Source organism: Massilia sp. KIM, assembly GCF_002007115.1.
GTDB lineage: Bacteria > Pseudomonadota > Gammaproteobacteria > Burkholderiales > Burkholderiaceae_D > Telluria.
On sequence record NZ_MVAD01000004.1, the window covers coordinates 1 to 57,671 of the forward strand.

Consider the following 57,671-nt stretch of genomic DNA (forward strand, 5'->3'; position numbering starts at 1 on the left):
AGGATTCGCGATCCTGCCCGCGCCTTTGACCGGTTGGCAGCGCCTCTTGTCGTTTCGCGCTGCCATGGAAAGCATATTACATAGCTCGCGATCTAATTGCAAGCGATTAGTGTAACAAGGTGTAACAGGGCGGCGTCGAAAAAAAACCCGTCGGAAGTGTCCGGCGGGCCGCTTGCCACTTGCAGCGGGCTCGCCTGGTTCAGACCAGGCGCACCGACTCGCGCACGACCAGGCTCAAGGGCGGTATCTCGACCGGCGGCTGTTCATGCCCGAGCAGCGACAGCATCATGCGTCCGATGCCGATCCCCGCTTCGTACAGCGGCTGGCGCACCGTGGTCAGCGGCGGCGTGGTGTACATTGAGCTGTGCAGGTCGTCGAAGCCGACGATGGAAATGTCTTCCGGCACCCGGATGTTGCGGCGGTACAGGGCGAGGCGCGCGCCGTAGGCGCTCAGGTCGTTGCTGGCGAAGATGGCGGTGAAGCGCTGGTTCTCGGCCAGCAGCTGGTTCACCGCCAGGAGGCCGCTCGACTCCTGGAAGTCGCCCGGCACCACCAGCCTGGGATCGACCTCGATCTTGTGCCTGGCCAGGGTGTCGTAATAGCCGGCCAGGCGCGCGCGGGCGTCGCTGTGGTCGGCCGGGCCGGTGATGAAGGCGATGCGGCGATGGCCCTGCTGCACCAGGTAGTCCACCGCTTCGCAGGCGCCGGCGTAGTTGTCCAGGCTAAAGCCCTGCATGCGCTCGCCCGTCATCTTGCGGCCGAAGGCCACGATCGGCACGCGCTTCGAGAAATCCAGGATCTGCTGGTCGCTCATGTGGCCGGTGAGGATGGCCACCCCGTCCACGCGGCGTCCGATCAGGAGTTCGACCCGCTCGGCTTCCTCGTCCGCGTGCCAGTGGCCGCTCATGATCAGGAGCGCGTAGCCGGCCGCCTTGACCGCGTCCTCGATGCCGACCATGGCGCCGTTGAAATAGCCCGATTCCAGGGCCTGGGTCAGCACGCCGATGGTTCGGGTGCTGCCCATCTTGAGGCTCTGGGCCAGGCGGTTGGGTTTGTAGTTGAGCTCCCCGATCACGCGCTCGATGCTGCGCCGCTTGTCGTCGGAGACCTTGGCGGTGCCGTTCAGGAAGCGCGACACCGTGGCGGGAGAGACACCGGCCGCGCTGGCGACCTGATACAGGGTAGTGGTGCTGCTCTCGTCGTTTTTCATGAATGTGGTCAGGAGGAAGACCGTGGCAACTTGTCTTTTTGAGTATAGCACGCGTCTATACAGGGCTTCCCCTCCCGCTGGTGCTCCTCGCCGCGCGCTGCAAGGGCCGTGAAAGCGTTTCATGAACCTCACGATGGTAGCGCTAACGCCACACGATGTCTTTTTTCTAAAATCTATTTGACACGGTTTATTAGAACACTTTACGATGAAATCGGTTTCACGACGCCGGCTGCGGTCGTGACCGAGACCGACCTCGCCTTACCCGAAGACCAATAATTCACAAGCTTGGAGACAGCATGAAGAGGCATTCCAGGTGACCGCCGAACTCGGCCGGCGCTACCGGAACCCCACGCGGCGCAGCGCGCCTGCCGCGCGCGCCGTGGGCGACGACAAGATCGACACCAGCGCTCCCAAGGGCCCAGGCCCCGGGCTCACGCCGACTCGGGCGCCGCGCGCCACCGGCATCGAGACCGCTTCCGATTCCTGAACAGGCCGGCCCCACGGCAGGCTCCTCCGGCAGCCTGCCGTTTTCCATTCCAGCTCCACCGCAACCCGAGACAGACATGAACACGAGCCCCAACTTCGATTTCAACAACGACTTCCCGCCCGACTTCACCTGGGGCGTCGCGACCAGCTCCTTCCAGATCGAAGGGGCGCACGACGCCGACGGCAAGGGTCCGTCCATCTGGGACACGTTCTGCCTCGACCCCGCCAACATCAAGGACCAGAGCGACGGCACGGTAGCCTGCGACCATTACCACCGCTACCGCGAAGACGTCGGCATCATGGCCTCGCTGGGCGTGGACGCCTACCGCTTCTCGATGGCCTGGGCGCGCGTCCAGCCGGACGGCAAGGGCGCGTGGAACGAGGCCGGCTTCGGCTTCTATGACCGCCTGCTGGACGAACTGGCCGCCAGGAAGATCCGCCCCCACCTCACCCTCTACCACTGGGACCTGCCCCAGGGCCTGCAGGACGAGGGCGGCTGGCTCAATCGCGACACCGCCCACCGCTTCGCCGACTACGCCCACGAAGTGGCGCGCCGCTTCGGCGACCGCATCGAGGCGATCGCCACCCACAACGAACCCTGGTGCACGGCCAACCTCGGTTACGGCAACGCCCAGTTCGCGCCCGGCGTGGCCGACCTGAAGCAATCGATCCAGGTCTCGCACCACCTGCTGCTGTCGCACGGCCTGGCCATGCGCGCCATGCGCGAAGTCGGCAGCCGCGCCAAACTCGGCATCGTGCTGAACCAGTGGACCGCCGACCCGGCGACCGACTCGCCGGAAGACCGCGCCCTGGCCGAATTCGAGTACGCGCGCTCGACCGCCTGGTTCATGGACCCGATCTTCAAGGGCCATTACCCCGAACTGGCCCTGCGCGGCCACGGCGCCAACGCGCCCGAGGTGCGCGACGGCGACTTCGACATCATCAGGCAGAAGATCGACTTCCTGGGCTGTAACTACTACTTCCGCGCCTGGTGCAGCAGCGCCACCCCGCCGGTCCCGGCCCCGGCCAAGCAGGGCGTCACCGACATGGGCTGGGAGATCTACCCCCAGGGCCTGCCCGAATTGCTCGTCAAGCTCAAGGCAGAGTATCCTGAGCTGCCGCCGATCTACATCACCGAGAACGGCATGGCCAATCCCGACAAGGTCGCGGACGGCCACGTGCACGACCCCCAGCGCATCGCCTATGTGCGCAGCCACCTGCACGCCCTCAAGCAGGCGATGGAGGCGGGCGTGGACGTGCGCGGCTACTTCCTGTGGAGCCTGCTCGACAACTTCGAGTGGAACTCGGGCTACAGCAAGCGTTTCGGCATCGTGCACGTGGATTACGCCACCCAGCAGCGCACCCTCAAGGACAGCGCGCTGTGGTACCGCGAATTCATCGCGGCGCGCGCCAGGGCGTAAAGCCTGCGCGGGAAAAAGAAAAGAACAAGGAGGAGACATGCAAGCCAGTTCGATCTACGATGCCCCGCGCCTCTTGGCCGACATCGGCGGCACCAACGCGCGCTTCGCGCTGGAGCACGGACCGGGGAACATCGGCGCCATGCTGACCCTGGCCGGCGCCGACTATCCGCGCTTCGAGGACGCCGTGCGCGCCTACCTGGCGCACAGCAGCGTGCGCGTGCGCCACGCCGTGATCGCGATCGCCAACCCGGTGGACGGCGACGCCATCAGGATGACCAACCATCACTGGGCCTTCTCGATCGAGGCCGCGCGCCGCGAACTCGGGCTGGAGACCCTGCTGGTGGTGAACGACTTCACTGCGCTCGCGATGTCGCTGCCGGTGCTCGCGCCGGGCGACCTGCTGCGCGTCGGCGGCGGGCAGGCCAGGCCGGGCAGCGCCATCGGCCTGGTGGGCGCCGGCACCGGCCTGGGAGTGTCGGGCCTGGTCCCGGCCGGCGGACGCTGGACCCCGCTGCACAGCGAGGGCGGCCACGTCGCCTTCTCACCCATGGACGAGGCCGAGCTCGAGGTGCTGCGCTATTGCTGGCAGCGTTACGACCATGTCTCGGCCGAGCGCTTCGTCTCCGGCCCCGGCCTGGCCCTGATCCGCGAGGCGCTGGCGGCCAGCCGCGGCCTCGACGCCGACCTCTCGCTGGCGCCGTCCGAGATCGTGGCGCGCGCCCTCGAGGGCGGCGACGCCCTGTGCCGCGCCACCGTGGACTGCTTCTGCGGCATGCTGGGCACGGTGGCGGCCAATCTCGCCGTCACCCTCGGCGCCCAGGGCGGCGTCTACATCGGCGGCGGCGTGGTGCCGCGCCTGGGCGACTACTTCGCCAGTTCGCCCTTCCGCGCGCGCTTCGAGAAGAAGGGGCGCTTTTCGAACTACACCGCCCAGATACCGACCCTCCTGATCACCGCGCCCTATCCGGCGCTGCTGGGCGCCTCGAGCATCCTGGCCGAGCACCTGGAGCAGCAGGATGCGCCCTCCCCGGCCCGCGCCGGCGGCGCAGCCATCACCACCCCGACCGCGCGAGCCGGCCATGTCACTTGCTAAACGCTCTCCCCTGCTCTGGGTGCCGACCGGCTACTTCACCATGGCCCTCGGCTACGTGATGCTCACCAGCGTCACCGCCATCATGTTCAAGAACCTGGGCATGGACAATGGCCGCGCCGCCCAGTATTCGAGCCTGCTGATCCTGGCCTACACCATCAAGCCCCTGTTCGCGCCCCTGGTCGAGATGTACCGCACCAAGAAGTTCTTCGTGCTCTGGGCCCAGATCCTGATCGGGGCCGGCTTCGCCGGCGTCGCCATCCTGATGGAGCTGCCCGGCTACATGAGCTTCCTGATGGTGATCTTCTTCGCCCTGTCCTTCATCGGCGCCACCCAGGACATCGCCAGCGACGGCGTCTACGTCACCTCGCTCGACGCCCGCTCGCAGTCGCTGTACTGCGGCATCCAGAGCCTGTCCTGGAACATCGGCCCGATCGTCGCCGCCGGCGGCATGGTGTTCCTGAGCGGCTACCTGCACACCACCGTATTCGGCCATGATCCCAAGGTCTTCGGGCCGGACTGGATCGAATCCTGGCGCATCATCTTCCTGCTGGTGGGCGGCCTGACCCTTCTGATGGCGGCCTGGCACTGGCGCTTCATGCCGGAAGGCGCGCGCGCCGCCGACACGCCCTCCAGCGTGAAGGACGCCGGCCGCATCCTGCTGGACGCCTTCGTCACCCTGTTCCAGAAGAAGGGCGTGTGGCGCATGATCGCCTTCGCCTTCCTGTTCCGCCTCAGCACCGGCTTCCTCGAGAAGATCGGTCCCTTCTTCATGGTCGACCCGGTGTCCAAGGGCGGCCTGGGCCTGTCGAACGAGATGCTGGGCCTGATCTACGGCACCTACGGCCTGGCGGCGGTGCTGCTCGGCTCCCTGCTGGGCGGCCTGTACGTGGCCAAGCGCGGCCTGAAGTCGGTGCTGTTCGTGCTGTGCTGCGCGATCAACATCCCCAACATCACCTTCCTCCTGATGAGCATCTACCTGCCATCGAGTCTGTTCCTGGTGACCCTGGGCGTGGTGGTCGAGAAGTTCTTCTTCGGCTTCGGCGCGGTCGGCTTCATGATCTACCTGATGCAGCAGCTCGCGCCGGGCAAGTACACCACCACCCACTACGCCTTCGGCACCGGCCTGATGGGCCTGTGCAACCTGGTGACCGGCGTGGTCTCCGGCCACCTCCAGGAAATGATGGGCTACGTCAGCTACTTCGTGTTCGTGATGGTCGCCACCATCCCGTCCTTCCTGGCCACCTGGTTCGCCCCCTTCCACCACGACGACGGCAGCCAGCCTGCCGCGAATGCCGACGGCAAGGCGGTGCCCGCATGAAGCGCCTGTTCCCCTTCCTCCTGCTGGCCTGCGGGCCGGCGCTGGCGCAGACCGGCGCCATCAAGCTCAACCAGATCGGCTTCCTGCCCCAGTCGCAGAAGCTGGCCGTGGTGCCGCAAGGCGCCGGCGGCGACCGCTTCGAGCTGGTCGGCGCCGACGGCAAGACCGCCTTTTCCGGCGTGCTGGGCGCGGCGGTGTCCTGGGACGCTTCCGGCGAAACCGTGCGCGTGGCCGATTTTTCCTGGCTCGGCACGCCGGGAAGCTACCGGCTCAAGGTCGCGGGCCTGCCGCCCTCCGACCCCTTCACGGTGGCGGCGGACGGCTACCGCGCCCTGAACAGCGCGGCCCTGAAGGCTTTCTACTTCAACCGCAGCGCGATCGCGCTCGCACCGGAGTACGCCGGGCAGTGGGCGCGCGCGGCCGGCCATCCGGACACCCGGGTGCTGGTGCACACCTCGGCCGCGTCCAAGGCCCGGCCGGCGGGCACGGCGATCTCCAGCCCCAAGGGCTGGTACGACGCCGGCGACTACAACAAGTACGTGGTCAATTCCGGCATCTCGACCTATACCCTGCTGGCCGCCTTCGAGCACTTCCCGGCCTGGTTCGCCCAGGACATCGCGATTCCCGAGTCCGGCAACGGCGTGCCCGACATCCTCGACGAGGCGATGTGGAACCTGGAATGGATGCTCAGCATGCAGGACCCGGCCGACGGCGGCGTCTACCACAAGCTGACCAACCTGCGCTTCGACGGCATGGTGATGCCGGATGCGGCGACCAGGGAGCGCTACGTGGTCGCCAAGAGCACCGCCGCCGCCCTCGACTTCGCCGCCACCATGGCCGCCGCCAGCCGCGTGCTGGCCGGCTACGACAAACAGTGGCCGGGCATGTCCAAGCGCATGCTGGACGCGGCCGAACGCGCCTGGCGCTGGGCCGAGGCCAATCCGGCGCTGCTGTTCAAGAATCCGAAGGACGTCGTCACCGGCGAATACGGCGACGCCCACCTAGAGGACGAATTCGCCTGGGCCGCGGCCGAGCTCTTCATCACCACCGGCAAGGACCTCTACCTCAAGGCCCTGCGCCCCGAGACCGTGGCCGCCACCACGCCCTCCTGGAGCGACGTGCGCGGCCTGGCCTGGATGTCGCTGGCCCACCACCGCGAGCGCCTCGGCCCGCAGTTCGACCGCAGCCTGATCGCCAGCCGCATCGACGGCCTGGCCCAGGGCCTGGCCGCCGAATGGAAGCGCTCGGCCTACCGCGTGCCCACGCGCGGCGCCGACATGGTCTGGGGCAGCAGCGCCGTCACCCTCAACCAAGCCATGATGCTGCTCCAGGCCTACCGCCTGAACGGCAAGCAGGACTACCTGCTGGCGGCCCAGTCCGGCCTCGACTATGTCCTGGGCCGCAATGCCACCGGCCTGTCCTTCGTGACCGGCTTCGGCGCGCGCCAGGTGCTGCAGCCGCACCACCGGCCCTCGATCGCCGACGGGGTCGACGCGCCGGTGCCGGGCTGGCTGTCCGGCGGCCCGAATCCGGGCCAGCAGGACGCCAAGGATTGCCCGCCCTACCCGAGCAAGCTGCCCGCCCTGTCCTTCATCGACCACGCCTGCAGCTATGCCAGCAACGAGGTCGCAATCAACTGGAACGCGCCGCTCGTCTACGTGAGCGCGGCGCTGTCCGAACTCACGCCCAAGGTCCGCCCCCTCAAAGCCATGAACGACAAGCTCGTACCCCTCGACCTGCTGCTGCGCCAGGAGCAGCTGCTGCAATTCGACCGCTTCGACAACGACACCGCCCTCGAGATCGGCCTCAAGCTGGTCGAGATGGCGCGCGCGCAGAAGAAGGCCGTCACGGTGGAGATCGCCCGCAACGGCACCGTGCTGTTCGCGCACGGCATGAACGGCACCTCGCGCGACAACTTCGACTGGATCCGCCGCAAGAGCAACCTGGTCAACCGAACCGGCCACAGCTCCTTCTACACCCACAACCAGGTGCGCCTGAACGGCGGCGACCACGACGCCATTCCCGCCCTCGATCCACGCGAGTACGCGGCCCATGGCGGCTCCTTCCCCCTGATCATCAAAGGCACCGGCCAGGTCGGCACCATCACGGTCTCGGGGCTGCCGGGCGTGGAAGACCATGCGATGGTGGTCAATGCGCTGAAGGACTACCTGAAAGTGGAGGGCATCTGATGAGCGCGGCACAAGACCAGCCGGTACGCTGGGGCATCCTCGGCACCGGCCGCATCGCCCACGATTTCGCCAAGGGCCTGCGCGACGCCCCCAATGCCGTGCTGGCGGCGGTGGGCTCGCGCACCCTCGACGGCGCGCGCGCCTTCGCGGAGGAATTCGGCGTTCCCGCTGCCTATGGTTCCTACGGCGAACTGGCGCTGGCGCCGGACGTGGACATCATCTACATCGGCACCCCGCACCCGATGCACGCCGAGAACGCGGTCCTGGCCCTGCGCGGCGGCAAGGCGGTGCTGTGCGAGAAGCCCTTCGCCATGAACCGGCGCGAAGCCGGCGAGGTGGTGGCCCTGGCGCGCGCCAAGAACCTGTTCCTGATGGAGGCGATGTGGACCCGCTTCATGCCGGCCATCGCCGAGGTCAAGCGCATCATCGCCTCGGGCGAGATCGGCACGGTGACCCAGGTCCACGCCGACTTCGGCTTCTCGGCCACCACCGACCCGGCGCACCGCATCAACAACCGCGAGCTGGGCGGCGGCGCCCTGCTCGACCTGGGCATCTATCCGCTCTCGATCGCCTGCGCCCTGCTGGGCAAGGTCGACACGGTGCAGGCCCAGGCCATCATGGGCGAGACCGGCGTGGATCTCACGACCGCCTTCACCATGAAGCATGCGGGCGGCACCCTGTCGATCTGCAGCTGCTCGATGCGGGCGCGTTCCGGTTCCGAGATGACCGTCTCCGGCACCAAGGGCAGCGTGCGCATGCACCGCATGTTCCACCTCGCGACCAGGGTGACGGTCGACCTGGTGGACGGCAGCTCGCGCACGATCGACACCCCTTACCTCGGCAACGGCTACACCCACGAGGCGATCGAGGCCGGCCGCTGCCTGCGCGAGGGCGCGCTCGAGCATCCCCTGATGACCCACGAGGACACCCTCAGTCTGATGGGCTTGCTGGACACGATCCGCAAGCAGATCGGGCTGCGCTATCCCAGCGACTGAGCCGCCTCAGAAGGCGTGGCGCAGGCCGAAGGCGGTGCCGGTCAGGGCCGCGCCGGGGGCCGCGCCCAGGCTGTTGATCGCGAAGTCGTAGGCCCCGGCGGCCTCGTTGTCCAGGCGCGAGGCGTAGGCATAGATGCTGGTGCGCTTGGACAGGGTGTAGTCCCAGCCCAGGGTCAGGTGCCAGGCCCCGGTGTCCGGGCCGGCGCGCACGAAGCCGATCCGGCTGCCGGGCGCGCCCTTGCCGTCGTCGGCCCAGGCCAGGCCCGCACGCAGGCCGTGCGCCCCCAACTGCTGGCTGAGCGAGAGATAGAGCGCATCGCGCTCCAGCTTGCCCGCCGCGAGCTCGTATTCCAGCCTTTCCGCCACCACCGCCACGCGCGTGCCGCCGACGCTGTAGGCCAGCGCCAGCTTGCTGCCCTGGTCGCGCGTGCCCGGGCCCTGGTATTCCTCGTGGCGCTCGTGCGCCAGCGCCGCATACCAGCGTCCCCTGTCGTAGATCGCCGCCACCGAGCTCAAGGAAGGCTTGGCGCCGCTGGCCGGCCTTTCCTCGCTCACCCCGTGCGACACCCGCAGGGCCAGTCCGTTCCAGGGGCGGCTCCAGTAGTGGACCGAATTGGCCTGGCGCCGGTCGAAGGACGAGAGGTTGGAGACATTGTCGGCCGAGGGCGCCGCGCCATTGCCCATGATGCTCATGTAGCCGGCCGTGGTCGGATAGAAGGGATCGAGTCCGGCGGTGGCGCCGTTGTAGGCGGTCGTCCAGTGGCCCAGGAAGACCGTGCCGAAGCCGCCCTCCAGGCCGAGGCGGGTGTCGCGCCGCGCGATCTCGCCCGCGCCGGTGTCGGGCGAGAGCGTGCCCTCGACCTGGAACAGGGCTGTCAAGCCGCCGCCCAGGTCTTCGCTGCCGCGAAAGCCCAGCACCGAGCGGTTGTTCGAGATGCGGGTCTGGACCAGGCGCGCGCCGGACTGGGTCTGCGAGGCCTGGCTCTGCGACGCGCGCACCCGCTCGGCCGAGACGTTCAGGCGTCCATACACCTGCACGCTGGTCTGGGCCTGGACCGGATGGAGGGCGGCGGCGCACAGCGCCAGGCAGGCGGCCGCTCCCTGTTGAATGTTCTTGCTCATCGACTTGCTCCTTTGGGCCGAGATTGTTGCCGCCCGCGGCCGCCACGCCTATCCCCCATCGGAGGGCAGATCCATCCCCCCGCGCGTGTTTGTGTGCTTGTTAATGCGCGCCAAGGAATGAGTACGAGGGGTAACGCGTTGCAGGCCGAGTCAAGAACTTGCTAAAGTTATAGCATTCACGCTCATACGCCATGTTGCCGCTGCTGGTACTCCTTCCCTTCGCCGGCGCCATGGTCGCAGCCTGCATGCCCGGCAAGTCGCGCACCCGGCCGGCGGCAGTGGCGGGCGCTGCGACTTTTGGTGCGCTGATCCTGGCCATCTCGTGCTTCGGACGCGTCGCCGACGGCGAGGTGCTGGAGACGCGCGTCGCCTGGCTGCCCCAGCTCGGGCTCGATTTCGTGCTGCGCATGGACGGCCTGGCCTGGGTCTTCACCGTCATGGTGCTGGGCATCGGCCTGCTGGTGCTGCTCTACGCGCGCTACTACATGTCGAGGCGCGATCCGGTGCCGCGCTTCTTCGCCTACATGCTGGTGTTCATGGGCGCGATGCTGGGCGTGGTCCTGTCCGGGAACCTGATCCAGCTGGTGGTGTTCTGGGAGCTCACCAGCTTCGCCTCCTTCCTCCTGATCGGCTACTGGCAGGAGAGCCTCGATGCGCGGCGCGGCGCGCGCATGGCCTTCACCGTCACCACGGCGGGCGGCCTGTGCCTGCTGGCCGGGGTGCTGCTGCTCGGCCAGGCGGCCGGCAGCTACGACCTGGGCGTGGTGCTGGCCGCGGGCGAACGCGTCCACGCCCACCCGTGGTACGTGCCCGCCCTGGTCCTGATCGCGCTCGGCGCGCTGACCAAGAGCGCGCAATTCCCCTTCCACTTCTGGCTGCCGCACGCGATGGCCGCGCCCACGCCGGTCTCGGCATACCTGCACTCGGCCACCATGGTCAAGGCCGGGGTGTTCCTGCTGATGCGCCTGTGGCCGGTGCTGTCCGGCTCGCCCGAATGGACCTGGATCGTGGGCGGGGCCGGGGTCTGCACCCTGCTGCTCGGCTCCTTCTTCGCCATCTTCCAGCACGACATGAAGGGCCTGCTGGCCTATTCCACCATCAGCCACCTGGGCCTGATCACCTTGCTGCTGGGGATCGGCACCCCGCTGTCGGTAGTGGCGGCGGTCTTCCACACCATCAACCACGCGGTGTTCAAGGCCTCGCTGTTCATGGCGGTCGGGATCGTCGACCACGAGAGCGGCACCCGCGACATGCGCATCCTGTCCGGCCTGGGCCGGGCCATGCCGCACACCGCGACCCTGGCCATCGTCGCCAGCGCCGCCATGGCCGGGGTGCCGCTGCTGAACGGTTTCCTGTCGAAGGAGATGTTCTTCGCCGAAGCCACCCTGGTGGGCGGCACCGAGGACTGGTCGATGGCGGTGGCCGCCACCCTGATGGGCATCTTCAGCGTGGCCTACTCGCTGCGCTTCATCGGGGTGTTCTTCGGTCCGCTGGCGCGCGACCTGCCGCAGGACCCGCACGAGCCGCCGCGCTGGATGCGCTTCCCGATCGAGCTGCTGGTGCTGCTGTGCGTGGCGATCGGCATGCTGCCCGAGCGCACCGTGGGCCACGTGCTGGCGGTCGGCGCGCACGCGGTGCTCGGCCCCAACATGCCCACCTACGACCTGGCGATCTGGCACGGCTTCAACCTGCCGCTGGCGATGAGCACCGTGGCCCTGCTCGGCGGCCTGCTGTTCTACGTGCTGCTGCATCGCCGCGCCGGCCTGCGCACCCGCACCCGGGTGCCGCTGCTGCACCGCCTGAAAGGCGCCCAGCTCTACGAGAACAGCCTGTCGGCGCTGTCGCTGGGCGCCGACTGGCTGCTGCGGGTGGCCGGCACGCGCCGCCTGCAGCCGCAGTTCCTGTGCATCGTGGCCGCCTTCGTCGCCGTGCCGCTGCTGCTGGTGGACGCCTTGCCGGCCCTCGCCGCCCCGGCTTTTCCGCGCTCCGCGGCGCTGTTCGCCCTGCTCTGGCTGATCGGCGCCGGCTGCGCGCTGGCCGCCGCCTGGAAGGCCAAGTACCACCGGCTGGCGGCGCTGCTGATGGTGGGCGGCACCGGCATCGTCACCAGCCTGAGCTTCCTGTGGCTGTCCGCGCCCGACCTGGCCCTGACCCAGCTGATGGTGGAAACCGTGACCACCGTGCTGATTTTGCTCGGGCTGCGCTGGCTGCCGCAGCGCCTGGCCCCGCCCGGACTGGCCGGCCCGGCGCCCGCCTCCACCCGCCTGCGGCGCGCGCGCGACCTGCTGCTGGCGGTCGCCGGCGGCCTGCTGCTGGCCGCCGCCTCCTGGACGGTGCTGACGCGCCCGCCCAGCCCAAGCATCAGCGGCTTCTACGTCGAGCGCGCCCTGCCCGAGGGCGGCGGCGCCAACGTGGTCAACGTGCTGCTGGTGGACTTCCGCGGCTTCGACACCATGGGCGAGATCACGGTGCTGGGCATCGTGGCCCTGACCGTCTACGCCCTGCTGCGGCGCTTCCGCCCGGCCCGCGAAAGCGTCCCGATCCCGCTGCAGCAGGCCAGCGACGTCGATCCGGCGGTGGGCCAGGCGCCCGGGCGCCAGGCCAGGAGCGGCTACCTGATGGTGCCGGCAGTTTACCTGCGCCTGCTGCTGCCGGTGATGGGCGTGGTCGCGGCCTACTTCTTCATGCGCGGCCACAACGAGCCGGGCGGCGGTTTCGTGGCCGGCCTGGTGTTCGCCACCGCCCTGATCGTGCAATACATGGTGGCCGGCACCGACTGGGTCGAGTCCCACCTGCGCCTGCGGCCGCACCGCTGGATCGCCTGGGGACTGCTGACCGCCTGCGGCACCGGCCTCGGCGCCTGGCTGGCCGGCTATCCCTTCCTCACCAGCCACACCGCCCACCTCGCGCTGCCGCTGCTGGGCGAGGTCCACCTGCCCAGCGCCTTCCTGTTCGACCTCGGCGTGTTCCTGGTGGTGGTCGGCTCGACCATGCTGATCCTGGTCGCGCTGGCCCACCAGTCGCTGCGCAGCCACCGCATCCCGCCCGGCGCCGGCCGCGCCGCCATTCCGCCCACCAAGGAGATCGGCTGATGGAGCTCGTCCTCTCGCTCGCCATCGGGGTCCTGTTCGGCGCCGGCATCTGGCTGGTGCTGCGCCCGCGCAGCTTCCAGGTGCTGTGCGGCCTGATGCTGATGTCCTACGCCGTCAACCTGTTCATCTTCGCCATGGGCGGGCTGCGCGTGGATCGCCCGCCGCTCACCCCGGCCGGCAGCGTCCCGGACCCGGCCGCGCTGGCCGACCCGCTGCCCCAGGCCCTGGTGCTGACGGCCATCGTGATCGGCTTCGCCACCACCGCGCTCTACCTGGTGGTGATGATCGGCGCGCGCGGCATCACCGGCACCGACCACGTCGACGGCCAGGAGCCCGAGCCATGAGCTGGAGCGAACACCTGCTGCTGGCCCCGATCCTGCTGCCGCTCCTGTGCGGCGCGCTGCTGGTCCCGCTCACCCAGGGCTGGCACCGCCTCAAGTTCGCGCTCGGCTATGCCTCGGTGCTGGCCCAGCTGGCCTGCGCCCTGGTCCTGGCCCGGCTCACGGACAACGGCCACTGGCCCGAGGGCATGGGCGTCTACCTGGCCGCCAACTGGGCCGCGCCCTTCGGCATCGCGCTGCTGGCCGACCGCCTGGCGGCGGCGATGCTGGTGCTGACCGCCCTGCTGGGCTGGGCCTCCCTGCACTTCGCCATGCTGCGCTGGGGCCGCATCGGGGTGCACTTCCACCCGCTGTTCCAGTTCCTGCTGATGGGCCTGAACGGCGCCTTCCTCACCCACGACCTGTTCAACCTGTTCGTGTTCTTCGAGGTGATGCTGGCCGCCTCCTACGGCCTGCTGCTGCACGGCTACAACGCCGAGCGCCTGCGCGCCGGCATGCAGTACATCGCCGTCAACCTCGCCGCCTCGCTGCTGTTCCTGCTCGGGACCGCCCTGATCTATGCGGTGGCCGGGACCCTCAACATGGCCGACCTGGGCGCGCGCGCGGCGCGCCTGGCGGGCCAGGACGCGGCCCTGCTGCAGGCCGGCGCCGCGGTGCTGGGCCTGGCCTTCCTGATCAAGGCCGCCGCCTGGCCGCTCGGCTTCTGGCTGCCGACCACCTATGCGGCGGCCTCGCCGCCGGTGGCCGCCATGCTGGTCCTGATGACCAAGGTCGGGGCCTACGCCATCCTGCGCCTGTCGCTGCTGCTGTTCCCTGGCGGCGAGCTCGGGACCGCCCTGCTGTGGGGCGGCATGGCCACCATCGCCTTCGGCGCGGCCGGCATGCTGTCGACCGAGAGCGCGGGGCGGATGGCCGGCTACGCGGCGGTGATCTCGTCCGGCACCCTGCTGGCCGCCACCGGCTACGGCCAGCCCGCGCTGGTCGGCGCGGCGCTCTACTACCTGCCCGGCTCGACCCTGGCGGTGGCCGCCTTCCTGCTCCTGATCGAACTGATCGACCGCATCCGCACCCCGCGCAACGCCCTGCTGGCGGTCAGCATGGAAGCCTTCGCGGTCGAGGACGTGCCGAGGGAGCCGGTGGGCCGGCCGGTGCCGGCCGCGCTGGCCTTCCTGTCGCTGGCCTTCGCCGCCTGCGCCCTCCTGATCGCCGGCCTGCCGCCGCTGTCTGGCTTCATCGCCAAGTTCGCCATGTTCCACGCCCTGCTCGATGCGCCGGACGGCGAGGTGCCGGGTGCCGGCTGGGCCCTGATGGCCCTGGTGCTGGTCTCGAGCCTGGTGGCGGTGATTGCCCTGATGCGCTTCGGCGTGCGCACCTTCTGGGCCGGCAGCGCCCTGCCGCCGGCGCTGCACCGCTCCGAGGTGGCGCCGGTGCTGCTGCTGCTCGGGCTGTCCGCATTGATGACGGTGCAGGCCGGCCCGCTGGTCGGCTACCTGGGACGCGCCGGCGACGCCCTCCACCGTCCGGCCGACTACGCCGCACGGGTGCTGGGCCAGCCGCCGGTGCCGGCGCCACGGGAGGATCCATGAAGCGCCTGCTGCCCTATCCGCTGGCCTCGCTGGCCCTGGCCGCCCTCTGGCTGCTGCTGAACGGCAGCCTGTCGCCGGGCCAGGTGCTGCTGGCGGCCCTGCTCGGGATCGCTGCGCCGCTGCTGACGCGCCGCCTGCAGCCGCTCGGCTACCCGCGCCTGCGCCGGCCCGGGGTGGCGCTGCGCCTGCTGGCGATGGCCACCGTCGAGGTGCTGCGTTCCTGCGTCAACGTGTGCGCCATCATCCTGTCCGGCCGCGCCCCCCGGGTCAACGCCCAGTTCATCCGGGTGCCGCTCACCACCCGCCACCCGCACGCCCTGGCGGCCCTGTCCTGCCTGATCAACATGACCCCCGGCACCGTCTGGGTCGAGATCCTGCCGGATGGGCACGAGCTGGTGCTGCACGTGTTCGACCTGCACGACGCGGGCTGGTGGGTCGAGACCATCACCACCCGCTACGAACAACCCCTGATCGAGATCTTTGGAAAGGACATGGACCATGGCGACCCTGCTTGAAATCGCGGTCGGCTACGCCCTCGTGTGCGTGCTGGCCGCCATGCTGCTGTGCACCGTGCGCCTGGTGCGCGGGCCCTCGGCCCCCGACCGCGTGCTGGCCCTGGACACCCTGTGGATGTGCGGCATGCTGCTGGCCCTGGTGCTGGGCATCCGGCTCGGCTCCCAGGTCTATTTCGAGGTGGCGATGGTGATCGCGCTGGTGGGCGTGGTGTCCACCGTCGCGATGGCCAAGTTCCTGATGCGCGGGGAGATCATCGAATGAGCGGCCTGGCGCAACTGCCCGCCTGGGCCGCGCTGGCGGTGGCCCTGCTGCTGGCCCTGGGCGCCACGGTCGCCCTGATCGGCGCGCTCGGCCTGATGCGCCTGCCCAGCTTCTACCAGCGCATCCATGGCCCGGCCCTGGTGGTGACCCTGGGCGCCGGCGCCATCCTGCTGGCCTCCATGCTCTACTTCACGGTGGCCCAGTCGCGTCCCGTGGTGCACGAGCTGATCATCTTCGTCTTCATCCTGCTCACCGCGCCGGTGGTGTCGATGATGGTGATGCGCGCCGCCATCTACCGCGACCTGCGCACCCGCCGTCCCGAGGGAGGCGCGACCGCGGGCGAGGTCTACACCATGCCCGAGCAGTAGCTCAGCGCTTCACGACAGGCCGCTCGGCCGCCGCCGCGAAGCGGGCTTTCTGCTCCGGCGCGATGAAGCGGGTCGAGGGCCGGCCATCGGCGTTGTGCTGCATGATGCAGGCGGGCCGGCCCTGGGCGTCGAGCCACACCTGGCCGATGCCGGCGCCGTTCCAGACCCGCTCGCCCTGGCGGCGCTGGTCGGGCAGGCGCGGGGTGATGGCGAGGTCGCGGCGCTGGGTGAACCAGTTGAGCGGCGAGCGCGGGGAATACAGCCAGCGGTTGAGGCGGTCGAGCCAGTCGAGCAGGCGGCGCGGGAATTCGTTCTTGATGCCGCTGCTGGTGATCTGCCAGATGTGCGGCACGCGCTCCGACTCGCGCACGTCGACGTCGTAGGCGAAGGAATAATGCACGTCGCCCGACAGCACCACGTAGTTGCCCGGCGTGCGCGAGTGCCGGAAGATGTTGAGCATGCTGCTGGCCGCGCCGCGGTGCGCCATCCAGTTCTCGGCGTCGACCGTCAGGGCCAGCCCGACGAAGGTGGCCAGCCTCTGCACCACCTCGATCAGCTTGACGCCGAACATGGGCGTCGCCGAGACGATCACGGCGGCCGTTTCGTCCAGCAGCTCATGCTGCAGCTCGGTCAGCGATTCCCAGTCCATCAGGCCCGACGGATGGCCGGGCCGGCGCCGGTTGCGCCAGCGCCGGGTGCGGGTGTCGAGCACGATGATGGTGGGCTGGGTCCGGAGCACGAAATCCCAGTGGCGGAAGGACAGCAGGCGCTTGACGAGCGCGTCCTGCGCCGGCGCGTCCAGGCGGCCGCCGTCTGCGGCCGTGGAGGCCAGCCGATCCATCTCGTCGAGCGCCTGGTCGAAGACTTCCGGGCGGTTGCCCCAGGCCTGGCACAGCATGTAGGCGATCAGCGCGTTGCCGACGATGCGGCGCGCGAAGGGGTGCCCGTAGGCGGTGGCTTCCCATTTGGCCGACAGGTTCCAGTCATCGGTGATGTCGTGGTCGTCGAAGATCATCAGGGTCTGCACGTGCGCCAGCAGGCGCGCGGCCTGCGGCAGGTCGCGCCGGAAGCCGGCCATGGCCTTGGCCTCGCGCCGCCAGCGCGCCTCGTGCCTGGGCGCGAGCGCCGGCGCCGGCGCGTCCGCCACCAGGTCCCAGGGCGTCGGCGACCAGGCCAGCAGGTACATGGCCATCACCTCGGCCAGGGTCACCAGGTGGTTGTGCGCGTTGGCCGTGGTGAAGATCGGCTTCTCGGCGCCGCCGAAGAAGCGCTCGCGCAGCGCGTCGTTGGAGCGGGCCGAGGGCAGCAGCTCGACGCGCCGGTAGTAGCTGGCCGGGTGGCGGTACAGCGCCTGGCTGTCGGCGACCACCGCGCCTTCCAGGCATTCGTCGTACAGGCCCAGGATCCGGATCAGGGCGTGGACCGCGGCCAGCATGGGGCCGGCCACGTCGTCCGCATAGACCTGGTCGCCGCACAACATGAGCAGGGCGGGACGCTCCTCGGCGCGCCCAAGCTGCCCGGCCAGCAGGGCGTCGGCGCGCGCCAGGCCGTCGGGCGCGGGATGGTGGGGCTTGCGGCAGGACCCGTACAGGATGTTGTCGCTGCGGCTGCGCAGCACCATGTTGGGACGGGCCGCGCCCGCGTGAAGCAGGTGGGGCGCCCACTGCGCGATCCCGGCCTCGCTGCCGTCGTCCAGCGTGAGCAGGAGGTCGTAGTCGATGAGGGTGTCCTGGGGCAGCGGCTCCGGCAGGGCGAGGTCGATCAGGTGCAGGCAGGCGTGGCGGCCGACCCGGATCACGCGGCAGTGGCGCTCGTCAAGGCGCACGCGGCGGGACGGGCCTGCCTCGGGCGCCAGCACCAGGCTCAGGGTCAGCGGCGCGCTGCCGACCAGCCACAGCACCAGGCGATCCGGTTGGAGGCGGCGCAGGATGGGACCGGCAAGCACGGGCGGCAAGCCCTCGGAGGCGGGAATCTGGATCAATCGCTGACTTCAAGCTGGTTGACTGAACAAACCAGTGTAGCAGACAGGCCCGACGGCTCGAGCACGCCTGCGGCTCAGGCGCGCGCGAACAGCCCCGGATAGTCCAGCACCAGCCCATCGGCGTCGAGCGCCAGCTCGGCCCGGAAGCCCGTGTCCGGGCTCTCGAACAGCACGTGGCCGGTGGCCAGCCCGGTGTAGGCCTGGCGCGCCGCGCGCAGGCGCAGCGAAGGAAACTCGATGAAGGCGACCCGGATCTCGTGGCGGCGGCCGGGCGCGACGCCGAGCCGGCGCAGCGGCAGGGTGTTGGTGAAGGGCGTGCAGCTCAGGTCGACGTCGATGCAGCCGTCCAGCGCGCCCAGGTGGGCGCCGGCGCCGTCGGTCCAGCGGCCCTCGCCGTCCGCTTCCAGCGCCAGCGTGGCCCCGCCCGCGACCCAGACCCCGAGGCGCCGCAGCCGCCAGCGCGCGTCGCACTCGATCCGGTAGGCGCAGCCGAACAGCTCGCCCTTGTAGAGCGCCCCGGCGGCGGGGCCGATCACGCTCGCCTGCGCGAGGATCGCCCCGCCCTCCTCCAGCGCCAGGTATTCCAGGCCGCCACCTTCGCGCGTTTTCCAGCGCAAGTTTCGCCACATGTCCGCCTCCGATCCTTAGCGCAAAGAATACAACGCAAGGCGTGTTGTTCACACAACATCGAACATTATTTTTCGTGCACTGCACAATTGTTAGCGCTATCAAATATTCTGCATTCCGGCCGAGTGAAACCCCGTCTTCCTCTAGGAAACCAGCGCTCGAAATCGCCTGCTTTCCGCAAGGGCACATGATGCGCTGCACAACAAATCGCCCGTTTACAAACCCCTGGGCTTGTTGAAAACTTACCGAAAATAATGATAGCGCTAACTAGTGCTCATACTTGGAGACACGCATGGCATCACCCAGCGATTTACCCATCGCCCAGCCGGGAGGCACGTCCCGTTGGGTCATCATGGGTGTCAGCGGTTGCGGCAAGAGCACCATCGGCACCGCCCTCGCAGACACCTTTTCGGTTCCCTTCCTCGAAGGGGATGCGTTCCACCCTGAAAGCAATGTAGCAAAAATGTCGGCCGGCATCCCGCTGGACGACCAGGACCGCGCCGGCTGGCTCCAGGCGCTGGCCGGCGAGATCCGCCGCGCCCGCGAGCAGGGCACCGGCCTGGTCCTGTCCTGCTCGGCGCTCAAGCGCCGCTACCGCGATCTGCTGCGCGACGCCGATCCGGCCCTCAGGTTCGTGCACCTGTCGGGCCCGCGCGAGCTGATCGAACAGCGCATGCGGCAGCGTGTGGACCACTACATGCCGCCGTCGCTGCTGGACAGCCAGTTCGGCATCCTCGAACCGCTGCAGGCCGACGAGGCCGGGCTGGTGCTGGACATCACCCAGCCGCCGTCGACCCTGGTCGAGCGCATCACCGGAACATCTTGAGACATGGGGTCTGCACCCTGCTGCGGTGCATGACCAGGCGTAGCCATCCCATTCTCTAGGCGAACGTCGTTTCACGAAAAAAGAGAAGCAAACAGGAGACAACAATGCGTACCCCCATCCAACGTACCCTCATCAGCCTGGCCGTCTCGAGCGCCTGCACGCTGCTGTGCGCGAACGCCCTGGCCCAGGAACAGGTCCAGGCGCAAGCCGACGCCGCCGCCCCGCCGGCCGGCGTCGCCGCGCCCGAATCCCAGGCGCCGAGCGTCGCGCCCGAAGCCGTGCCGACCGTGGCCGCCTCCACCAACGTGGTGCGCGTGTCCGGCTCGCGCATCGTGTCGCGCGGCTTCTCGCAGCCGACCCCGACCACCAGCCTGAGCACCGCCGACCTCGAAAAGGCGGCCAAGCCCAACCTGTTCAACACCCTGACCGAACTGCCGGCCCTGCAGGGCAGCACCGGCCGCACCACCAGCACCAACAGCACCAGCTCGGGCATCCAGGGCCTGTCGTCGCTGAGCCTGCGCGGCCTGGGCACGATCCGGACCCTGACCCTGCTCGACGGCCAGCGCGTGGTCGGCGCCAACGTCACCGGCGTGACCGACGTCAGCCAGTTCCCGCAGCTGCTGGTCAAGCGCGTCGACGTGGTCACCGGCGGCGCCTCGGCCTCCTACGGCTCGGACGCCGTCGGCGGCGTGGTCAACTTCGTGACCGACAAGACCTTCGAAGGCTTCAAGTCCAACGTCCAGCTGGGCCAGACCAAGTACGACGACGACAAGGGCGCCACCGTGCAGGCGGCCTGGGGCAAGGCCTTCATGAACGACCGCCTGCGCATCATCGCCAGCGGCGAATTCACCAAGGAAAACGGCATCGATTCGCCGGGCTTCGGCGAAGTCGGCGCGGGCGGCCGCGACTGGTACAAGAACCCGGCCTACGAGATCCGCCCGATCGGCGCCACCGGCGACGGCCGTCCGCAATACCGCGTGATCGAACACGCCCAGCAGTACCAGTACTCGAAGTACGGCCTGATCACCAGCGGCCCGCTGCAAGGCACCGCCTTCGGCGACGGCGGCGTGCCCTACCAGTTCCAGTACGGCTCGAACGGCCGCCCGACCGGCACCGGCGCGGTCACCAACTGCGTCAACCCCTTCTGCATCGGCGGCGACCTGTCGGGCAGCGTGGGCGCGGGCACCAACCTGGCGATGAACTTCAAGCGCCAGGTCGCCTATACCCGCCTGTCCTACGACCTGACCCCGAACCACCAGCTCTACTTCACCGCCAACTATGGCCAGGTGGCCTCGCACTTCTCGCCCAACCCGGGCGCGGCCAAGAACGCCAACCTGACCATCCAGTGCACCAACCCCTACCTGCCGCCGTCGATCGTGGCCGCCTGCGCGCAGAACAACATCACCAGCTTCCAGTACGGCACCGCGAACGCGATCTTCCCGGCCAACATCAACGTTCACCCGACCCGTACCCAGCGCCGCTTCGTGGTCGGCTCGGAAGGCAACTTCGACTTGTTCGGCAAGAACTTCAAGTACGACACCTACCTCACCCACGGCGAGAACAAGACCAACATCGACGTCAAGGACATCACGCTGAACGCCCGCTACAACGCGGCGATCGACGCGGTGCGCCTGCCCGACGGCACCATCGCCTGCCGCAACCCGGTGGCGCGCGCCAGCGGCTGCTTCCCGCTGAACATCATCGGCAACAACGGCATCGATCCGCGCGCCTGGAAGTACATCGCGCCGGAGCAGGGTCCGCGCCAGCGCACCACCCAGAGCCAGCAGGTGGCCAGCTTCAACATGACCGGCGAAGTGCACGAAGGCTGGGCCGGCCCGATCTCGCTGGCGACCGGCGCCGAATACCGCCGCGAGAAGTACCGCGTGCGCGGCGACGCCTACGGCAACGGCGTGTGGGCCGAATCGCCGAACAACGAGTACTACCCGGCCGACCCGCTGCTGAACACCTCGGTCGGCAACAACTGGTACGCCGGTAACTACCACAACGGCCAGGGCGAATACAGCGTGCGCGAAGCCTACGTCGAGCTGAACGTCCCGCTGTTCAAGAACGAGGCCTGGGGCGAAGCCAACCTGAACGTCGCCGACCGCGAGACCAAGTACTCGACCGCCGGCAGCATCGGCACCTGGAAGCTGGGCGCCACCTGGAAGACCCCGGTCGACGGCCTGAGCCTGCGCGGCGTGACCTCGAAGGACGTGCGCGCTCCCAACCTGAGCGAGCTGTACGCCGCACCGCTGGTCGTCAACAACGTGGTCCAGTACCAGGGCAACACCATCAGCGTGCAGGAACGCACCGTCGGCAACACCAACCTGCGTCCCGAAGTCGCCCGCAACAACTCCTTCGGCATCGTGCTGTCCCAGCCGAAGTGGGCGCCGGGCTTCTCGGTCTCGCTGGACTACTTCGACATCAAGGTCAAGGGCGTGATCTCGGCCCTGACCATCCAGCAGGAAGTCGACCTGTGCGTGGCCGGCAACCAGGAAATCTGCGCCGCCATGGTGCTGAACCAGCCGGGCGCCAACTACGTGACGGTCCAGAACTTCAACCTCGCGCAGCTGCACACCAAGGGCTTCGACGTCGAAACCGCCTACCGCACCAACCTCGACAAGCTGAACCTGCCGGGCCGCTTCACCTTCCGCGCCCTGGGCACCCGCAACCTGCACTACATCACCGAGTCGGGCGTGGTAGGCACGGCGCCGGTGGATTCGGCCGGCTCGAACATGGGCAATACGCCGAAGTGGAAAGTGCTGGCCTCGCAGACCTGGGATTACGACAAGATCAGCCTGACCCTGACCGAACGCTGGATCAGCGACGGCACCTATCGTAACGACTTCATCGAGTGCCAGACCGACTGCCCGCGTTCGACCCTGATCAACCCGACCATCTTCAACAACAAGATGAAGGGCGCGACCTACGTCGACTTCGGCGGCAGCTACAACTTCTCGAAGAACCTGCAGGCCTACTTCAAGGTGGACAACCTGCTGGACCGCGACCCGGTCGCGGCGCCGCAAGCCAACGCGAGCTACGGCATCAACCCGGCCCTGTACGACGTGGTGGGCCGCACCTACCGGATCGGCCTGCGTTACAGCCACTAATCGGGAGCCAGCCGTGTGGAATCTCCTTTCCGTACTGCTGGCGGTCGGTCTGCTCACCCTCCTGATCGCCTGGGGCAAGGTTCAACCGCTCCTGGCCTTCGTGGCGGCTGCATTGGCCGCCGCTCTCCTGCTCGGTGTGCCGGTGGAAAAAATCCCCGGCACGATCGAGAAGGGGATCGGCGACCTGCTGGGTTCCCTGGTAGTCATCATCTGCCTGGGCGCCGTGTTCGGCAAACTGATCGCCGACAGCGGCGCCGCCAGGCGCATCGCTTCCTCCCTGATCCAGGCCCTCGGGCCTTCGCGCCTGCCGGTGGCGCTGACCATCACCGGCTTCGTGGTCGGCATTCCCCTCTATTACAACGTCGGTTTCGTGCTGCTGGTGCCGCTGATCTTCTCGCTGGTCTACCAGTCGGGACGGCCGGCCGTGATGCTCGCGATCCCGCTGCTGGCCGGCCTGTCGATCGCGCACGGCTTCCTGCCGCCGCATCCCTCGCCGGTGGCCCTGGTGTCGGCGATCCACGCCGACATGGGCACCACCCTGCTGTACGGGATCATCGTCGGCATCCCGACCCTGATCCTGGCCGGTCCCGTGTTCGCGATGACGCTGTCGCGCATCCAGGCCCAGCCCACCGCCGCCTTCCGCAGCGCCGACGTGCCCGATGCCGAGCTGCCGGGCGTGTTCAACAGCTTCTTCACGGCCCTGCTGCCGGTGCTGCTGCTGGCCGCCACCACCCTGCTCATCATGGCGCGGCCCGACCTGAACGGCAGCCTGTCCTTCCTGGCCAACCCGCTGGTGGTGATGGTGATCTCCTACGTGGTCGCGATCTTTACCCTGGGCCTGATGCGCGGCCAGAAGTTCGCCCAGGTGATGCAGGGCCCGGCCGAGGCGATGCGCGAGATCGCCCCGATCCTGCTGATCATCGCCGGCGCCGGCGCGCTCAAGCAGGTGCTGGTGGAGTCCGGCGTGAGCGCCGAGCTGGGCGCGGCCCTGGCCGGGCTGCCGGTGCCGCCCCTGGTGCTGGGCTGGCTGGTGGCCACCCTGATTCGCATCTGCCTCGGTTCGGCCACGGTGGCCGGGGTGACGGCGGGCGGCATCGTCGCTCCGCTGGTGCAGACCACCGGGGTGGACCCCAACCTGATGGTGCTGGCGATCGGGGCAGGAAGCCTGATGTGCAGCCACGTCAACGATTCGGGGTTCTGGATGTTCAAGGAGTACTTTGGTTTGTCGTTGAAGGACACGTTCCGTTCCTGGACCTTGATGGAGACCTTGGTCGGGGTATTCGGTCTGCTGTTCGTGATGCTCTTGTCGGTAGTGATCAGCTAAGGATAAAACAATGAAAATGACTCTTCCTGCCCGCCATGCGCTGGCATTGGCCGCCCTGATGGCCGTCTCGGCGGCCAGCTCGGCGGCCTCGGTATCGGCTTACCAGTCCCTGCCCGACGATCCCAAGTCGATCGTGGTGCGCGCGGCCAAGGGCGACGGCAAGGCCGACGACACGGCCGCCATCCAGGACGCCATCAACCGCGCCGCCAACGGCGGCCAGGGTGGCATCGTGTTCCTGCCCTCGGGCCGCTACCGCCTCACCCGCTCGATCCTGATTCCGCTCGCGGTGCGCGTCTACGGCGTGGGCCCGACCCGCCCGGTGTTCGTGCTGGCCCCGAACACCCCCGGCTTCCAGAAGGGCGTGGCCAACATGGTGGTCTTCACCGGCGGCGACCAGTACAGCGTGGGCAAGGTGCCGATGCCGGTGCCGAGCGCCGTGCCCTTCAGCGAGAACGTGCGCAACGCGAACTCCTCGACCTTCTACTCGGCCCTGTCCAACGTCGACTTCGAGATCGGCGACGGCAACCCGGCCGCGGCCGGCGTGCGCATGCACACCGCCCAGCACTCGAACCTGAGCCACATCGACTTCCACATCGGCTCCGGCCTGGCCGGCGTCTACCAGGTCGGCAACGTGGCCTACAACCTGCGCTTCTACGGCGGCCGCTACGGCATCCTGAGCGAAAAGACCTCGCCGGCCTGGCAGTTCACCCTGATGGATTCGAGCTTCGAGGGCCAGCGCGACGCCGCCATCCGCGAGCACGAAGCCGGCCTCACCATGATCAACACCGAGATCAAGAACACCCCGGTGGGCGTGGAAATCAACCGCGGCTACGGCGACTGGCTGTGGGGCAAGGACGTGCGCTTCGAGAACGTCAGCAAGGCCGCCGTCATCGTCAGCAACGAGAACAACGTCTACACCCAGGTCGGCTTCGAGAACGCCATCGCGCGCAACGTGCCGACCTTCGCGCGCTTCCGCGACAGCGGCAAGACCCTGGCCGGAAACGGCAAGGACTACAAGGTCAGCGAATTCAACTACGGCATGTTCGTCAAGCAGATGGGCGCGCCGGGCCAGTTCGCCACCAACTACAAGACTGCCGCGCTGCCGGCCTCGGTCAACACCGCGCGCGCCCTGCGACCGCTGCCGGCCACCACCGAATGGGCCAACGTGCGCAGCTTCGGCGCCAAGGGCGACGGCACCACCGACGACACCGCGGCGATCCAGAAGGCGATCGACAGCAAGCGCGTGGTCTACCTGCCGCTCGGCTTCTACGTGGTCAACGACACCATCCGCATGAAGCCGGACACGGTCATCGTGGCCCTGCACCCGGGCCTGACCCAGCTCCTGATCCCGAACGGCTCGCCCAAGTTCCAGGGCGTCGACACCCCGGTGCCGCTGCTGGAGAGCGCGCGCGGCGGCGAAGCCATCGTCTCGGGCATTGGCCTGGCCACCGGCGAAGTCAATCCGCGCGCCGTGGCCCTGATGTGGCGCGCCGGCGAACACTCGCTGGTGGACGACGTGCGCATCCAGGGCGGCCACGGCACCCGCTTGTACGACGGCAGCCGCGCCGACCCCTACCGCAAGGACGCCAAGTTCGACACCACCGCCCACTGGGACCGCCAGTACCCGAGCATCTGGGTCACCGACGGCGGCGGCGGCACCTTCTCGGGCGTGTGGTCGCCGAGCGGCTACGCCCAGGCCGGCTTCTACGTCTCCAACACCAAGACCCCGGGCAAGGTCTACGAGCTCTCGGCCGAGCACCACATCCGCGCCGAGATCGTGCTGGACAATGTCGAGAACTGGGAATTCCTGGCGCCGCAGACGGAAGAAGAAATCCGCGATGGCGCCGACGCCGTCTCGCTCGAGATCCGCAACTCGAAGAACCTGCTGTTCGCGAACTACCACGGCTACCGCGTGACCCGTTCGTACAAGCCGATGCCGGCCGCGGTGGTGATCTCGAACTCGAGCGACATCCGCTTCCGCAACGTGCACGTCAACGGCGAGAGCGGTTTCGCCACCTGCGACGAGAACGGCTGCACCACCTACCTGCGCGCCAGCAAGTACCCGTACGAGAATTCGATCCGCGACATCACCAACAAGCTCGACATCCGCGAGCGCGAGTTCGCCGTGTTCGACTACACCGGCAAGCAGAAGACCGCGCCGGCGCCGCAGGGCAAGGTCGAGAAGCTGGAAGGCGGCTTCTGGTCGGTGGCCGGCGCCACCGTCGACCCGAAGGGCAAGCTCTACTTCGTGGACCGCTACTGGAAGCGCATCTATAGCTGGTCGAAGGACCGCGGCCTGTCGGTCGAGCGCGACGCCCCGCTGGATCCGATCAACCTGGCGATGGACAACAGCGGCAACCTGCTGGTCGTGTCCTCCTTCGGCCCGCAGGGCACGGTGTATTCGTTCAAGCCGGGCAGCAATGGCATCGAGATGAGCGTCATCAAGCCGACCCCGGTGGCCAAGCGCGCCAATGCCAGGGTGGCGATCCCGGTGAACTTCTGGCAGAACGGCGAGTTCAAGGACCAGCTGAACTTCGAGACCTACGAGTTCACCACCCTGGCCGAGATGTTCGCCCGTGACGTCGCCCTGCCGAAAGCCCAGGAATACGTGTCGCCGGACGGCAGCCTGGTGCTGCCGGCCTACCGCGTGCTGCGCCAGGGCGCGCCGGATCACCTGGGCTGGCGCTGGGCCGATTCGCACCAGGCGCACGGCCTGGTGACGGCGCCGGTGGGCCAGCGCGTGGTGTTCACCAATGGCTCCGAGAACCGCACCTTCAGCGGCGTGGTGGGCGAGGGCGGCGGCATCACCGAACTCAAGCAGCTGGCCGACCGCGGCGGCGAGAGCGCGGCCGTGGGCCCGAACGGCGACGTCTACGTGGCCAACGGCCAGGTCTTCATCTACGGCCAGGACGGCAAGCAGAAGGGTCGCATCGACGTGCCCGAGCGTCCGCTGCAGCTGGTGTTCGGCGGCCCGGACAAGCGCACCCTGTTCATCCTGACCCATCACTCGCTGTACGCGACCCAGGTCAAGTGAAGCGCCTGTCCACTTCCCTTGCGCGCGCGCTGCTGCTCGGCGCGCTGGTGCTGGGCGGGGCAGCCGCCCAGGCCCAGCAGCAGCCGGCCCCGCCCAGCGTCCAGCTGTGGCCGGGCGGCGCGCCCGGTTCCGAGAAACGCCACGGCGAGCCCGAGACGGTCAAGGACGGGGTCTACTACAGCAATGTGCACGACCCCTCGCTGACCGTTCTGAAGGCCGACCCGCGCCACGCCAACGGCGCGGCCGTGGTGGTGGTGCCGGGCGGCGGCCATCGCATGCTGGTGTTCCAGAACGAAGGCATGCTGGCCGCCAAGAACCTGAACCGTATCGGCGTCACCGCCTTCGTGCTTAAGTACCGCCTGGCGCGCGACGAGGCCTCGGGCGCGAAGTACTCGATCGAGAACGACGCCGCCAGCGACCTGCGGCGCGCGGTCCGCTGGGTGCGCGCCAACGCCGCCCAGTACGGCGTAGACCCCGAGCGCGTGGGCGTGATGGGCTTCTCGGCCGGCGGCGAGCTGGTCTCGCTAGTGGCCGACAATCCGGAACCGGCCCCGCCGGCCAGGCGCGACGCGGTCGACCGCGAAAGCGCCCGTCCCGACTTCCAGGTGCTGGTCTATCCGGGCCCGCTGGGCGTGCCGGCGAAGGACGTGAAGAATGCCCCGCCGGCCTTCCTGGTGGCGGGCTCGCGCGACGCCTGCTGCATGCCGCCCACCATCGCGCTCTACCAGCAACTGGTCGCGGCCGGCGTGTCGGCCGAGCTGCACCTGTACGCCGACACCGACCACGCCTTCAACGTCGGCCAGCGCGGCGAGCGCGTCTCGCTGCAGCACTGGCCCGACCGCCTGAGTGACTGGCTGGCGGACGGCGGCTGGCTGGTGCCGCGCAAGGGGCGCAAGCCGGAAGGCGTGCCGGCGCCATGATGCCGCCGTCCCGAGAATCAGAGGAGAACACATGAAACGCACGATGCTCGCGCTGGCCGCCTCGATGGCGCTGGCGCCCGCCGCCTGGGCCGACAGCCAGTTCAAGCTGCTCGTACTGGCGATTCCCAACAAGTACCACTACGAATACATCCCGATCGCCCGCGACAGCCTGGAAAGGCTGGGCAAGCTGCACTCCTTCGACTTCACCTGGACCAACAAGCCCCAGATCTTCGAGGGCGACCTCAAGCAGTATGCGGCGGTGATCTTCCTGAACACCCCGGGCGAGGAGCTGAACCCGGTCCAGCGCCAGAAGTTCGAGGACTACATGCGCGGCGGCGGCAACGCCATCGTGGTGCACCGCGCCGCGATCACGCCGCCGGACAACTGGCCCTGGTACGAGAAGCTGGTCGGCCGCCGCGTGGGCGTGCACCCGATGCTGCAGACCGGCGTGGTGACCGTGGTCGACAAGGGCTTCCCGGCCACCTACGGCATTCCGGAGCGCTGGATCTGGAGCGACGAGTTCTACGTCACCACCAATCCCTACAACGTGAAGATCAACACGGTGCTGGGGGTGGACGAATCGAGCTACGACCCGCGCAAGATCTGGCCGGGCCAGGTGTCCGAGCCCATGGGCAAGGACCACCCGATCGCCTGGCACCACCAGCACGAGAAGGGCCGCGTGTTCGTCACCACCCTCGGGCACGTGGGCGAGATGTACCGCGATCCGCAATACCTCACCCACCTGATGGGCGGGATCTACTGGGCCGCCACCGGCAAGGGCCAGTTGCGCTGAACGGCAGGGCAGGGCCGGGTAGGCGATTGGCCCTGTATTGACGGGCAAGCAGTCTCATCCGTACAAGCCGGCGCGCGGGATTGTGGCAAGATAGCCGGGGACACGAGATCGTTCCCGGCCATCCATCCAGCCCCGTAACCCGCCATGCATTCTCCCACCCTTGCGCTGCCCGGCATTGACGCCGCAGCTTTCGGCTGGCAGCTCTTCGAGCGCAGTCCCGACTGCGTCAAGCTGCTCAGCCTCGACGGCCGCCTGCTGGCCATGAACCGCAACGGGCTGAGCGCCCTCGAGATCGACGACACGGCCGCCGTGCTGGGCCAGCCCTGGGTCGCGCTCTGGCCCGAGGAGAGCCGAACAACCGTCGAGGCCGCGCTGGCCTCCGCCCGCGGCGGCGCCGACCAGCGCTTCGAGGCGCCCTGCCCCACCCTGCGCGGCAAGCCCAGATGGTGGGACGTGAACGTCAGCCTGGTGCCGGGCGCCGGGGGCCAGCCGGCCGTGCTGCTGGCGGTGTCGCGCGACATCACGGCGATGCGCCAGGCCGAGCGCGAGTTGCAGGCCGCCAACCGCAGCATGCGCGACGTGTTCCACCAGGCGCCGGCCTTCATGTGCGTGCTGCGCGGTCCCGAGCACGTCTACGAAATGATCAACGAGCGCTACCTGCAACTGGTCGGTTACCGCGACCTGGTCGGCCGCAAGGTGCGCGACGCCCTGCCGGAACTGGCCGCCCAGGGTTACGTCGAGCTGCTCGACCGCGTCTACCGCAGCGGCGAGCCCTTCATCGGCGCCGACCTGCCGCTGATGCTGCAACGCGGCCCCGGCATGGCGCCGGAAGAGCGCTACATCGACCTGGCCTTCACCGCCCTGCGCGACGCCGAAGGCGGCATCAGCGGGCTGCTGGTGCACGGGATCGACCAGACCGACCGCAAGCTGGCCGAACTGGCCCAGCGCGCCGACCGCGAGCGCATGCAGCTGGCGGCCGAGGCGGCGGAACTCGGCCTGTGGACCTGGCGCCCCGAGGACGACATGGTGCACTGGGAGAACGCGCGCCTGTTCGAGATCTTCGGGCTGTCGCCCGAGCAGCCGCCCGTGAACGCGGCGCGCTTCCTGCAGGAGTTCATCCACCCCGACGACGCCCCCGCCTTCGGCGCCGCGGTCGCGCGCACCCTGGAGAGCGGCGCCCCCCTGTTCTTCCACGGGCGGATACGGCGCAGCGACGGCGAGCAGCGCTGGATCGAAGTGTTCGGGCGCGCCCGCCAGTCCCAGGGCGAGGGCCCGCCCCAGCTGGTGGGCGCGGTGAGCGACATCACCGAACGCAAGCTGGCCGAGCTGGCGCTGCACGAAACCCGCGAGCGCTTCGAGAAGCTGGTCAGCCAGGCCGCCACCGGGGTGGTCCAGATGGACGTCGACGGCCACATCACCTTCGCCAACGGGAAGTACTGCGAGATGCTGGGCTACGCGCCGGGGGAACTGATCGGCCGCCACGTGATGGACGTGACCGCGCCCGATTCGCTCGGCGCCACCGCGGCGGCGATGCGCAAGCTGCGCGAGGACGGCATCGGCTTCGTCATCGACAAATCCTACCTGCGCCGCGACGGCAGCCTGATGCCGGCCACCAGCAGCGTCAACGCGCTGCGCGGCCCGCAGGGCGAATTCCAGGGCATGGTGGCGATCGTGCTCGACACCACCGAGAGCAAGCGCGCGGCCGAGCGCCTGCGCGCCAGCGAGGAGCGTTACCGCACCCTGTTCGAATCGATGGACCAGGGCTTCTGCATCATCGACATCCTGTTCGACCCGGCCGGCCAGCCGGTCGACTACCGCTTCATGGAGATGAACCGGATGTTCGAGCGCCACACCGGCCTGTCGAACGCGGTCGGGCGCACCGCCCTGGAGCTGGTGCCGTCCCTGGACCGTTTCTGGATCGAGACCTACGGCCGGGTGGCGACCACCGGCGAAGCGGCGCGCTTCGAGAGCGAGGCCCGGGCCATGGGGCGCTGGTTCGACGTCTACGCCACCCGCATCGGCGGCGCCGGCAGCGCCCGCGTCGCGCTGCTGTTCAGCGACATCACGGCGCGCAAGGCTTCGGAAGACAGGCTGCGCACCCTGGCCGACGGGCTGGCAGAAGCGGACCGCCGCAAGACCGAGTTCCTGGCCACCCTGGCGCACGAGCTGCGCAACCCGCTGGCGCCGATCCGCAGCGGCCTGGCCGTGATCCGCCTGAGCGGCGACAACCCCGCCGCGGTCGCCAAGGTGCGCCAGATGATGGAGCGCCAGGTGGGACACATGGTGCACCTGATCGACGACCTGCTCGACGTCGCGCGCATCAGCGGCGGCAAGCTGGAGCTCAAGAAGGCGCGCGTCGACCTGCGCACGGTGCTGTCCAGCGCCGTCGAGACCAGCCTGCCGGCGCTCGAGGCGGGCCGCCACATGCTCGACCTCGACCTGGCCGGCCAGGCCCTGATGGCCGACGCCGACCCGACCCGCATCGCCCAGGTGGTGGCCAACCTGCTCAACAACGCCGCCAAGTACACGCCGGCGGGCGGGCGCATCCACCTGTCGGCGCGCCGCGACGCCGGCACGGCGGTGATCGCGGTGTCCGACACCGGGGTCGGCATCCCGGCCGAGTCGCTGGACGGCGTGTTCGACATGTTCAACCAGGTCGGCCGCAACCTCGACCGGGCCCAGGGCGGGCTCGGGATCGGCCTGTCCCTGGTGCGGCGACTGGTCGAGATGCATGAGGGGACGGTGGAGGCCGACAGCGCGGGCAGCGGGAAGGGCAGCGTGTTCACCGTGCGCCTGCCGCTGGCGCAGGACGCCGTGGATGCGCCGCCGGTGGGCGCGGCGGCGCCTGCGCAGGCCGCGCCCACCGGCGGCGCGCGCGTGCTGGTGGTCGACGACAACGTGGACGCGGCGACCACCCTGTCCATGGTGCTGGAGATGAACGGGCACGCGACCCGGATCGCGCACGATGGCCAGGCGGGATTGGCGGCGGCGCGCGCCTTCGCGCCCCAGGTCGTGTTCCTCGACATCGGCATGCCGGGCATGAACGGCTACGAAACGGCGCGCGCGATGCTCGCCCTGCCGGAACTGGCGGGCGTCGTGCTGGTCGCCCTCACCGGCTGGGGCGCGGACAGCGACCGCAGCCAGTCGAGCGAAGCCGGTTTCGACCACCACCTGACCAAGCCGGTCCAGCTCGAGGCGGTCGAGGCGATCCTGGCGCGGCACGCGCCGCGCCAGCCGGGAAACACCTAGCGCGCGGCCCTGGCCGGCTCGATCAGCACCAGCTTGCCGGTCTTCGGATCGCGGTACACCTCGCCCACCCGGTCGTAGCCGCTGCCGGCATCGGTGACGCCGGCGGCGGGACGCTCGATCTGCCGCCCCTTCTCGACCGGCTGCGGGGTCTTGAGCGCGCCCTGCGTGCCGGCGATGGCGGCGATCAGCCCGCAGGCGAACACCAGCATCACGTCCACCAGGTTGACCAGGCTGGCGCGCGGGTCCTCGTCGCTCTGGTCGAAACGGGCGTCGAGGCGGGAATACAGGCGCAGGCGCGCCCGTGGCGGCGGCGCGCTCATGCCGCCGTCTCCATCTTCTCCAGCACTTCTTCGTACCAGCGGCGGCGCAGCTTGCCGATCACCAGGCCGCCGATGCCGGCGACCAGGCCCAGCACGGTCGCGTCGAAGGCCACGGTCACGGCGCTGGCCAGCTTGGCCGGGTCGCCCTGGCCCAGCGCCGCCAGGCCCGGCCCGAGCGGGATGATGGTGGCCATCAGGCCCAGCATGGGCGGAATGCGCGCCAGCAGGTCGGCGCGCTCCAGGCGGCGCCGGGCGACGGCCTGGACCTGCGCCAGGTCGCCGCTGGCGCCGAGCTTGGCCAGGCCGTGGAAGCGTTCGCCGCAGGCGATGCCGGCTTCGGCCACGGCCACGGCGCAGGCCGCGAGCAGGGCCGCCAGCGAGGGCGCCAGCAGCCAGCTGACCGCATCGTGCAGCCAGGCGAAGGACAAGGTTTCGATCATGAGAGTCTCCGTACGGATGGGGATGGATGGCGGCCGCGCCACAGGCCGAGCGAGAACAGGGCGATGCCGGCGGCGAGCAGCCCCAGCACCTGGACGATGCGCGCGGCGGGCGCCAGCGCGGGCGGCGCGAGCCGGCTCAGTTCATAGGCGCGCGCGACCGGCTGCTGGGCGCTCGCTGCCTGCGCCTGCAGGCCCTCGGCGCGCGAGGCGGCTTTCGACTGGGACTGCGCCGGCGCGCCGCGCGATGGGGCGGAAGCGGCGGGCGGGCTGGAAGGCAGCAGTTCGCCGCGCGCCTTTGCCAGGGTGACGCCGAGCGCCTGGGCGTCGGCCTGGTCCAGTTGCGGCGCCAGCCAGCGCCACATCGGATGGTCAGGCGCCGCGTGGCCGCTGCCCGGCAGGCCGTTGGCGGCCACCAGGCGCGCCAGCTCGCCGCCCAGGCGGCGGATGGTCTCGGGCTCGGTCTGCCAGAAGCCCTTCTCGGCGGCCACCATGAACACCGCCAGCATGTGGGCCTTGACGTGGGCGTTGTGGCGCTGGCCCAGGAATTGCGGCAGGCCCAGCCCGTGGGCGTCGTCGAAATACACTGCCTTGACCTCGTCCCAGGCCCAGTTCTTGACCAGGTCCGGGCGCGTGACCTGCCAGCCCCACAGGTTCTCGACGAATTCCTGACCCATGGTGCGCGCGCCGGCATAGCCATGCGCCATCAGCGGCTTGAGCCAGGCCGGGTTGAGGAAGCGTCCGCGCAGCTCGCCCAGCAGGCTGGAGGCCAGCGGCTCGACGTCGGCGCGGCCGGGCTGGGCGTGCTGCAGGATCAGGGCTTGCGGCACGCGCCCGGTGCGGCCCTCGATGGCCAGCGAAAGGCCGCCCAGGTAGTCGAAGGCGTCGTTGTTGTCGAGCAGGCCGTACAGGTTGCTGGCGCGGCCGTGGTAGGTGCGGGCGATGCCGTCCAGCGCCACGTCGAAGGCGGCGTGCTGCGCTTCGCCGTTGGCGTCCAGGCCATAGGCGTGGCCCATGCGGGTGCGGTAGGCGCGGCCGATCTCCTCGCGCTCGCGCCAGGCGCCGGAGCGTTCGGTCAGGCGGTTCACGCCGGTGCCGTAGGCGCCGGGCGCGTCGCCGAAGATGCGCTGGGCGGCGGCGACGCCGGCCTCGGGAGCGGGCATGCCGCCGCGCTGCAGCGTTTGGGCGCGCGCCAGCCATTCGCGCGCCACGCTGTTCGCAGCCAGCGGCTCGCGTCCCCAGGGAGCGCCATTCAGCGGCGCCAGCGCCGCCTGCAAGGCCTCGCGCAGTAGCGGCTGCTCCTCGGCCAGCGCGTCCGCGGACGCGGCCAGCGCCAGCCGCCCGGCGCGGTCGATCAGGCGGATCAGGTTGGGGTAGAGGTCGCGGAACAGGCCCGAGGTGGTGACCAGGGCGTCGCGCCGCGGCGCGCCGGGCTTGAGGCGCACGTCGGTGACGATGCCGCGCGCGTTCCACACCGGCTCGGCGCCCATCATGGCCAGCGCGAAGGCCACCATCACGCCCTCGTCGCGCACCGCGTCCGAGGCCCACAGGATGATGCCTTCGCTGCCCTGGCGGCCCGCATCGCGGGCGTCGGCCTTGGTGGCCAGGCGCTCGCCCAGCCCGTAGCCCAGGCGGGTCGGCAGGATGTCGCCGTCCACCGCGTGGAAGTTGCGCCCGGTGGGCAGGGCCTCGGGCGAGCGCAGCGGATCGTTGCCCTTGCCCGGCTCGATGTAGCGGCCTTCGAGGCCGGCCAGCAGCGCCGCCATTTCCAGGCGCGGCGAGTCGGCCAGCTTGCGCTCGGTGCCGGCGTCGAACACCCCGCCCTTCTTCATCGAGTCCAGCATCAGGTCGAGCGACTTGCGCTCCCAGGGGCGGCCGAACACGTGCAGCCCGTAAGGCATGAACTTCTCCTGCAGCTTGGTGAGATAGTGGCCGATCTCGTGCGCCAGCAGGTCGTCGTCGGCGGCGTCGAAACCGATGCCGCGCACCTTGAGCACGTCTTCCATCGAGGCCTCGAGCTCGGCGCGCAGGTTGAGCGCCACCACCCGCTCGCGCATCAGGCTCGCGGCCTGGGCCTTGAGCGACTCGGAGCTGGCGGCCTCGAAGCTTTCGACCACCTGGCGCAGCGAAAGCAGCTCGTCGTACAGGGGCGTGGAGGCGAGCGGCGGGGTCAGGTGGTCGACCATCACCGCCAGGCCGCGCCGCTTGGCCTGGGTGCCCTCGCCCACGCCGTCCACGATGTAGGGGTAGATGCCGGGCAGCTCGCCCGCGATCAGGCTGGGGTAGTCGTCGGCGGCGAGGCCCACGGCTTTCCCGGGCAGGAATTCATAGGTCGAGTGGCGGCCCACGTGCACCAGGGCGTCGGCCTTGAAGCGCTCGCGCACCCAGTGGTAGAAGGCCAGGTACTGGTGCGGCGGCGTGATGCTGGTGTTGGCATGCAGCAGTTCCTCGTCCACTTCCCAGCCACGCGGCGGCTGCGGGCCGATGAAGACGTTGCCGAACACCAGGCCGGGCACCAGCAGGCGGCCGCCGTCGACCATGACCTTGCCGGGCGCCGCGCCCCAGCCGCGCATGCCTTCGATGCGGTAGCCGGCCAGGCGCCGCTGCAGGGGCGCGAGCGAGGCGCAGGCGCGCGCGGGACGCTCGTCCAGGCAGGCGCGGTAGCCTTCGTCCAGCAGCGCAAGGTCGCGCAGGGCCGCTTCGCGCTGCGGGTGGTCGGCGCCTTCGACCAGGTGCAGCAGCTCCTTCACGATCAGCGCGGCCTGCTTGCGGCCGAGGGCGCGCTCGCCCGCCGCCTCGGCTTCCAGCACCTCCGCATGCAGGCGTCCCAGCAGGCCGTTCTGCATCTCGCCCCGCACCCGGGGCGACAGGGTGGCGAACCAGCGCGCGTAGTCCGCGGCGGAGACGCCGTTGACCGCCGGGTTCATCTCGCGCAGCGCGGCGCGGTCCTCCGGCAGGTTGACGCCGTGGGCCATGATGCGGTCGAGCAGGGCCTCGGGCGTGGCGGGCAGCTCGCCGACCGTGTAGCCGGCCGCCTTCAGGGCATGCAGCATCTCGAACAGGGAGGCCGCCACGTCGAGGTTGTCGGCGCCGATGTTCTGGCGGCCCGGCGGGTGGTTGTAGTAGATGAGGGCGAGGCGCTTGTCGCGGTTGGCCTTGGCGCGCAGCGCCAGCCAGCGGTCGACGCGCGCGGCCATGCGGCCGGCCTCCTGGTCCAGCACCACGGGCGGGCGGTTCTCGATGCCGGTCAGCGGATCGCGCCTGGCCTGGCCCAGGGCCGCCACCACAATCGGCTGGCCGATGCCCTGCAGCTCGGGCAGGGCGACGCGGTACTGGACCGAATCGGGCGGCAGGCCGTCCGGCGACAGGCGCCACTGCATGGCCGTGCGGTCGGACAGGCGGATCGCCTTGAACACCGGGATGTCGAGGCGCTTGAAGGCTTCCTGCACCGCTTCGCGGCCCTCGGCGGCGCCGACCACGAAGTCCTGCAGCACCACCAGGGCCGCGGGCCGCGCGGGCGTGACCAGTTGCGGCAGGCGCTCGAGCGCCTCGCGCGAGGCGCCGCCCCAGCGCGTCAGGAGCTGCACGCAGGGCTGGCCCTGCCGCTCGATCCTCCGGCACAGCGCGGCCGGCACCACGCCATCCATGTTCGACAGGTCGAGCACGACCACGGTCGGCTTGTCCTGCAGGCCGAGCTCCGCCGCCCTGCCCCAGGCCGCCGCGTCGGCCAGCTCGCGCTGCCCCACGCGCAGGCGCAGGGCGGGTTCCGGACGCGGCGCGGCCAGCGGCGTGCCCGGGGCAAGACGCTGGGCCAGCAGGGCCTCGGTGTTATCGACCCCGCCACCCTGCCACAGGCGGCGCGCGGCCAGCCACCGGGCGGCGGCCGGATGCGCGGTGGCGGCCTGCAGCGCGTCCTGGGGCGGGGTTTCGGTCGACAACTGGCGCAGGGTCTCGGCCGGAAAGCCCGCCAGGCTGCCGTGGCGGCCGCGCGTGACCAGGCTCAGGCTGGCCTCGCCGTTGAAGGCGAGGATCTCGGCGCCTGGCCTGGCATGGCGCGCCAGCGCGTCCTTGAGGCGGCGGGCGGGATCGCCGAACACCGACACCGCCAGCACGCTGTCGGCGCGCCCCAGCCACTGCGCTACTTCACGCTCGCTGGCCGCCATGAACTGGGCCGGGGTGCGCAGCAGGATGCGGTCGCGCGGATGGCGGGCCAGGTGGCGGTGCGCGGCCTCGACGGCGGTCGGGGCGGCGCGCTCGGTGACCAGGGCGAACAGGGTGGCGGCCTGCGCGGACACGCAGGACAGAAGGCATAGCAGCACCGCGAAGGCGCGGACGACAGGACGAGCGCTCAATTGGACGTCAACCGGCAAGGCACGCGAGGCGCGCAGGGAAAACCAGGCGATCCGGGCTCGCGGCCGCGCCGCAGGAAGCGCGGCATGGAATCGAAGCATGCGAAGAGAACGGAACGCCAACCGGCAAGGCCACACCCCGGGCCCTGCAATGTGCATCGCGAGCGGCCGGTCTTCTGGCTTGCCTTCATCCTTCCCTGTCCTTGCCTTCCCGTGCGGATGCACAGTGGCGGTCGTCCAGGGTCGTCGGGCCTACAGCAGCGGGGGCTGCGCCGGACTGGCGGGGATGGACATCCCGCGCGTCACCGGCTTCCCGTTTCACCCTCCCGCAGACTAGCGGAAGGGCACCGTTCACGTTATTGCCGGATTGTACATGTCCGTGGTGGACCTCGCCACTATCCGGGCAAGACCGCCATGCTCTCTCGAAAAAAAAGCCCACTCCCTGCAAGGAGTGGGCTTTGCGCCGCAAGCTATCCGCGTTCAGCGGGCCGGAATCTGGTTCAGCAGGGCCGGCTGGCCCATCTCGACAAGTGTCGCGTTGGACTTGTTGAAATAGGCGTTCCAGAATGCGCCCAGCGCGCGCAGGGTCTTGGGATCCCGATACTTCTTCGATTTGCCCGACTCTTCAGGCAACAATCCAGCGCCGATCACGTACACCTGCGCACCGCCAAAGTCTGCGATCAGCTCATTGTCGGCTGCGAGCTTGAGCTCCCGGTCCGCATCGATCTGGCGTACCGAAGCGCCTTTCGGTCCATAAAAGCTGGTCACCGAGGAGTTTTCCAGCATATCCGAAGCGAGCAGCACGATTTTGCGCCTTGCACCCGACTTCCTGACCCGCGTCGAGATGGATTTCAGCGATGCCAGGACGTCGGATTTGGCGAGATCCGTGCTGGCCATGTCGAAGGCGCCACGCAAGCCGGTGCCGATCGCCTGCATCGCGACCATGGGCTGTCGCTTGGAACACGCATCGAACCGCGCCAGAAGGGGTTTCGAGATATCGTCTCGCGCCACGGCAGGGATCGACGGCTCGATCGTCCCGGCGCTAAGGAGCTGCACGTAACGGCCCTGCGAGAAAGCCGAAAACGTCAGCAACGAGTAGGCATTGCCGGCCGTCATGAATGCACGGACATTGTCTGCCACCTGCTGCTGCAGAGTCTTGTCAAACACGGTCGTCTGGTCTACCAACACGAACAGCTCGGTATCCGCTGACGCGGGCGCGACACCCAGCTTGCTGTCGTAGCAGCTCGGCACCACGTTCTCCGCGGCAGGACAGGCTTGTGCAAACACAAGGCTCAGCGCGAACGCGAAGGCGCGCTTCACAGCAAGTCCTCGATCTCGGCCGCGCGCTGTTTCTTTGCCTGCGCGGCGGCATTCTCCTTGCGTTCCTGGAGAACCAATTTGACTTCCGCGAATACATGTTCCGGAAGAGTGTCCAGATAGGCGCGTTTGGCCTGGGTATCGTCCCCGAGGCGATCGAGTTCGCTAATGGCGCGGCCAACATCGCCGGCGCGCGCCACGGGTGTCTCAAGCTCGGCAGCAGCAAGGCCAGTACCAGCGTTAAGCGCGGATTTGCTTGCCTTGTGCGCCTGGGCGCGCTCGCGTTCCTCGTCGAGACGGCGCTGCTCCTCATGAAGCGCAGCACGCTTCTTGGTGCGGTAATCGGTCTCCTCGCGATCCGTGGAGTCGAGGAACTCGAGGAAACTCTTGTTCGGATGCACCGCGACACCAGTACCCTTGTCCGCGTGATGCTGGATCATCCGCTGTTGAAGATTTTCGAGCTGGTTCTGCGCCTTGTCGATGTACTGCTGGGAGGCGGCGCGAACGTCCGCATAAGTCAGGAATTTTCCCTTGCCCAAAGCCTTGTAAGCTGCCTTGCTGTTCTCGCCCGCGAATCCCCAGCGATAGCCGAACAGCACACCGAGCCCCTGCAAGAACACGAAGAGCACTGCCAGGATCGCGAAGGTCACCCAGTAGCCGTGCAGGTCGTATTGAGCCGCCTCCTCGACCGCCTTGCCGTCTGCGGCGAGGCTGAGGTTCGCATCGGCGTCCGGGATCACGTTCTGCTGGGCCAGGTCCAGGCCGACACCGGTTTGCCGCTGTTCCACCAGCTCGCTCTTCTGGATGCGGACGGAGTCTTCCATGAGCTTGTTGGCGCTCTGGACCCGCACGTATGTCGCACCGATAGCAATGATCAGTACGAAGGCAAGTGTGGCCCAGCTGACGACGAAGCTGGCGTCCAGGCCGACACGGTTGCAGATCTGGGTGTACTCCGGTTCGGCGTCGTCGAGGTGCTGAGCCGTAGTCAAGGGCATGGATTTGGTCCGCAGCTTGTGCTTGCGCCCCTCCTCGATCCAGTCCTTGCGTGCGCGCTTGATCTTGAGCGAGCGATAGAGTTCATGACCAGCCTGATGGGTAAGCAATACGCACAAGGCGGAGACGATGAATGCGATACCGATCGCCGCATACTTCTGGGTCGTCTCGCTGGCGCCAGGTACGGTGTAGCCGGCGAGCACATAGCTGAAACCCTGGGCTTCGATGAACACGAAGGCGATAATCAGAATCCAGATCGCCAGGGGCGTGGTCGTACGTCCATTGTCACCTGCCTTTTGTAGGTAGGTCATGCGCTCGTTGAAATCGTATTCCGATTGCACCTGAACGAAAGCCTTGTAGTCCTGGCAGAGCGTGCGCTCGGACTTGAACCAGCCGCTGCCGTCGGTAGTCTGATGGAGGTCCTGGGAGAGCCGCTTCAGTTTGCCGATCACGGGGAAGGCGTACCAGGTATTCAGCCACCACCATTTCAGCTTGTCCCACATCAGGGACACGAGAATGGCGGCGGCGGCCGTGTAGATGATCATCCACACGAGCACAGGATAGGTATGAAGGAAATCGGAGAGCATGGTATTCAGTTGGCAATGACTGGTTTAAAGGCGGAAACGTAAAGGCGATTGTCGCGGGCGTAGACGATGTTGCCGCCCTTGGCAGCTGCACCGCCTTGACGCGGATACAGGATGTCGACGCACTGCATGCCGGCGGCGCCATTGGTGAAGATGCGGTAAAGGATGCCGCCCTCTGCAAGATACGTGTTCACCGCCGGTCGCAATGTCACATCGGGGGAGGGATTGCGATTGACCGACGGATCATAGTTGGCGTAAACCTTCATCTCCGGCATTTGCGCCAAGGACGCTTCGCTGGCCAGGACGGCGACCTTGTTGATCACGATCTGGTGACCGTTGACACGTTCGGTCCAGCTCTTCCCATACAAGCCAGGAACGTGTTCGGCCACCCGGTAAGTCGCTCCATCCTTGAGTGCTTTCACCGCCCCCGTTATGCGTGGACGATCCTGGGAACAATCGGCAAGAACTGGCACATCGTCCGCGTACGCATTGCTGATCAGAGAGAACAGCGGACGCTTTTGTTCCAGCTTGCCAATACCAGCGGCGGCCAGCCGGGCATCCACCATAGGCGTACCGCCGAAGTCGATTGGCTTCCCAACGGTCTTGAAGGCTGCAACTGGCGACGAGGAGGTCGCTGCGGACGCGGGGGTGCGGGCCGGCGTCGCTGCCAGCGTCCTTCCTGGCGCGGGCGGCGTGGCGACCTGGCGGCTGATCGGCCTGGATGCATTGCTGTGATTGGGACGCGCGCCGCCAGTGGCTGCCTGCGCCTGCGCGTTAGCGGCTTCTCCATGTGCGGGCGCAGCTTGGGCGATAGTACTGCGGTAGAAATGATAGTTCGGTCGGCGCTCTTCGAGATATCGGCTGAAGCCTTCTGTGTTCGTCATTTCGACGATCTCGACCCGGCGGTTCTTGGCCCTGCCGTCTTCGGTGTTATTGTCGGCGACCGGATAGACCTCCCCCGCGCCCTGGTAGAACACCTGCTCACGCGGGATGCCGCGTCGCTGCAGGTAATCCGCTACCGCACGCGCGCGGCGTTCGGACAATTCGGCATTGAGCTTGGAGGAGCCAGTGTCATCGGTGTGCCCAACCAGCAGAAGCTTGCGGTCTGCCTGCTGGCCCGGCGCCTGTCCGGCCTTGTTCAGATTATAGATATCGGCGATCGCAGAGAAATACTGTTCGGCACGCCGGGTCAACACATCCGAATTTGTTTCGAAATGTCCGCCGCCGGCGCCATCGTCCTGCAGCGAGACAACGCTGCCGATCGCATTCTTCTTGACACTGCTGGCTTGCTGAGACCGGTCCAGTTCCGCGACATCGACGACTCGTCCGTCCTTGGTAATCGCTGCAAACTGCATCTGCAGCTGATACTCCCGCGCCACCTTGGCGAGATCACAACGGCGCTGATCAATATCGGCGCCGATGAATCCGCCGGCAGCGCCGCCCAGCAGTGCACCGGCGAGAATTGCGCCCTTGTCCTTATCCCCCATCTTTGCGCCGATCAGCGCCCCAGCCAGTACACCGAGCGCTATGCCGGTATTGCGCGCATTATTCGCACAAGGATCGGGATTATTGAAGGTATCGTTGAATGCCTGGTTTATTCCACCCTGACCGGGTGCGGTGGCGCATCCGGCAAGACTGAATGCGAGGCCGGCTGCGCCGATCTTTCTGATAGTGCGCGACTTCATTTCCATCCCATGTGTAGGCCAGCATTGGCAGGCGCCTGACATCACGCCACGGCAAATCGCCAGCAGGCGCTGTTTGCGAACCTGCAATCATGCTGTGCAATCGATAATAAAAGTTTCTCGATTGTAATGAGTGCGACAATTGGTCGCAATGCCGGGATGGCCGATTTGCTCTATTTATTCGATATTTTTCTGAATTAAGAATGGTATATGTCGACGGAATAGGTATCAGACGCACAGAAAATCACGGATTAGCGTGATTCTATTTCTTCACACATTTTTATTTTTACAAAATCGGGATAATTGGTGAGAATGAGTTCGCGATGGACTTTTTCGTCGCGTTATCGTTGCGAACAAAAACAAAAAAGCCTCGCATGCAAGCATGCGAGGCTTTTCACGGATGTGGATGTATTTCAGAACGGGATGTCGTCATCCATGTCCGAGAAGTTCGGCGCCGGTTTCGGCTGCGGACGCGCGGCCGGTGCCGGCGGGGCCTGGCGCGGAGCCGGGCGCTGCTGCGGGGCCGAGTAGTCGTCGTCCATGCCGCCGCCCATGCCCATGTCGCTGCCGCCGCCCATGCCCTGGCGGCCGCCCAGCATCTGCATGTTCTCGGCGATGATGTCGGTGGCGTAGCGCTCGATGCCGTCCTTGTCGGTGTACTTGCGGGTCTGCAGGCGGCCTTCAACGTAGACCGACGAACCTTTCTTGAGGTACTGTCCCACGATCTCGGCCAGGCGGCCGAAGAAGGAGATGCGGTGCCATTCGGTCAGTTCTTTCTGCTCGCCGGTGTTGCGGTCCTTCGAACGGTAGGAAGTGGCGACCGCGATGTTGGCGATCGCATCGCCGCTCGGCATGTAGCGGATTTCGGGATCGCGGCCCAGGTTGCCGACGATGATGACTTTGTTAACTGATGCCATGGTGTGACTCCTTCAGGGTATGTGGAGCCCTGGCTCTGCACTTGACTAAGCGCCAGGGAACTGTGGTGTTGCAGTCAGCTATTATGCCTGTTCCCGGGCCGGGAATCGCTGTTTTTTCGATAAGGGCGCACGCTGTTGCATGCGTGCGCTCAAGTCGCTCTTTCAGGACTGCTTGCCCGCCACCGCCTCGTAGGCGCGGCGGCTTTCCTGCAGCCCTGCGATCACGGCCAGGGCCGCGTCTTCATCTTCGGTCATGTCTTGCAGGAACATCGCGTTGTTTTCCTTGATCCATTCCAGCGGCATCTCCCACCAGGCCAGCTCGATCAGGGCGGCGCGCACTTTCTCCGTGAAGCGGTAGCGGACCAGGCGGGCCGGCGCGCCCGCATAAATGCCGTAGGGCTCGGACTGGAAGTTCGGCGGCAGCACCGAGCGCGCCCCGATAACGCAGCCGTTCTCGATCGTGCTGCCGCCCAGCACCATCACCTCGTCGCCGATCCAGACGTCGTTCTTGACCACCGTGTCGCCATACTGCGGCGGCAGCGCATTGGACAGCCCCATGCCCACGCTCGAGAACATATAGGTCGAGATGGTCTTCATCTCGTGCTGGCCGTTGAGCAGGAAGCGCAGGCGCTGGCCGCCGGAGACGAAGCGGCCGATCGCCAGGCTCTGCTGCTTCCCGTCGTACTTCGCGAGCGAATCGACACCCAGCGCCGAACAGCGTCCGATGTAAAAATAGCCCTCGGTGGCATCCTGGTCCACCCAGTTGCGGAAGAAACGGTGCGGGATCTGGCTGTAGCCGCCCTTGGCATAGCCCAGGACGGTGAAATGCCCCGCCCAGGGATGGTCGGGCTGCTCGCCGCTGAAGTCGTCTTCCGTAAAAATTTGCATGATCTTCGCTCGCTCGGAAAGGAAGCCTCGATTGTAACCCCAGAGCAACTTACCGAAAGACTTTATACCTCTGGCATCTTTGCCATTGAATTGGGGCGCAGCCCCACCACATGGACCGGATTGACCCGCTCGTCGTTGTGTGGCCACGGCAAAAATTGCTGGATGGATGTACAGCATTTCGAAAAACGAGCTACACTTATGGGTTCTCTCCGATCGGCCCGCTCACCCCGTCCGTGCTCTGTGCGCCGGCCCCGCAAAACTTATTGAAAGCCTGCAAAAACTTAATGGAAGAAATTCGTATCCGCGGCGCGCGCACGCACAATCTGAAGAACATCAACCTCGACCTGCCGCGCAACAAGCTGATCGTCATTACCGGGCTGTCGGGGTCCGGCAAATCCTCGCTCGCCTTCGACACCCTGTACGCCGAAGGCCAGCGCCGCTACGTCGAGTCGCTGTCGGCCTACGCGCGTCAGTTCCTGCAGCTGATGGAAAAGCCGGACGTCGACCTGATCGAGGGCCTGTCGCCGGCCATCTCGATCGAGCAGAAGGCCACCTCGCACAACCCGCGCTCGACCGTGGGCACGGTCACCGAGATCCACGACTACCTGCGCCTGCTGTACGCCCGCGTCGGCACCCCCTATTGCCCGGACCACCCGCACGAGCCGCTCGCGGCCCAGACGGTGTCGCAGATGGTCGACGCCGTGCTGGCCATGCCGGAAGGGACCAAGCTGATGATCCTGGCTCCCGTGGTGGCCAACCGCAAGGGCGAGCACAGCGACCTGTTCCAGGCCATGCAGGCCCAGGGCTTCGTGCGCTTCCGCGTCCAGAGCGGGGTCAACGCGGCCAAGATCTACGAAGTGGACGAGCTGCCCAAGCTGAAGAAGACCGAGAAGCACAGCATCGACGTGGTGATCGACCGCGTCAAGGTCAATGCCGACATCAAGCAGCGCCTGGCCGAGAGCTTCGAGACCGCGCTGCGCCTGGCCGACGGCCGCGCCATCGCCTTCGAGATGGACAGCGAGAAGGAAACCATCTTCTCCAACAAGTTCGCCTGCAACGTCTGCGGCTACTCGCTGCAGGAGCTGGAGCCGCGCCTGTTCTCCTTCAATAACCCGATGGGCGCCTGCTCGGAATGCGACGGCCTGGGCCACATCGAGTTCTTCGATCCGAAGCGCATCGTCGCCTTCCCCCACCTGTCGCTGGCTTCCGGCGCGGTGAAGGGCTGGGACCGCCGCAACCAGTTCTACTTCCAGATGCTGCAAAGCCTGGCGGCCTACTATGACTTCGACCTCGACACCCCCTTCGAGCAGCTGCCCAAGCAGGCGCGCGAAGCGGTGCTGCACGGCTCCGGCAAGACCTCGATCCCGTTCTCGTACATCAACGAGCGTGGCCGCACGGTGATCCGCGAGCACACCTTCGAAGGCGTGGTCAACAACCTGCAGCGCCGCTACCGCGAGACCGATTCGATGGCGGTGAAGGAAGAGCTGGCGAAGTTCATCAACGAGAAGACCTGCCCGGCCTGCGAAGGCGCGCGCCTGCGCACCGAGGCCCGCTTCGTCAAGATCGGCCAGGGCGAGCAGCAACGCGCCATCTACGAAGTCTCCGACACCCCGCTGCGCGAGACCCTGGAGTATTTCGAGTCGCTCGAGCTGACCGGCGCCAAGAAGGACATCGCCGAGCGCGTGATCAAGGAGATCACGGCGCGCCTGAAATTCCTGAACAACGTCGGCCTGGACTACCTGTCGCTGGACCGCAGCGCCGACACCCTGTCGGGCGGCGAAGCCCAGCGCATCCGCCTGGCCTCGCAGATCGGCTCGGGCCTGACCGGCGTGATGTACGTGCTGGACGAACCCTCGATCGGCCTGCACCAGCGCGACAACGACCGCCTGATCGCGACCCTGAAGCACCTGCGCGACATCGGCAACAGCGTGCTGGTGGTGGAGCACGACGAGGACGCGATCCGCACCGCCGACTACATCGTCGACATGGGTCCGGGCGCGGGCGTGCACGGCGGCGCGGTGATTGCGGCCGGCTCGCTCAAGGAGATCATGAAGAGCAAGCAGTCGCTGACCGCGCAGTACCTGGACGGCCGCCGCAAGATCGAGGTGCCGAAGAAGCGCACCAAGGCCGATCCGGCGCGCCAGCTGGTGATCACGGGCGCGACCGGCAACAACCTCAAGAAGGTGGACCTGACCCTGCCGGTGGGCCTGCTCACCTGCGTGACCGGAGTCTCGGGTTCGGGCAAGTCGACCCTGATCAACGACACCCTGTTCCCTGCCCTGTCGCGCCACCTGTACGGCTCGCAGACCGAACCGGCGCCGCACGACGCCATCCACGGCCTGGAGCACTTCGACAAGGTGATCTCGGTCGACCAAGCGCCGATCGGCCGCACCCCGCGCTCGAACCCGGCCACCTACACCGGCCTGTTCACCCCGATCCGCGACCTGTTCGCGACCGTGCCGACCGCGAAGGAACGCGGCTATTCGGCGGGCCGCTTCTCGTTCAACGTCAAGGGCGGCCGCTGCGAGGCCTGCCAGGGCGACGGCGTGATCAAGGTCGAGATGCACTTCCTGCCGGACGTGTACGTGCCTTGCGACGTCTGCCACGGCAAGCGCTACAACCGCGAGACGCTCGAGGTGCAGTACAAGGGCAAGAACATCACCGAAGTGCTGGACATGACGGTGGAGGACGCGCACGAGTTCTTCAAGCCGGTGCCGGTCATCGCGCGCAAGCTGCAGACCCTGCTGGACGTGGGCCTGGGCTACATCAAGCTGGGCCAGAGCGCGACCACGCTCTCGGGCGGCGAGGCGCAGCGCGTCAAGCTCTCGCTCGAACTGTCCAAGCGCGACACGGGACGCACCCTGTACATCCTGGACGAGCCGACCACCGGCCTGCACTTCGCCGACATCGACCTGCTGCTGAAGGTGATCCACCGCCTGCGCGACCAGGGCAACACGCTCGCCATCATCGAGCACAACCTGGACGTGATCAAGACTGCGGACTGGATCGTCGACCTGGGTCCGGAAGGCGGGGCCGGCGGCGGCACCATCGTGGCGGCCGGCACGCCGGAAGACGTGGCGAAGAATCCGGCCAGCGTGACTGGCAAGTACCTCAAGCCGCTGCTGAAGGGCTGATCTGAGCCTCGCCAACTGTCTAGTTGGCCGTAAAACCGTCGTTCCGGCGAAGGCCGGAACCCAAGTTCCAGTGTGCAGCTACTCACACAAACTTAGGTTCCGGCCTTCGCCGGAACGACGTGGTTGTGATTATTCCGGCGTGTATAGCGGCTGCTGCATCCGCACCGGCCGCACGTCCATCCGGATCCGGTAGATCGACCACGCATCCTCGCGATTGGTCACGAACTGCCGGCTGTCCGGCGCGCGCGAGAAGGTGAACTCATAGCCGCGTTCCGGGTTCGGGCTGGGCGGTCCTTCGAAGGCCAGCCCGGTGGCGCGCTGCAGGTCGCTGTCGACCAGTTTGGCCAGGATGCTGACCACCGCGTTGTTCCCCAAAATATCCGTGTAGAACAGGTAGTCGCGATGCTCGGGCCGGGTCGCGTCCACCGGTTCCTTGCCCGGTCCGGCCACGAAGCTGCGGCTGGCCAGGTGGAACCTGTCCCCGTTGTCCAGATAACTGATGCGCGCGTTGGACAGGTTGAAGCGCGGCTGCGCCTTGTCCGAGACCGCGTCGTCCAGCTCCAGCAGGATCGCGCCGGTGTAGCCGATCACGCTCACCTCGCGGGAGGGCGCCACCACGGCCGCCGTGTTCTCGTCGATTCCCAGTCCCAGCTTGTAGCCCTTGCTCAGCATCGCCGGCAGCATGCGCGCGAAGCGTCCGCGCGCCAGCAGATGCTGGTCGATGAAGACGTCCTCGCCGATGAAACCCAGGCCGGGCGCGATGTCCTTGCCGTCCGTGACCCCGTTCTTGAGGACCGGCGCGACTTCCAGCGGCGGGTCGTAGAACATGGTGCTGCTCATGATGGCCGCGCCGGCGCTGGTGCCGGCGATCACGCCGCCGCGCCGGTACAAGGCCCACAGCGCGTCCAGCACCGCCGTGTTGCTGCCGTCCGCCCGGCGCAGAGTGCCGGTGATGCGGGCCTGGTCGCCGCCGGTGAAGAAGGCGCCGCCGGCTTCGCGCACGCTGCGCGCGATGGCCGGGTCGTCGGCCGCCTTGCGCGCGTCCGAGCCCGGCAGGCGCGGCGCCACCGGGACCACGAAGGCCCGGGCGCCGTGGCGGTTCAGGTAGTCCGCCGCCATCCGCCCTTCGCGCTCCGGGTTCTCGGCGGCCGAGGGGAAGACCGCGATGCGCGCGCCCTTGCCGCCGGCCAGTTCGACGATCTTCCCCCACACCGCCGCGTTGTCGGGGCGCAGGCCGCCGCCGATGATCACCAGCGAGCCCTTGGGCGCTTCGGCAGCCAGGCTGCCGCCGGCGCTGGCGATCCCCACCGCCAGCGCGAAGCACAGTTTCCTCAGCATGCCGCGCCCGTTACTTGAACGAGTAGTTCAGGCTCACGAAGCCGTTGCGGCCGCGCGGGTCGGTGTAGCTGGGGTCGTACCCGGCCAGGAAGTAATAGGCCTGGTTCGAGAAGGGCGGATCCTTGTCCAGCAGGTTCAGGATGCCGGCGCGCAGCTTGAGCTTCTCGGTGATGGCCCAGCTGCCGGTCAGGTCCCACAGCGAATACGACTTCACGCGGTTCGGCGCCAGCAGGGCGTCGGTGAAGGGATCGTAGGTGGTGTTCTGGTCGGTGTAGCTGGACGAGTACTGGTTCGCCAGGGTCAGGCTCACCGGGCCGTGGTCCCAGTCGAAGCTGACGCGGTGGCGCCACTTCTGGATCACCTGGTCGTTCAGGAACACGCCCAGGTTGCTGCGGTAGGGTTCCGACGGGCCGAACTGGCGGTCGTACTTGAGGATGCGGGTGCCCGACAGGTTGACGCCGAAGCGGCCCCAGGCGCCACGCTCGCTGCGCCATTCGGCGGCCACGTCGATGCCCGAGGTCTTCAGGCGCCCCTGGTTCTCCTTCATCAGGAGGATGTTGGAGATGAAGCCGTCCTCGTCGCGCTCGATGTACTTGCCGTTATAGGCGGCGGGGTTCTCGATGATGACCTGTTCGCCCAGGGTGCTGATGACGTCGCGCTTCTGGATGTTCCAGTAGTCGAGCGAGAAGTTGGAACGCTTGCTGACCTCGACCACCGCGCCCAGGGTGAACTGGCGCGACTTCTCGGGCTTCAGGTCGGGATTCGAGCGGCGTTCGACGTTCCACTGGTCGGTACAGGTGTCGATGCTGCCTTCCTGGGCCACGCACTGCGGGTCGGTCAGGATGCCGGCCGAGGTGCCGAAGATGGTCGGGCGCTTCAGGTCCGACAGCGAAGGGGCGCGGAAACCCGTGCCGGCCGAGGCGCGCAGCAGCAGGGCGCTGCTGGGCTGCCAGCGCAGGCCGATCTTCGGATTGGTGGTGCTGCCCACTTCGCTGTAGTGGTCGTAGCGCAGCGCGAACTGCATCTCGAGCTCCTTGGTGAAGGGCGCGTTCACCTCGGTGAACACCGAGGCCACGCGGCGGCGGTTGTCCGCGGTCTCGACCTCGAGCTGCTCGCCGGCCGGCACGGTGCTGTCGCGGTCGCCGGCGATGTTGTTCGACTTGAGCAGTTCGGACGGCGTGAACATCTGGTGCTCGCGCCGGTATTCGCCGCCGATCGCGATCGCCAGGTCGCCGCCGGCGAGCTGCATCAGCGAGCGCGAGACCTTGCCGTCGACCGAGGTCGAGATGCCCTTGGCCTTGCGCGCCTCGTCGTTCACCTTGATGCTGTTGATCAGGTCAAGGCCCGCCTGGGACGAGGGAGCGAAGGGATTCACGGTGCCGTTGCGCACGGCCGCGTCGAACTTGTCGAACAGGACGTAGCCGTCGAAGTAGCGGTCGTCGGCCGTGTTCTCGGCGCGCGAGACCGCCAGGTCGTAGTCCCAGCCGGCCACCAGGCCGGTGGCGCCGAGCAGCAGGCGCTGGCCTTCGCTGGTCACCTCGTTGCTGCGGTTGCCGGCTTCCTTCATGCGGTAGCGGATGCCGCTGAAGGTCGCGGGCAGGCCGGGTCCGGTCAGCGCGCGGCGGTAGGCCTCGGGCAGGATGCTGACCGGCAGGTCGCGGATGCGCACCGGGTTGGGCGAGAGCACGTACTTGGTCTTGGCCTCGGTCTGCACCAGTTCCGCAAACAGCTGGTGGTTGTCGTTGAGCTGGAAGGTGGCGCGGCCGATGAAGCCGATCTTGCGCGAGTCCGGGTAGATCTCGGTGTCTTCCATGTAGTCGTAGCTACAGCCGGCCACGCCGCCCGGGCCCTGGGGCGCGTAGACGGTGGCGGGCGGGTTGCAGTTGGGCGCGCTCGGGTTGATCCGGCTCACCCGGCTGCCGGCCGGCAGCAGGCCGGCGCCGATCAGCGCCGCGCGCTGGGCGGCCGAGATGTCGACGTTGGCCGGGAAGGTGTTGCTCGACATCTGGGCCGGCAAGGTGGTCGCCAGTGCGCGCTCGGCGATGAAGCTGCGCTGGCCGGAGCGCAGGGCGTCCAGTTCCTGGTAGTCCAGCACGCCGAACACGTTGAAGCGGTCCTTGGCCAGGTCGCCGGTGCCGGCGCTGATGCTGGCGGTGCGCTTGCCGGCGCCGCCGTGCTGGGTGCCGGCCGCCGACGCGGCCAGGTCGATGCCGGTGTAGTCCTTGCGGGTGATGAAGTTGACCACGCCGCCGATCGCGTCGGTGCCGTAGATCGCCGAGGCGCCGTCCTTCAGCACTTCGACGCGCTGGATCGCGCCGGCCGGGATGTTGTTCAGGTCCACGCCCGAGTTGTCGCCCGGCGAAGCGAAGTTGGCCAGGCGGCGGCCATTCAGGAGCACCAGGGTGGAGGAAGCGCCGATGCCGCGCAGGTTGGCCGCATTCAGGCCGCGCTGGCCCGAGGTGCCGTCGGTGATGCTGGGGCCGTCGGTGATGGGCGCGGTGTTGGCGCTGATGTTCTTCATCAGTTCGGCCGCGGTGGTGGCGCCCATCTTTTCGATGTCCTCGCGCGAGATGGTCTCGACCGGCAGCGCCGCCTCGGTGCTGATGCGCTTGATCGACGAACCGGTGATCTCGACCCGCTGCATCCTGGCCGGATCCGTCTGCGCCCATGCCTGCTGGGCGAACAGACCCAGCGCCGCGACGATGCTCGAGGCCAGGACGGTCGGCCGCAAGGTATTCGAAATGTGCTTACTCATGCATTGCTCCCTCTTGGTGGTGACTCAGGACTTCTTCACGTTCCGGCGCCTGGGGGCGCTTTCCTTTTTTTGCGAACTGCTGGTACGAATCTGGTGTTCACCGTAGAGGTAGGCGGCGATGGCCTCGGTGTGGCGCGCCGCCTTGGCGACGTTGGCCTTGTTGGAGGTCATCAGCGACACGGCGATCGCTTCGATGACCGCCAGCACCGCGCTCGCGCTGCTGGGCAGCACCGGGTGCGCGCTGTGCGCGTACAGCACCTGGTGCCCGAGTTCGGCCAGCGGCGAGGCGGGTGAATCGGTGATGGAGACCACGGTGGCGCCGCTGTCGCGCGCGAAGCGCGTCAGGGACACGGCGGCCAGGGTGTAGCGCGGCAGCGAGATCACCACCAGCGTGTCCTTGTCGGTGATGGTGGCGAGCTGGCTGGCCGCGACCTCGGTGCCGCCGGCGGCCGCCACTTCGACCACGTGGCGGCAGAAGGGCTGCAGGTGCATGGCCAGGGTGCCGGCCAGGAAGGTCGACAGGCCGAAGCCCATCACGTAGACGGTGCGCGCCTTGGTCAGGCCGGCGGCGATGCGGTCGATCTCGGCGCCCGCCAGCGAACGGCTGGTGGTGGTGATCGCCGCCTCGGCATAGCCCAGGCTTTCGAGCGCGGGCGAGGCCGGGCGGCGCGCGATAGAGCTGCGCAGCTTTTCCACCGGCTGCAGCATCGACTGCAGGGTCTCGGCCACGGCGCTGCGCATGGCGGCGTAGTTCTTGAAGCCGAGGTCGCGCGCGAAACGGCTGATGGTGGCGGTCGAGACCTCGCAGGCCTCGGCCAGCTCCTCGATGCCCAGGGCGGTGACGCGCACCTGGTTGCGCAGCAGGTAGTCGGCCAGCGCGCGGTTCGAGGCCGAGCCTTCGGCCAGCACCCGCAGCAGCGACTGCCCGAGGGAAGACTCGGCAAAACCGATATCGGGCGCGGCGTTATGCAGGTTGGCTGGACTCATCGTGGGTTGGGCTCTCGGCTGCTTTTATGTCATGCAAATTTCAAAACATTTGCCAAATGTAATCCAGGTTCGTCTACCGACTCAACTGGTTTTTGAAAATTTTTTTTCAGTGATTTACGTTGTGTAAAAAAACCTACATAATTCTTCGAAACGCAACCGGCGCCAGGAGACCTGCCTATGCCTATACAGACCCACCCGATCGCGAGCGAGCCGGGCCTTGCCAACTACACGCTGAGCGTATGCCGCTACGGCCGCGAAGGCAGCGGCAGGAAGGCTTATATTCAGGCTGCATTGCACGCCGACGAAGTGCCGGCCATGCTGGTGGCCCACTGTCTCAGGCGCCTGCTCGACCAGTACGAGGCCGAGGGCCGCGTGCGCGGCGAGATCGTGCTGGTGCCGGCGGCCAATCCGATCGGCCTGTCGCAACTGGTGCACGGCACGCCCTTCGGGCGCTTCGACCTGGGCACCGGCATCAACTTCAACCGCGACTTCCGCCACGTGGCCGAGGAGCTCAAGGACAAGCTGGCCGGCCGCCTCGGGCCGCACGCCGAGGCCAACGTGGGCCTGGTGCGCGAGGCGGCGCGCGCCGCCGTGGCGAGCTGGGAGCCCGAGGACGCCACCGAGGTGCTCAAGAAGACCCTGCTGTCGATGGCCATCGACGCCGACATCGTGCTCGACCTGCATTGCGATAACGAGGCGCTGATGCACGTATACGCGGGCACGGCGCTGCGCGACAAGGCCGTGCCGCTGGCGGCCCTGCTCGGCGCGCGCGCCCTGCTGCTGTCCAGCGCTTCGGGCGGCGCGCCCTTCGACGAAGCCTGCAGCCGCCTGTGGTGGGACCTGGCCGAGCACTTCGGCCCGCAGACCCCGGTGCCGCCGGCCTGCGCCGCCGTGACGGTGGAGCTGCGCGGCGAGATGGACGTGCGCTACGACTACGCCGAGCAGGATGCCAAGGCGCTGCTGCAGTACCTGGCGCGCGAAGGCCTGCTCGACATCCCGGTCGAGGAGCTGCCCGAGGCGCAATGCGCGCCGACGGCGCTGGAAGCGGTCGAGCCCCTGCATGCGACCCAGGCCGGGGTGCTGGTCTTCCACAAGCAGCTGGGCGAGCGGGTGGAAGCCGGCGAGGCGGTGGCCGACATCGTCAACCCGGTCAGCGGCGCGGTGGTCACCCTGCGCGCGCGCCATCCCGGGCTGCTGTTCGCCCGCACCGCCCACCGCCACCTGCTGCGCGGCATGCAGGTCTGCAAAATCGCGGGGCTCACGCCCTTCCGCACCGGTTCCCTGCTGAGCGACTGATCATGCGCCTGCGAATGCCCAACACCTTCGTGCTGCTGTTCGCGATCCTGGCGCTGATCGCGCTCGCGACCTGGTTCGTCCCCGGCGGCAAATACGACACCCACCTGGTCAATGGCCGGCAGCTGGTCGACCCGGATTCCTTCCACTACGTGGCCAGCAATCCGCAGGGCCTGGTGGACCTGCTCAAGTCGCCGATCCGCGGCTTCGTCGAGGCGGCCCAGATCATCGGCTTCGTGCTGTTCGTGGGCGGCGCCTTCGCGGTGCTGCAGAAGACCCAGGCGATCGACCGCCTGATCCTGTCGATCGCCCGCGCCCACCGCCATTCGCCGCTGGTGCGCGCCGCCATCATCCCGGTCTTCGTCACCCTGTTCTCGCTGGGCGGGGCGACCTTCGGCATGAACGAGGAGGTGATTCCCTTCATCCTGATCTTCGTGCCGCTGGCGCTGGCCCTGGGCTACGACACCGTGACCGGGGTCTCGATTCCCTTCCTCGGCTCCCAGGTCGGCTTCAGCGCGGCTTTCCTGAATCCCTTCAACGTCGGCATCGCGCAAGGGATCGCGGGGGTGCCGGTGTTCTCGGGAATGGGCTACCGCTTCATCGTGTGGGCGCTGGCGACCATCGTCACCATCGCCTTCCTGATGTGGTACGCGGCGCGGGTCAAGGCCAATCCGGCGCTGAGCCCGACCTATGTGCTGGACCAGGGCAAGCGCAAGGAGCTGCCGGAAACGAGCGGGGACGACGCTGAACACGAACACATGACCGGACGCCACAAGGCGGTGCTGCTGCTGTTCGCGGCCACGCTGGGCGCGATGGTGGTCGGGGTGGTGAAGTACGAGTGGTTCATCGACGAGATCGCCGCGCTGTTCCTGGCGATGGCGATCGTGGTGGGCATCGTCGGCCGCCTGGGCGCGGACGACTGGGTGGCCTCCTTCATGCAGGGCGTGAAGGACCTGGCGCCCACCGCGCTGGTGATCGCGATCGCGCGCGCCACCCTGGTGATCGCGCGCGAGGCCCACATCATCGATACGGTGCTGCATTCGCTGGTGCCGCTGGTGCAGTCCAGCCATCCGGTGTTCGCGGCCCAGAAGATGTTCCTGATCCAGTCGGTGATCAACTTCTTCATCCACTCGGGCAGCGGGCAGGCGGCGCTGACCATGCCGATCATGGCGCCGCTGGCCGACCTGGTGGGGGTGTCGCGCCAGACCGCGATCCTGGCTTTCCAGCTGGGGGAGTTGTCGACCTCGATGATTCCGACCTCGGGCATCACCGTGGGGGTGCTGGCGCTGGCGCGGATTCCCTGGCTGACCTGGGCGAAGTGGATGGTGCCGCTGCAGTTGATCTATCTGGTGATGGCCTTGCTGTTGTTGATACCGCCTTGTTTGATGGGGTGGAACTGAGGCGGGCGTAAGCGCTCATCTCCGTGTTAACCGTTAGCTCCAACCGGTCCCGTTAGCTCCAACCCGGCCCGTTAGAGCTTCAACCCGTCCCGTTAGCTTCGACCCGTCGTTCCCGCGAAGGCGGGAACCCAAGTTTTCCAGCGCAGCCCCTACGTTTATTGATGAGGTGACGCGACGAACTTGGATTCCCGCCTTCGCGGGAATGACGGTTTTGCGGGCGCGGGCCAGAACTTGGGTTCCTGCCAGGGAGCCGCCCTCGCGGGAGCGACGTGCGGGCACTTGGGGCCGGAAACGCGCTTTAGACAAGCCCAAATAAGTCAGGGGCGACGCCTTACAGCGCCGCCCCTGCTTTTTTTTTATGATCGCCGCCCGACGGCGGCCTCTCCCCACTCAGCCGGTCGAGTGTGCGTCACTCAAGCGGCCAGATGTTTCTCCAGCCTGGCCTTGGTGTCCACCAGTTCCTGCGGCAGGTGGTAGGCCAGTTTCTCGAACAGCTCGCTGTGCAGCTTCAGTTCCTCGTTCCAGGCGTCCTTGTCGATCGAGGTGATCTGGGTGAACTGCTGCTCGCTGAAGTCCACGCCTTCCCAATTCAGGTCGGCGTAGTTCGGCGAGGTGCCGAACAGGTGCTGCTGGCCGCCGCTCGCGCCGCCTTCGGCGCGGTCGAGGATCCACTTCAGCACGCGCATGTTGTCGCCATACCCCGGCCACACGAAGCCGCCCTTGTCGTCGGTGCGGAACCAGTTGACGCAGAAAATCTTCGGCACCGTCCCCTTGGCTTCGATCTTCTTGCCCAGGTCCAGCCAGTGCTGGAAGTAGTCGCTCATGTTGTAGCCGATGAAGGGCAGCATCGCGAACGGGTCGCGGCGCACCACGCCCATCTGGCCGGCGGCGGCGGCGGTGGTCTCCGAACCCATGGTCGCGGCCATGTAGACGCCTTCGACCCAGTTGTTGGCTTCGGTCACCAGCGGCACGGTGGTCGAGCGGCGGCCGCCGAAGATGAAGGCCGAGATCGGCACGCCGGCCGGATCGTCCCAGGCCGGATCGATCACCGGGTTCTGGGTCGCGGCCACGGTGAAGCGCGCGTTCGGGTGGGCGGCCTTGGTGCCGGAGGCCGGGGTCCAGTCCTTGCCCTGCCAGTCGATCAGGTGCGCCGGCGCTTCCTTGCTCATGCCTTCCCACCACACGTCGCCGTCGTCGGTCAGCGCCACGTTGGTGAAGATGACGTTCTCGCGCAGCGAGGCCATGCAGTTGGGATTGGTCTTGTCGTTGGTGCCCGGGGCCACGCCGAAGTAGCCGGCTTCCGGATTGATCGCATACAGCTTGCCGTCCGCGCCCGGCTTGATCCAGGCGATGTCGTCGCCGATGGTAGTCACCTTCCAGCCGTCGAAGGCCTTGGGCGGGATCAGCATCGCGAAGTTGGTCTTGCCGCAGGCGGACGGGAAGGCGGCCGCCACGTATTTCTTGTCGCCCTGGGGCGATTCGACGCCCAGGATCAGCATGTGCTCGGCCAGCCAGCCGGTGCCGCCCTGCTGGGCTTCCTGGTAACCCATGTTGGACGCGATGCGCAGCGCGAAGCACTTCTTGCCCAGCAGCGCGTTGCCGCCATAGCCCGAGCCGAAGGACCAGATCTCGCGGGTTTCCGGGTAATGCACGATGTACTTGGTCGGGTTGCAGGGCCAGGGCACGTCCTGCTGGCCGGACGCCAGCGGCATGCCGACCGTGTGCACGCAGGGCACGAAGTCGCCGTCGGTCCCGAGCACGTCGTACACGGCCTTGCCCATGCGCGTCATGATGCGCATGTTGACCGCGACGTAGGGCGAGTCGGAGAGTTCGACGCCGATGTGGGCGATCGGCGAGCCCAGCGGGCCCATCGAGAACGGCACCACGTACAGGGTGCGGCCGGCCATGCAGCCGTCGAACAGGCCGTTCAGGGTGCGGCGCATCTCGGCCGGGTCCATCCAGTTGTTGGTGGGGCCGGCCTGCTCCTTGGTGGCGGAGCAGATGAAGGTGCGGTCTTCGACGCGCGCCACGTCCGAGGGATCGGACCAGGCCAGGTAGGAGTTCGGGCGCTTGGCCGGGTTCAGCTTGCGCATCGTGCCGGCTTCGACCATCTGCGCGCAGAGGCGGTCGTACTCTTCTTCCGAGCCGTCGCACCAGTAGACGGCGTCCGGCTTGGTCAGGGTGGCGATTTCCGCGACCCAATTGATGAGCTTTTGGTGTTTGATGTAAGCTGGAACGTTCAAAGCGGCGACGCCGCCCATCACGGGCTGATTCATAGGTACCTCCAATGCCAATTAAGAATTCTGTCTGTCCCGGCACGGCAGGATCGTCGTCAGCCGGAAGCGGCATCCATTCCCAGGAGGAAATCGGCGGTACGGCGGCGTTACGGCGGTCGTGTCGACAGCCTCTGGCAAGGCTGGGAACGGTGCTGCTGGGTAACACTGTGGAGTCGTGTCAAACCCTTAAGTTCCAATCGATTGTACACCGCACAAACCCCGTTTCGAGGTCTTCTATTACAAAAAAGTAGGAATATTGACCTAGTAATGTAGTAGGCTATTTCGGTTTCGGGCATATCGTGTTATTCGTTTACGCGCACCTCATTACAATCTGACAACATCCATGAAAATTGCGATTCTCGACGACTATCAGGACGCCGTGCGCGGCCTCGACTGCTTCCGCTTGCTCGACGGACACGAGGTAAAAGTCTTCAATAACTCGACCAGGGGGCTGGGCCAATTGGCGATCCGGCTGGCCCCCTACGACGCCCTGGTGCTGATCCGCGAGCGCACCACTTTCCCGCGCGCACTGCTGGCCAAGCTGCCTAACCTCAAGCTCATCTCGCAGACCGGCAAGGTCAGCGGCCACGTCGACGTGGCGGCCGCGACCGAGCTCGGCATCGCCATTGCCGAAGGCATCGGTTCGCCCGTGGCGCCGGCCGAGCTGACCTGGGCACTGATCATGGCCAGTAGCCGCAAGATCGTCCCCTACGCCAACAACCTCAAGGAAGGCCTGTGGCAGACGGCCTCGATCAATCCCGCGCTCAACGGGCTGGGACGCTCGCTGCGCGGACGGGTGCTGGCGCTCTGGGGCTACGGCAAGATCGGCAAGCTCATGGCAGGCTATGGCCGCGCCTTCGGCATGCGGGTGCTGGTGTGGGGCAGCGAGAACAGCCGCCAGGCGGCGCTGGCGGACGGCTTCGAGGCGGCGGCGTCGCGCGCAGCCTTGTTCGAGCAGGCGGACGTGCTGAGCCTGCACCTGAGGCTGGCCGAGGGCACGCGCGGGATCGTGAACGCCGAGGACCTGGCGCGCATGAAGCCGGATGCCTTGTTCGTGAATACCAGCCGGGCCGAACTGGTCGCCGAGGGCGCCCTCGAGGAAGCGCTGCGCAAGGGGCGGCCGGGATATGCGGCGCTGG

General features: G+C 67.8%; 39 protein-coding genes and 1 riboswitch (1 of these 40 running past the window's edge). Of the genes, 23 read left to right on the forward strand and 16 right to left on the reverse strand.

What is annotated here, in order from left to right:
* Positions 1-199: 199 nt before the first annotated feature.
* Positions 200-1,210, reverse strand: a complete 1,011-nt coding sequence (locus tag B0920_RS22635; RefSeq protein ID WP_078034956.1) for a LacI family DNA-binding transcriptional regulator — start codon at positions 1,208-1,210, stop codon at positions 200-202.
* Between the two features lie 313 nt (positions 1,211-1,523).
* Here B0920_RS22635 and B0920_RS26095 point away from each other — a divergent pair, with 313 nt between their 5' ends.
* The 6 genes from B0920_RS26095 (at position 1,524) to B0920_RS22660 (ending at position 8,712) form a co-directional block, all read left to right on the forward strand.
* Positions 1,524-1,697, forward strand: coding sequence for a hypothetical protein (locus B0920_RS26095; protein WP_179119268.1), 174 nt, complete (start codon positions 1,524-1,526; stop codon positions 1,695-1,697).
* Positions 1,698-1,773: 76 nt separating this feature from the next.
* Positions 1,774-3,117: a GH1 family beta-glucosidase gene (locus tag B0920_RS22640; protein ID WP_078034957.1), complete on the forward strand. Its 1,344-nt coding sequence runs from the start codon at positions 1,774-1,776 to the stop codon at positions 3,115-3,117.
* Between the two features lie 37 nt (positions 3,118-3,154).
* A complete protein-coding gene (locus B0920_RS22645; protein WP_078034958.1) occupies positions 3,155-4,210 on the forward strand; it encodes a glucokinase in 1,056 nt (351 codons plus the stop codon).
* Complete coding sequence (locus B0920_RS22650; RefSeq protein WP_078034959.1) at positions 4,197-5,528, forward strand: MFS transporter; 1,332 nt, start codon at positions 4,197-4,199, stop codon at positions 5,526-5,528. The genes B0920_RS22645 and B0920_RS22650 overlap by 14 nt, the downstream gene beginning before the upstream one ends.
* Entirely contained in the window at positions 5,525-7,717 is a 2,193-nt protein-coding gene (locus B0920_RS22655) for a heme-degrading domain-containing protein (RefSeq protein ID WP_078034960.1), read from the forward strand. Before B0920_RS22650 ends, B0920_RS22655 begins: the two co-directional genes overlap by 4 nt.
* Complete coding sequence (locus tag B0920_RS22660) at positions 7,717-8,712, forward strand: Gfo/Idh/MocA family protein (protein ID WP_078034961.1); 996 nt, start codon at positions 7,717-7,719, stop codon at positions 8,710-8,712. Before B0920_RS22655 ends, B0920_RS22660 begins: the two co-directional genes overlap by 1 nt.
* A gap of 6 nt (positions 8,713-8,718) precedes the next feature.
* Here B0920_RS22660 and B0920_RS22665 read toward each other — a convergent pair whose 3' ends face one another.
* The gene (locus tag B0920_RS22665; RefSeq protein WP_078034962.1) at positions 8,719-9,834 is read right to left on the reverse strand and encodes a porin; all 1,116 of its coding nucleotides are present in this window, start codon (positions 9,832-9,834) and stop codon (positions 8,719-8,721) included.
* Between the two features lie 191 nt (positions 9,835-10,025).
* On the opposite strand from B0920_RS22665, the gene B0920_RS22670 reads away from it, so the two are divergent.
* The 6 genes from B0920_RS22670 to mnhG are packed head-to-tail and all read left to right on the forward strand — an operon-like array spanning position 10,026 to position 15,998.
* Positions 10,026-12,926: a monovalent cation/H+ antiporter subunit A gene (locus B0920_RS22670; protein WP_078034963.1), complete on the forward strand. Its 2,901-nt coding sequence runs from the start codon at positions 10,026-10,028 to the stop codon at positions 12,924-12,926.
* Complete coding sequence (locus B0920_RS22675) at positions 12,926-13,270, forward strand: Na+/H+ antiporter subunit C (RefSeq protein WP_078034964.1); 345 nt, start codon at positions 12,926-12,928, stop codon at positions 13,268-13,270. The genes B0920_RS22670 and B0920_RS22675 overlap by 1 nt, the downstream gene beginning before the upstream one ends.
* Entirely contained in the window at positions 13,267-14,853 is a 1,587-nt protein-coding gene (locus B0920_RS22680) for a monovalent cation/H+ antiporter subunit D (protein ID WP_078034965.1), read from the forward strand. Before B0920_RS22675 ends, B0920_RS22680 begins: the two co-directional genes overlap by 4 nt.
* Positions 14,850-15,368 (forward strand): Na+/H+ antiporter subunit E, encoded by a 519-nt coding sequence (locus tag B0920_RS22685; RefSeq protein WP_078034966.1) that lies wholly within the window; start codon positions 14,850-14,852, stop codon positions 15,366-15,368. The genes B0920_RS22680 and B0920_RS22685 overlap by 4 nt, the downstream gene beginning before the upstream one ends.
* Positions 15,352-15,630: a K+/H+ antiporter subunit F gene (locus B0920_RS22690; RefSeq protein ID WP_078034967.1), complete on the forward strand. Its 279-nt coding sequence runs from the start codon at positions 15,352-15,354 to the stop codon at positions 15,628-15,630. The genes B0920_RS22685 and B0920_RS22690 overlap by 17 nt, the downstream gene beginning before the upstream one ends.
* Positions 15,627-15,998, forward strand: a complete 372-nt coding sequence (gene mnhG, locus B0920_RS22695; RefSeq protein WP_078034968.1) for a monovalent cation/H(+) antiporter subunit G — start codon at positions 15,627-15,629, stop codon at positions 15,996-15,998. Before B0920_RS22690 ends, mnhG begins: the two co-directional genes overlap by 4 nt.
* Before the next feature lies 1 nt (position 15,999).
* Here the strand turns inward: mnhG and B0920_RS22700 are convergent, their stop codons facing one another.
* Positions 16,000-17,943 (reverse strand): alkaline phosphatase D family protein, encoded by a 1,944-nt coding sequence (locus tag B0920_RS22700; RefSeq protein ID WP_078035329.1) that lies wholly within the window; start codon positions 17,941-17,943, stop codon positions 16,000-16,002.
* A 110-nt stretch (positions 17,944-18,053) separates the two neighbouring features.
* Positions 18,054-18,608 carry a putative glycolipid-binding domain-containing protein gene (locus tag B0920_RS22705; RefSeq protein WP_078034969.1) on the reverse strand — a complete coding sequence of 185 codons (555 nt, stop codon included), beginning with the start codon at positions 18,606-18,608 and terminating at the stop codon, positions 18,054-18,056.
* 290 nt (positions 18,609-18,898) lie between these two features.
* Between B0920_RS22705 and B0920_RS22710 the strand changes: the two genes are divergently transcribed.
* From B0920_RS22710 to B0920_RS22740, 7 genes are all read left to right on the forward strand, one after another.
* The gene (locus B0920_RS22710) at positions 18,899-19,432 is read left to right on the forward strand and encodes a gluconokinase (RefSeq protein ID WP_229455901.1); all 534 of its coding nucleotides are present in this window, start codon (positions 18,899-18,901) and stop codon (positions 19,430-19,432) included.
* 104 nt (positions 19,433-19,536) lie between these two features.
* Complete coding sequence (locus B0920_RS22715; RefSeq protein WP_078034971.1) at positions 19,537-22,542, forward strand: TonB-dependent receptor domain-containing protein; 3,006 nt, start codon at positions 19,537-19,539, stop codon at positions 22,540-22,542.
* A 13-nt stretch (positions 22,543-22,555) separates the two neighbouring features.
* Positions 22,556-23,866, forward strand: coding sequence for a gluconate:H+ symporter (locus tag B0920_RS22720; protein WP_078034972.1), 1,311 nt, complete (start codon positions 22,556-22,558; stop codon positions 23,864-23,866).
* A 10-nt stretch (positions 23,867-23,876) separates the two neighbouring features.
* Entirely contained in the window at positions 23,877-26,900 is a 3,024-nt protein-coding gene (locus B0920_RS22725; RefSeq protein ID WP_078034973.1) for a glycosyl hydrolase family 28-related protein, read from the forward strand.
* Entirely contained in the window at positions 26,897-27,820 is a 924-nt protein-coding gene (locus B0920_RS22730; protein WP_229455903.1) for an alpha/beta hydrolase, read from the forward strand. Before B0920_RS22725 ends, B0920_RS22730 begins: the two co-directional genes overlap by 4 nt.
* A 31-nt stretch (positions 27,821-27,851) precedes the next feature.
* Positions 27,852-28,613 carry a ThuA domain-containing protein gene (locus B0920_RS22735; RefSeq protein ID WP_078034974.1) on the forward strand — a complete coding sequence of 254 codons (762 nt, stop codon included), beginning with the start codon at positions 27,852-27,854 and terminating at the stop codon, positions 28,611-28,613.
* A gap of 144 nt (positions 28,614-28,757) precedes the next feature.
* Positions 28,758-31,862 carry a PAS domain S-box protein gene (locus B0920_RS22740; protein ID WP_078034975.1) on the forward strand — a complete coding sequence of 1,035 codons (3,105 nt, stop codon included), beginning with the start codon at positions 28,758-28,760 and terminating at the stop codon, positions 31,860-31,862.
* Here B0920_RS22740 and B0920_RS22745 read toward each other — a convergent pair.
* The 8 genes from B0920_RS22745 to B0920_RS22780 form a co-directional block, all read right to left on the reverse strand.
* The gene (locus tag B0920_RS22745; RefSeq protein WP_078034976.1) at positions 31,859-32,182 is read right to left on the reverse strand and encodes a DUF2149 domain-containing protein; all 324 of its coding nucleotides are present in this window, start codon (positions 32,180-32,182) and stop codon (positions 31,859-31,861) included. The genes B0920_RS22740 and B0920_RS22745 overlap by 4 nt on opposite strands.
* The gene (locus tag B0920_RS22750) at positions 32,179-32,622 is read right to left on the reverse strand and encodes a MotA/TolQ/ExbB proton channel family protein (RefSeq protein ID WP_078034977.1); all 444 of its coding nucleotides are present in this window, start codon (positions 32,620-32,622) and stop codon (positions 32,179-32,181) included. Before B0920_RS22750 ends, B0920_RS22745 begins: the two co-directional genes overlap by 4 nt.
* The gene (locus B0920_RS22755) at positions 32,619-36,971 is read right to left on the reverse strand and encodes a cobaltochelatase subunit CobN (protein WP_229455905.1); all 4,353 of its coding nucleotides are present in this window, start codon (positions 36,969-36,971) and stop codon (positions 32,619-32,621) included. The genes B0920_RS22750 and B0920_RS22755 overlap by 4 nt, the downstream gene beginning before the upstream one ends.
* 145 nt (positions 36,972-37,116) lie before the next feature.
* Positions 37,117-37,335, reverse strand: a riboswitch (cobalamin riboswitch).
* A 113-nt stretch (positions 37,336-37,448) separates the two neighbouring features.
* Positions 37,449-38,288, reverse strand: coding sequence for a hypothetical protein (locus tag B0920_RS22760; RefSeq protein ID WP_078034979.1), 840 nt, complete (start codon positions 38,286-38,288; stop codon positions 37,449-37,451).
* Positions 38,285-39,865 carry a hypothetical protein gene (locus tag B0920_RS22765; protein ID WP_078034980.1) on the reverse strand — a complete coding sequence of 527 codons (1,581 nt, stop codon included), beginning with the start codon at positions 39,863-39,865 and terminating at the stop codon, positions 38,285-38,287. The genes B0920_RS22760 and B0920_RS22765 overlap by 4 nt, the downstream gene beginning before the upstream one ends.
* A gap of 5 nt (positions 39,866-39,870) precedes the next feature.
* On the reverse strand, positions 39,871-41,547 hold the full coding sequence (locus B0920_RS22770) for an OmpA family protein (RefSeq protein WP_179119269.1): 1,677 nt from the start codon (positions 41,545-41,547) through the stop codon (positions 39,871-39,873).
* Positions 41,548-41,957: 410 nt separating this feature from the next.
* Complete coding sequence (gene ssb / locus B0920_RS22775) at positions 41,958-42,461, reverse strand: single-stranded DNA-binding protein (RefSeq protein ID WP_078034982.1); 504 nt, start codon at positions 42,459-42,461, stop codon at positions 41,958-41,960.
* 162 nt (positions 42,462-42,623) lie between these two features.
* Positions 42,624-43,349, reverse strand: a complete 726-nt coding sequence (locus tag B0920_RS22780) for a CatB-related O-acetyltransferase (protein ID WP_078034983.1) — start codon at positions 43,347-43,349, stop codon at positions 42,624-42,626.
* A 284-nt stretch (positions 43,350-43,633) separates the two neighbouring features.
* On the opposite strand from B0920_RS22780, the gene uvrA reads away from it, so the two are divergent.
* Entirely contained in the window at positions 43,634-46,483 is a 2,850-nt protein-coding gene (uvrA, locus tag B0920_RS22785) for an excinuclease ABC subunit UvrA (RefSeq protein ID WP_078034984.1), read from the forward strand.
* 129 nt (positions 46,484-46,612) lie between these two features.
* On the opposite strand, the gene B0920_RS22790 is transcribed toward uvrA, so the two are convergent.
* Genes B0920_RS22790 through B0920_RS22800 form a run of 3 tightly spaced genes read right to left on the reverse strand, consistent with a single transcriptional unit; the run spans position 46,613 to position 51,563 of the window.
* Positions 46,613-47,821, reverse strand: a complete 1,209-nt coding sequence (locus B0920_RS22790) for a cyanophycinase (protein WP_078034985.1) — start codon at positions 47,819-47,821, stop codon at positions 46,613-46,615.
* A 10-nt stretch (positions 47,822-47,831) separates the two neighbouring features.
* Positions 47,832-50,576: a TonB-dependent receptor gene (locus B0920_RS22795; protein WP_078034986.1), complete on the reverse strand. Its 2,745-nt coding sequence runs from the start codon at positions 50,574-50,576 to the stop codon at positions 47,832-47,834.
* A gap of 24 nt (positions 50,577-50,600) precedes the next feature.
* A complete protein-coding gene (locus B0920_RS22800) occupies positions 50,601-51,563 on the reverse strand; it encodes a MurR/RpiR family transcriptional regulator (RefSeq protein ID WP_078034987.1) in 963 nt (320 codons plus the stop codon).
* Positions 51,564-51,740: 177 nt separating this feature from the next.
* Here B0920_RS22800 and B0920_RS22805 point away from each other — a divergent pair, with 177 nt between their 5' ends.
* Positions 51,741-52,859, forward strand: coding sequence for a succinylglutamate desuccinylase/aspartoacylase family protein (locus B0920_RS22805; protein WP_078034988.1), 1,119 nt, complete (start codon positions 51,741-51,743; stop codon positions 52,857-52,859).
* Between the two features lie 2 nt (positions 52,860-52,861).
* The gene (locus tag B0920_RS22810; protein WP_078034989.1) at positions 52,862-54,256 is read left to right on the forward strand and encodes a YfcC family protein; all 1,395 of its coding nucleotides are present in this window, start codon (positions 52,862-52,864) and stop codon (positions 54,254-54,256) included.
* 413 nt (positions 54,257-54,669) lie between these two features.
* Here B0920_RS22810 and B0920_RS22815 read toward each other — a convergent pair whose 3' ends face one another.
* Complete coding sequence (locus tag B0920_RS22815; RefSeq protein WP_078034990.1) at positions 54,670-56,532, reverse strand: phosphoenolpyruvate carboxykinase (GTP); 1,863 nt, start codon at positions 56,530-56,532, stop codon at positions 54,670-54,672.
* Positions 56,533-56,875: 343 nt separating this feature from the next.
* On the opposite strand from B0920_RS22815, the gene B0920_RS22820 reads away from it, so the two are divergent.
* Positions 56,876-57,671, forward strand: the 5' portion of a protein-coding gene (locus B0920_RS22820; protein WP_078034991.1) for a D-2-hydroxyacid dehydrogenase family protein. The gene runs 197 nt beyond the window's last position; the window shows 796 of its 993 coding nt (coding positions 1-796); its start codon is at positions 56,876-56,878; its stop codon lies off the right edge, out of view.

Excerpts from the sequence above, each read along its gene's own strand:
- B0920_RS22680 (WP_078034965.1), top strand. The coding sequence starts at position 13,267 with ATGAGCTGGAGCGAACACCTGCTGCTGGCCCCGATCCTGCTGCCGCTC.
- B0920_RS22735 (WP_078034974.1), top strand. The coding sequence starts at position 27,852 with ATGAAACGCACGATGCTCGCGCTGGCCGCCTCGATGGCGCTGGCGCCC.
- B0920_RS22645 (WP_078034958.1), top strand. The coding sequence starts at position 3,155 with ATGCAAGCCAGTTCGATCTACGATGCCCCGCGCCTCTTGGCCGACATC.
- B0920_RS22770 (WP_179119269.1), bottom strand. The coding sequence starts at position 41,547 with ATGAAGTCGCGCACTATCAGAAAGATCGGCGCAGCCGGCCTCGCATTC.
- B0920_RS22675 (WP_078034964.1), top strand. The coding sequence starts at position 12,926 with ATGGAGCTCGTCCTCTCGCTCGCCATCGGGGTCCTGTTCGGCGCCGGC.
- B0920_RS22790 (WP_078034985.1), bottom strand. The coding sequence starts at position 47,821 with ATGCTGAGGAAACTGTGCTTCGCGCTGGCGGTGGGGATCGCCAGCGCC.
- B0920_RS22780 (WP_078034983.1), bottom strand. The coding sequence starts at position 43,349 with ATGCAAATTTTTACGGAAGACGACTTCAGCGGCGAGCAGCCCGACCAT.
- ssb (WP_078034982.1), bottom strand. The coding sequence starts at position 42,461 with ATGGCATCAGTTAACAAAGTCATCATCGTCGGCAACCTGGGCCGCGAT.
- B0920_RS22685 (WP_078034966.1), top strand. The coding sequence starts at position 14,850 with ATGAAGCGCCTGCTGCCCTATCCGCTGGCCTCGCTGGCCCTGGCCGCC.
- B0920_RS22765 (WP_078034980.1), bottom strand. The coding sequence starts at position 39,865 with ATGCTCTCCGATTTCCTTCATACCTATCCTGTGCTCGTGTGGATGATC.
- B0920_RS22725 (WP_078034973.1), top strand. The coding sequence starts at position 23,877 with ATGAAAATGACTCTTCCTGCCCGCCATGCGCTGGCATTGGCCGCCCTG.
- B0920_RS22745 (WP_078034976.1), bottom strand. The coding sequence starts at position 32,182 with ATGAGCGCGCCGCCGCCACGGGCGCGCCTGCGCCTGTATTCCCGCCTC.
- B0920_RS22710 (WP_229455901.1), top strand. The coding sequence starts at position 18,899 with ATGGCATCACCCAGCGATTTACCCATCGCCCAGCCGGGAGGCACGTCC.
- uvrA (WP_078034984.1), top strand. The coding sequence starts at position 43,634 with ATGGAAGAAATTCGTATCCGCGGCGCGCGCACGCACAATCTGAAGAAC.
- B0920_RS22795 (WP_078034986.1), bottom strand. The coding sequence starts at position 50,576 with ATGAGTAAGCACATTTCGAATACCTTGCGGCCGACCGTCCTGGCCTCG.
- B0920_RS22650 (WP_078034959.1), top strand. The coding sequence starts at position 4,197 with ATGTCACTTGCTAAACGCTCTCCCCTGCTCTGGGTGCCGACCGGCTAC.
- B0920_RS22800 (WP_078034987.1), bottom strand. The coding sequence starts at position 51,563 with ATGAGTCCAGCCAACCTGCATAACGCCGCGCCCGATATCGGTTTTGCC.
- B0920_RS22640 (WP_078034957.1), top strand. The coding sequence starts at position 1,774 with ATGAACACGAGCCCCAACTTCGATTTCAACAACGACTTCCCGCCCGAC.
- B0920_RS22810 (WP_078034989.1), top strand. The coding sequence starts at position 52,862 with ATGCGCCTGCGAATGCCCAACACCTTCGTGCTGCTGTTCGCGATCCTG.
- B0920_RS22690 (WP_078034967.1), top strand. The coding sequence starts at position 15,352 with ATGGCGACCCTGCTTGAAATCGCGGTCGGCTACGCCCTCGTGTGCGTG.
- B0920_RS22670 (WP_078034963.1), top strand. The coding sequence starts at position 10,026 with ATGTTGCCGCTGCTGGTACTCCTTCCCTTCGCCGGCGCCATGGTCGCA.
- B0920_RS22655 (WP_078034960.1), top strand. The coding sequence starts at position 5,525 with ATGAAGCGCCTGTTCCCCTTCCTCCTGCTGGCCTGCGGGCCGGCGCTG.
- mnhG (WP_078034968.1), top strand. The coding sequence starts at position 15,627 with ATGAGCGGCCTGGCGCAACTGCCCGCCTGGGCCGCGCTGGCGGTGGCC.
- B0920_RS22740 (WP_078034975.1), top strand. The coding sequence starts at position 28,758 with ATGCATTCTCCCACCCTTGCGCTGCCCGGCATTGACGCCGCAGCTTTC.
- B0920_RS22665 (WP_078034962.1), bottom strand. The coding sequence starts at position 9,834 with ATGAGCAAGAACATTCAACAGGGAGCGGCCGCCTGCCTGGCGCTGTGC.
- B0920_RS22715 (WP_078034971.1), top strand. The coding sequence starts at position 19,537 with ATGCGTACCCCCATCCAACGTACCCTCATCAGCCTGGCCGTCTCGAGC.
- B0920_RS22660 (WP_078034961.1), top strand. The coding sequence starts at position 7,717 with ATGAGCGCGGCACAAGACCAGCCGGTACGCTGGGGCATCCTCGGCACC.
- B0920_RS22635 (WP_078034956.1), bottom strand. The coding sequence starts at position 1,210 with ATGAAAAACGACGAGAGCAGCACCACTACCCTGTATCAGGTCGCCAGC.
- B0920_RS22815 (WP_078034990.1), bottom strand. The coding sequence starts at position 56,532 with ATGAATCAGCCCGTGATGGGCGGCGTCGCCGCTTTGAACGTTCCAGCT.
- B0920_RS22750 (WP_078034977.1), bottom strand. The coding sequence starts at position 32,622 with ATGATCGAAACCTTGTCCTTCGCCTGGCTGCACGATGCGGTCAGCTGG.
- B0920_RS22705 (WP_078034969.1), bottom strand. The coding sequence starts at position 18,608 with ATGTGGCGAAACTTGCGCTGGAAAACGCGCGAAGGTGGCGGCCTGGAA.
- B0920_RS22805 (WP_078034988.1), top strand. The coding sequence starts at position 51,741 with ATGCCTATACAGACCCACCCGATCGCGAGCGAGCCGGGCCTTGCCAAC.